Origin of the sequence: Dysgonomonas gadei ATCC BAA-286 (assembly GCF_000213555.1) — a bacterium.
Classification (GTDB): Bacteria; Bacteroidota; Bacteroidia; order Bacteroidales; family Dysgonomonadaceae; genus Dysgonomonas; species Dysgonomonas gadei.
This window is the reverse complement of the sequence record NZ_GL891991.1, coordinates 1-57,671: the sequence shown is the minus strand read 5'-3', so window position 1 is coordinate 57,671 and position 57,671 is coordinate 1. Positions and strand designations below refer to the sequence as shown.

Annotated in this window: 46 protein-coding genes, 1 tRNA gene and 1 pseudogene (1 of these 48 running past the window's edge); 22 read left to right on the top strand and 26 right to left on the bottom strand. The window is 40.6% G+C overall.

What is annotated here, in order from left to right:
* The 3 genes in view from HMPREF9455_RS18645 to HMPREF9455_RS18635 are tightly spaced (at most 4 nt apart) and all read right to left on the bottom strand, a layout consistent with a single transcriptional unit that may run on beyond the window.
* Positions 1-51, bottom strand: the 5' end (the start) of a protein-coding gene (locus tag HMPREF9455_RS18645) for a LicD family protein (RefSeq protein ID WP_006801307.1). It extends 756 nt beyond the left edge of the window; only the first 51 of its 807 coding nucleotides appear in the window; its start codon is at positions 49-51; its stop codon lies off the left edge, out of view.
* The gene (locus HMPREF9455_RS18640; RefSeq protein ID WP_006801306.1) at positions 48-1,046 is read right to left on the bottom strand and encodes a glycosyltransferase family 2 protein; all 999 of its coding nucleotides are present in this window, start codon (positions 1,044-1,046) and stop codon (positions 48-50) included. Before HMPREF9455_RS18640 ends, HMPREF9455_RS18645 begins: the two co-directional genes overlap by 4 nt.
* A 4-nt stretch (positions 1,047-1,050) precedes the next feature.
* Complete coding sequence (locus HMPREF9455_RS18635) at positions 1,051-2,508, bottom strand: lipopolysaccharide biosynthesis protein (RefSeq protein ID WP_006801305.1); 1,458 nt, start codon at positions 2,506-2,508, stop codon at positions 1,051-1,053.
* A 474-nt stretch (positions 2,509-2,982) separates the two neighbouring features.
* On the opposite strand from HMPREF9455_RS18635, the gene gap reads away from it, so the two are divergent.
* Positions 2,983-3,987 carry a type I glyceraldehyde-3-phosphate dehydrogenase gene (gap, locus tag HMPREF9455_RS18630; RefSeq protein ID WP_006801304.1) on the top strand — a complete coding sequence of 335 codons (1,005 nt, stop codon included), beginning with the start codon at positions 2,983-2,985 and terminating at the stop codon, positions 3,985-3,987.
* Between the two features lie 167 nt (positions 3,988-4,154).
* Here gap and HMPREF9455_RS18625 read toward each other — a convergent pair whose 3' ends face one another.
* A complete protein-coding gene (locus HMPREF9455_RS18625) occupies positions 4,155-6,293 on the bottom strand; it encodes a S9 family peptidase (protein WP_006801303.1) in 2,139 nt (712 codons plus the stop codon).
* A gap of 482 nt (positions 6,294-6,775) precedes the next feature.
* Between HMPREF9455_RS18625 and HMPREF9455_RS18620 the strand changes: the two genes are divergently transcribed.
* The 5 genes and pseudogenes from HMPREF9455_RS18620 (at position 6,776) to ccsA (ending at position 12,287) form a co-directional block, all read left to right on the top strand.
* Complete coding sequence (locus tag HMPREF9455_RS18620) at positions 6,776-7,927, top strand: porin (protein WP_006801301.1); 1,152 nt, start codon at positions 6,776-6,778, stop codon at positions 7,925-7,927.
* 119 nt (positions 7,928-8,046) lie between these two features.
* On the top strand, positions 8,047-8,631 hold the full coding sequence (nrfH, locus tag HMPREF9455_RS18615; protein ID WP_006801300.1) for a cytochrome c nitrite reductase small subunit: 585 nt from the start codon (positions 8,047-8,049) through the stop codon (positions 8,629-8,631).
* A gap of 42 nt (positions 8,632-8,673) precedes the next feature.
* A pseudogene (gene nrfA, locus HMPREF9455_RS18610) lies at positions 8,674-10,174 on the top strand (ammonia-forming cytochrome c nitrite reductase).
* A gap of 78 nt (positions 10,175-10,252) precedes the next feature.
* Positions 10,253-11,515, top strand: a complete 1,263-nt coding sequence (locus HMPREF9455_RS18605; RefSeq protein WP_245532210.1) for a cytochrome c biogenesis ResB family protein — start codon at positions 10,253-10,255, stop codon at positions 11,513-11,515.
* Positions 11,502-12,287, top strand: a complete 786-nt coding sequence (ccsA, locus tag HMPREF9455_RS18600; protein ID WP_006801296.1) for a cytochrome c biogenesis protein CcsA — start codon at positions 11,502-11,504, stop codon at positions 12,285-12,287. The genes HMPREF9455_RS18605 and ccsA overlap by 14 nt, the downstream gene beginning before the upstream one ends.
* A 58-nt stretch (positions 12,288-12,345) precedes the next feature.
* Here the strand turns inward: ccsA and HMPREF9455_RS18595 are convergent, their stop codons facing one another.
* From HMPREF9455_RS18595 to HMPREF9455_RS18590, 3 genes are all read right to left on the bottom strand, one after another.
* Positions 12,346-12,591, bottom strand: coding sequence for a hypothetical protein (locus HMPREF9455_RS18595; RefSeq protein ID WP_044216759.1), 246 nt, complete (start codon positions 12,589-12,591; stop codon positions 12,346-12,348).
* A 43-nt stretch (positions 12,592-12,634) separates the two neighbouring features.
* The gene (locus HMPREF9455_RS21470) at positions 12,635-12,781 is read right to left on the bottom strand and encodes a hypothetical protein (protein WP_169312449.1); all 147 of its coding nucleotides are present in this window, start codon (positions 12,779-12,781) and stop codon (positions 12,635-12,637) included.
* 266 nt (positions 12,782-13,047) lie between these two features.
* The gene (locus HMPREF9455_RS18590; RefSeq protein ID WP_006801295.1) at positions 13,048-13,530 is read right to left on the bottom strand and encodes a hypothetical protein; all 483 of its coding nucleotides are present in this window, start codon (positions 13,528-13,530) and stop codon (positions 13,048-13,050) included.
* A 785-nt stretch (positions 13,531-14,315) separates the two neighbouring features.
* Here HMPREF9455_RS18590 and HMPREF9455_RS18580 point away from each other — a divergent pair.
* Both HMPREF9455_RS18580 and HMPREF9455_RS18575 read left to right on the top strand, forming a co-directional pair.
* A complete protein-coding gene (locus HMPREF9455_RS18580) occupies positions 14,316-15,611 on the top strand; it encodes an MATE family efflux transporter (protein ID WP_006801293.1) in 1,296 nt (431 codons plus the stop codon).
* Between the two features lie 34 nt (positions 15,612-15,645).
* Positions 15,646-16,143, top strand: a complete 498-nt coding sequence (locus tag HMPREF9455_RS18575; RefSeq protein ID WP_006801292.1) for a flavodoxin — start codon at positions 15,646-15,648, stop codon at positions 16,141-16,143.
* A 62-nt stretch (positions 16,144-16,205) separates the two neighbouring features.
* Here HMPREF9455_RS18575 and HMPREF9455_RS18570 read toward each other — a convergent pair whose 3' ends face one another.
* The 3 genes from HMPREF9455_RS18570 to HMPREF9455_RS18560 form a co-directional block, all read right to left on the bottom strand.
* Positions 16,206-16,898 carry a YjjG family noncanonical pyrimidine nucleotidase gene (locus HMPREF9455_RS18570; RefSeq protein WP_006801291.1) on the bottom strand — a complete coding sequence of 231 codons (693 nt, stop codon included), beginning with the start codon at positions 16,896-16,898 and terminating at the stop codon, positions 16,206-16,208.
* A 122-nt stretch (positions 16,899-17,020) separates the two neighbouring features.
* A complete protein-coding gene (locus tag HMPREF9455_RS18565; RefSeq protein WP_006801290.1) occupies positions 17,021-18,355 on the bottom strand; it encodes an NCS2 family permease in 1,335 nt (444 codons plus the stop codon).
* Between the two features lie 13 nt (positions 18,356-18,368).
* The gene (locus HMPREF9455_RS18560) at positions 18,369-19,082 is read right to left on the bottom strand and encodes a DUF5020 family protein (protein WP_006801289.1); all 714 of its coding nucleotides are present in this window, start codon (positions 19,080-19,082) and stop codon (positions 18,369-18,371) included.
* A 226-nt stretch (positions 19,083-19,308) separates the two neighbouring features.
* Between HMPREF9455_RS18560 and HMPREF9455_RS18555 the strand changes: the two genes are divergently transcribed.
* A tRNA-Pro gene (locus HMPREF9455_RS18555) sits at positions 19,309-19,383 on the top strand.
* Positions 19,384-19,648: 265 nt separating this feature from the next.
* Here HMPREF9455_RS18555 and HMPREF9455_RS18545 read toward each other — a convergent pair.
* Positions 19,649-21,511 carry an alpha-L-fucosidase gene (locus HMPREF9455_RS18545; RefSeq protein WP_006801287.1) on the bottom strand — a complete coding sequence of 621 codons (1,863 nt, stop codon included), beginning with the start codon at positions 21,509-21,511 and terminating at the stop codon, positions 19,649-19,651.
* Between the two features lie 1,208 nt (positions 21,512-22,719).
* Between HMPREF9455_RS18545 and HMPREF9455_RS18540 the strand changes: the two genes are divergently transcribed.
* From HMPREF9455_RS18540 to HMPREF9455_RS18490, 11 genes are all read left to right on the top strand, one after another.
* A complete protein-coding gene (locus tag HMPREF9455_RS18540) occupies positions 22,720-23,799 on the top strand; it encodes a LacI family DNA-binding transcriptional regulator (RefSeq protein ID WP_044216753.1) in 1,080 nt (359 codons plus the stop codon).
* Positions 23,800-23,906: 107 nt separating this feature from the next.
* Positions 23,907-24,722 carry an SDR family oxidoreductase gene (locus tag HMPREF9455_RS18535; RefSeq protein ID WP_006801285.1) on the top strand — a complete coding sequence of 272 codons (816 nt, stop codon included), beginning with the start codon at positions 23,907-23,909 and terminating at the stop codon, positions 24,720-24,722.
* A gap of 89 nt (positions 24,723-24,811) precedes the next feature.
* The gene (gene uxuA, locus HMPREF9455_RS18530) at positions 24,812-25,987 is read left to right on the top strand and encodes a mannonate dehydratase (protein WP_006801284.1); all 1,176 of its coding nucleotides are present in this window, start codon (positions 24,812-24,814) and stop codon (positions 25,985-25,987) included.
* A gap of 89 nt (positions 25,988-26,076) precedes the next feature.
* Positions 26,077-27,483 (top strand): glucuronate isomerase, encoded by a 1,407-nt coding sequence (uxaC, locus tag HMPREF9455_RS18525; protein ID WP_006801283.1) that lies wholly within the window; start codon positions 26,077-26,079, stop codon positions 27,481-27,483.
* A gap of 34 nt (positions 27,484-27,517) precedes the next feature.
* Positions 27,518-28,360 carry a 5-dehydro-4-deoxy-D-glucuronate isomerase gene (kduI, locus tag HMPREF9455_RS18520; protein ID WP_006801282.1) on the top strand — a complete coding sequence of 281 codons (843 nt, stop codon included), beginning with the start codon at positions 27,518-27,520 and terminating at the stop codon, positions 28,358-28,360.
* Between the two features lie 27 nt (positions 28,361-28,387).
* Positions 28,388-29,539: a DUF4861 domain-containing protein gene (locus HMPREF9455_RS18515; protein WP_006801281.1), complete on the top strand. Its 1,152-nt coding sequence runs from the start codon at positions 28,388-28,390 to the stop codon at positions 29,537-29,539.
* Between the two features lie 19 nt (positions 29,540-29,558).
* On the top strand, positions 29,559-30,596 hold the full coding sequence (locus HMPREF9455_RS18510; RefSeq protein WP_006801280.1) for a sugar kinase: 1,038 nt from the start codon (positions 29,559-29,561) through the stop codon (positions 30,594-30,596).
* Between the two features lie 104 nt (positions 30,597-30,700).
* On the top strand, positions 30,701-31,495 hold the full coding sequence (locus HMPREF9455_RS18505) for a gluconate 5-dehydrogenase (RefSeq protein ID WP_006801279.1): 795 nt from the start codon (positions 30,701-30,703) through the stop codon (positions 31,493-31,495).
* A gap of 75 nt (positions 31,496-31,570) precedes the next feature.
* Positions 31,571-31,960: a four helix bundle protein gene (locus HMPREF9455_RS18500; RefSeq protein WP_006801278.1), complete on the top strand. Its 390-nt coding sequence runs from the start codon at positions 31,571-31,573 to the stop codon at positions 31,958-31,960.
* Positions 31,961-32,005: 45 nt separating this feature from the next.
* Positions 32,006-32,671, top strand: coding sequence for a bifunctional 4-hydroxy-2-oxoglutarate aldolase/2-dehydro-3-deoxy-phosphogluconate aldolase (locus HMPREF9455_RS18495; protein WP_006801277.1), 666 nt, complete (start codon positions 32,006-32,008; stop codon positions 32,669-32,671).
* Positions 32,672-32,692: 21 nt separating this feature from the next.
* Positions 32,693-34,123 (top strand): MFS transporter, encoded by a 1,431-nt coding sequence (locus tag HMPREF9455_RS18490; RefSeq protein ID WP_006801276.1) that lies wholly within the window; start codon positions 32,693-32,695, stop codon positions 34,121-34,123.
* Between the two features lie 92 nt (positions 34,124-34,215).
* Here the strand turns inward: HMPREF9455_RS18490 and xylE are convergent, their stop codons facing one another.
* The 9 genes from xylE to proS all read right to left on the bottom strand — a co-directional run bounded on the left by xylE (position 34,216) and on the right by proS (position 45,050).
* A complete protein-coding gene (xylE, locus tag HMPREF9455_RS18485; protein ID WP_006801275.1) occupies positions 34,216-35,772 on the bottom strand; it encodes a D-xylose transporter XylE in 1,557 nt (518 codons plus the stop codon).
* Between the two features lie 86 nt (positions 35,773-35,858).
* Complete coding sequence (xylA, locus tag HMPREF9455_RS18480) at positions 35,859-37,187, bottom strand: xylose isomerase (RefSeq protein ID WP_006801274.1); 1,329 nt, start codon at positions 37,185-37,187, stop codon at positions 35,859-35,861.
* Between the two features lie 43 nt (positions 37,188-37,230).
* Entirely contained in the window at positions 37,231-38,646 is a 1,416-nt protein-coding gene (locus HMPREF9455_RS18475; protein ID WP_006801273.1) for a glycoside hydrolase family 30 protein, read from the bottom strand.
* A gap of 33 nt (positions 38,647-38,679) precedes the next feature.
* Positions 38,680-40,158 (bottom strand): xylulokinase, encoded by a 1,479-nt coding sequence (locus HMPREF9455_RS18470; RefSeq protein ID WP_006801272.1) that lies wholly within the window; start codon positions 40,156-40,158, stop codon positions 38,680-38,682.
* Between the two features lie 76 nt (positions 40,159-40,234).
* Entirely contained in the window at positions 40,235-40,951 is a 717-nt protein-coding gene (locus HMPREF9455_RS18465; protein WP_006801271.1) for an NUDIX hydrolase, read from the bottom strand.
* 248 nt (positions 40,952-41,199) lie between these two features.
* Positions 41,200-42,042, bottom strand: coding sequence for a patatin-like phospholipase family protein (locus HMPREF9455_RS18460; RefSeq protein WP_006801270.1), 843 nt, complete (start codon positions 42,040-42,042; stop codon positions 41,200-41,202).
* A 126-nt stretch (positions 42,043-42,168) separates the two neighbouring features.
* Entirely contained in the window at positions 42,169-42,615 is a 447-nt protein-coding gene (locus HMPREF9455_RS18455) for a DUF3836 domain-containing protein (protein WP_006801269.1), read from the bottom strand.
* A gap of 303 nt (positions 42,616-42,918) precedes the next feature.
* Entirely contained in the window at positions 42,919-43,326 is a 408-nt protein-coding gene (locus HMPREF9455_RS18450; protein WP_260397876.1) for a DUF3836 domain-containing protein, read from the bottom strand.
* 242 nt (positions 43,327-43,568) lie between these two features.
* The gene (gene proS / locus HMPREF9455_RS18445) at positions 43,569-45,050 is read right to left on the bottom strand and encodes a proline--tRNA ligase (protein WP_006801267.1); all 1,482 of its coding nucleotides are present in this window, start codon (positions 45,048-45,050) and stop codon (positions 43,569-43,571) included.
* A 1,099-nt stretch (positions 45,051-46,149) separates the two neighbouring features.
* Here proS and HMPREF9455_RS18440 point away from each other — a divergent pair.
* Positions 46,150-48,051, top strand: a complete 1,902-nt coding sequence (locus HMPREF9455_RS18440; protein ID WP_006801266.1) for a glycoside hydrolase family 43 protein — start codon at positions 46,150-46,152, stop codon at positions 48,049-48,051.
* Positions 48,052-48,191: 140 nt separating this feature from the next.
* Here HMPREF9455_RS18440 and HMPREF9455_RS18435 read toward each other — a convergent pair whose 3' ends face one another.
* The 6 genes from HMPREF9455_RS18435 to HMPREF9455_RS18410 form a co-directional block, all read right to left on the bottom strand.
* A complete protein-coding gene (locus HMPREF9455_RS18435; protein WP_006801265.1) occupies positions 48,192-52,259 on the bottom strand; it encodes a hybrid sensor histidine kinase/response regulator transcription factor in 4,068 nt (1,355 codons plus the stop codon).
* A gap of 381 nt (positions 52,260-52,640) precedes the next feature.
* On the bottom strand, positions 52,641-53,189 hold the full coding sequence (locus tag HMPREF9455_RS20855) for a hypothetical protein (protein ID WP_006801264.1): 549 nt from the start codon (positions 53,187-53,189) through the stop codon (positions 52,641-52,643).
* A 31-nt stretch (positions 53,190-53,220) separates the two neighbouring features.
* Entirely contained in the window at positions 53,221-54,090 is an 870-nt protein-coding gene (locus HMPREF9455_RS18425; protein ID WP_006801263.1) for an RteC domain-containing protein, read from the bottom strand.
* Positions 54,091-54,249: 159 nt separating this feature from the next.
* Positions 54,250-55,155 (bottom strand): phosphatase PAP2 family protein, encoded by a 906-nt coding sequence (locus HMPREF9455_RS18420; protein WP_006801262.1) that lies wholly within the window; start codon positions 55,153-55,155, stop codon positions 54,250-54,252.
* 139 nt (positions 55,156-55,294) lie between these two features.
* Positions 55,295-56,500: an acyloxyacyl hydrolase gene (locus HMPREF9455_RS18415; RefSeq protein WP_006801261.1), complete on the bottom strand. Its 1,206-nt coding sequence runs from the start codon at positions 56,498-56,500 to the stop codon at positions 55,295-55,297.
* A gap of 14 nt (positions 56,501-56,514) precedes the next feature.
* The gene (locus HMPREF9455_RS18410; RefSeq protein WP_260397877.1) at positions 56,515-57,177 is read right to left on the bottom strand and encodes an efflux RND transporter permease subunit; all 663 of its coding nucleotides are present in this window, start codon (positions 57,175-57,177) and stop codon (positions 56,515-56,517) included.
* 159 nt (positions 57,178-57,336) lie between these two features.
* On the opposite strand from HMPREF9455_RS18410, the gene HMPREF9455_RS18405 reads away from it, so the two are divergent.
* Positions 57,337-57,671, top strand: a 335-nt coding sequence (locus HMPREF9455_RS18405) for a helix-turn-helix domain-containing protein (RefSeq protein ID WP_006801259.1), incomplete at its 3' end; no start/stop codon positions are given.

The window sequence follows — 57,671 nt, the reverse complement described above, 5'->3', positions numbered from 1 at the left end:
TTCAGAACCTTCAGGATTGTATATTGCTTTTAAATCTTCGGTTTCGTTCATTTATTCTTTAAGAATAGTATAAGTTTCAATAATTTTATAAATACAGATGGTTTTAGTGAAGCAAATGGAGGTATCATTCTCATGTACTTCTTCTGGGATATACAAAGAACAATCCAACGAGCCCAAAGAAACGCGATCAGATCATCCCCGTTGTATCTGCCCGTTTCCCCATTTTTCCGTATAAGTTTCGAAAACCAAGCAGAAACGTCATTCAACTGTGAAACGGATACCTCTTGACGGTTTCCCATGCTATATAGCCGGAAAGTTACCTTGTGGCAATACAACTCCTGCCCGGCAGGTACAATATCCAATGATCCCAGTTCATCAGAGATAATCTTATCTTTCAGTCTATCCTGTATCTTGTTATTCAGTACGGATACGTTGCTGTCATGCCAGCGATAAGCAAACAACTCGTCTTTCAGGTTAGCGATCTTTCCCTGTTTTGCTATCCGGCACCAGAGTTCGTAGTCTTCCACATGCTTATATGCTTCATCATACCTGTTCTTCTCCAACACTTCACGGCGAATCATTACAGTAGGATGAATAAACGGCGGAGAGAATAAAAGATTGATTTGCAAAAAATCATTATCCTGCAGATTTCTTATTTTTCCGGTTCTCTCACCCTTATTGTTGATAACGGAGGCGTTAGTCCCACACATCAGATAACCGGGATGAGTATCCAGAAAGTTTGCCTGTATTCTCAGTCGTTCGGTAAGAGAGATATCATCCGCGTCCATACGGGCGATGTATTCACCTCCACATAGGTCGATCCCTTTATTGAGCGTCTTTATCAATCCCAGATTTACAGGGTTCTTTGCATAGTATATCCTGTTGTCATTATAGCTGCATATGATTGCTTCACTATCGTCTGTAGAGCCGTCATTGACTAGTATCAGTTCCCAATCCTTAAAGCTCTGGGAGCGTATGCTGTCTATGGCCTGCGACAAGTATTGTCCGGCATTATAAACAGGCATCAGTATGGAAACTTTAGGCATATTATTATCGTTTAAAGGTTTTATTATAGGAGAGTTTCACAAAATCGATTGTTTCCTGCATAATGACCGAACCAAAAACCTTCATTATAAGAAGGTAAACACCGCTTCCCACAATAGCGGGAATAGTAAGTAATAAAAATACATTTTCCAGCCTTGTCATATAAAGCAGTACAAAAGGGGCGAATGAAACCACTGATATAATAACGTACGGTATGGTATCCTTCAGTATTTCCATAAATGAGTATGATATACGTTTCCCGGCTATATATATGCCTGCAAAAAAAGCCAGTACATTTACAAGGCTTAATCCTGTTACCAGTCCTTGTATGCCAAATTGTACGCCAATGGCAATAGCGACCAGTATAAGCACGTTTTTACACGCTTCAATCTTTAGCAGCAACTTCGATTCTCCTTTAAATTGTAGCAGTGATGAAATAAGACCGAAGTGCGGTAAGAAAGCCCCTCCGATAGCCAATACTTGCAATATAGGAATTACATCCGTCCATTCGGGAGGCAGATAGATAGAAACTATCGGGCTCGCCGTTACTATCAGCAACATAGCCACAGGAAAAGAGATAAAAGATGTGATACGCATAACTTTCCGGTATGCCTTTTTGCTTCTTTCGTCATCTTCTCCTATCTTCGACAACAGTGGATAAGCCACACTCCGCATCCCGTCGCTGATAACCGACTGCGGTATATTTGTCAGTTTCAGGCCCTGACTGTATGAAGCCACCTGGGGTATAGAGAACTTTTTACCGATAATCAAGGGTGATATATTGTTACATATTTGTCCGAACAGTCCGGATATCAACAGATTTATGCTATAGGACGACATTTTTTTTATATGCAGGAAGACGAATTTCCCACTTGGCCTCCATTTTACAAAAATCCATAACAATGAGCTTCTGATAAAACTTTGTAAAACCTGCTGGGCAGCCATACTCCATATTCCATATCCGTTGTACGCCATCAATATTGCTATCAATCCCGATACACACCATGCGACAAGCGTAATCCGTGTATTGAGCTTGAAATTCATTTCTCTCACCAGATTTACATTCTGTATAATTGCGAATGCATTGAAGACAAAGGCCAGGAATACAAAACGCGCCAAATCTGTCAATACAGGTTTTTCATAAAACCAGCTGATAACAGGCGCGCAAAAGAATAGAATTGTGTACAGGCTAAGACTGATTACTATATTGAAATAAAAAACAGAGGTATATTCTTCAGGATGTACTTCCTTTTTCCGGATCAGTGCCGATGAATAACCGCTCTCCTGCAACATGCCCGAAATAATGGTAAAGATGGCCAGCAAATTTACCGTCCCAATATCTTCTTTAGATATCAGACGGACGAGAATATAAAAGAAAAGCAGCGTAATAATCTGCTGTCCGCCTTTATCAATAAAGCTCCAGAACAAAGCTACACCTGTTTTCCTTTTAAGAGAATCTGCCATTTATATGTAATACAATTATTGGACACAAAGTTAACAACTATTTCAATTTATGGTCAATAGTTTGCCGCTAACAATCATGGGAGATTGGAATTATTTATCCCCAAAAAACTGTAGACAAACTTCTGCATATATTTTCTTCATTCATTCCATATTTGCTTTCCATATATCAATTTTTCAAAGAACGGGATACTAAGAGTTTCTTATATAGATAAAGATTATGCATTTTTATGATCTTTTTAACTAAAAACATCAAATAGTAAAGTAGACATTGCAAAACAGGCAAAAACGTGATTATCACTTAGAATAACAAATAATTTGTCATTAAAAATGACTAACAAATTTCTTTCTTGCCAAATAATTTGTTATTTTTGTACAGCTTTTAAAAAAGGATGTTTTATAACATAAATATTTTATTCCTACTAAAGCGTTTAAATAGGATATACTCGATTATTTAACTATAAAATTAAAAACAAAATGATTAAAGTAGGTATTAACGGTTTTGGACGTATTGGTCGTCTGGTATTCCGTGCTGCACAAGGCAGAAGTGACATTCAAGTTGTTGGTATCAATGACCTTATCGATGTTGAATATATGGCATATATGCTAAAATACGATACTGTTCATGGAAAATTCAATGGTACAGTTGAAGTAAAAGACGGCAAATTGGTAGTAAACGGAAACGCTATCCGTGTAACTGCTGAAAAAAATCCTGCTGACTTGAAATGGAATGAAATCGGCGCTGAATATATCGTAGAGTCTACAGGTCTTTTCCTTGAAAAACCTAAAGCTCAGGGCCATATCGACGCTGGTGCTAAATATGTAGTTATGTCTGGTCCTTCTAAAGACGATACTCGTATGTTCGTTTGCGGAGTAAACCACGATAAATATGAAAAAGGCGAGCAATTCGTTTCTAACGCTTCTTGTACTACAAACTGTCTTGCTCCTATCGCCAAAGTATTGAATGACAAATTCGGTATCGTTGAAGCTTTGATGACTACAGTTCACGCTACTACTGCTACTCAAAAAACAGTAGACGGACCTTCAGCTAAAGACTGGAGAGGCGGACGTGCTGCTGCCGGTAACATCATCCCTTCTTCTACAGGTGCTGCTAAAGCTGTAGGTAAAGTTATCCCTGAGCTTAACGGAAAACTTACAGGTATGTCAATGCGTGTACCTACTCTTGACGTTTCTGTTGTTGACTTAACTGCCCGTCTAGCTAAAGAAACTAGCTACGAAGATATCTGTAAAGCTATGAAAGAAGCTTCTGAAGGCGAATTGAAAGGTGTTCTCGGATATACTGAAGATGCTGTTGTTTCTTCTGATTTCATCGGAGACGCACGTACTTCTATCTTCGATGCTAAAGCTGGTATCCAATTGAGCCCAACTTTCGTTAAAGTTGTTAGCTGGTATGACAATGAATGGGGATTCTCAACTAAAATGCTTGAGCTTATCGCTCACATGGCTAAAGTTAACGCATAATATACGATAGCTTAATATATAGGAAAGAGCAGCCGCATGGTTGCTCTTTTTTTGTTATATACAGAAAACCAGGAGTATCAATATGTGCCGGAGAATACCGATGGTATATTTCTCTCCGTCTTTAAACGGAAAGCCCTGCCATATAGCAGGGCTTATCTTTTATAATCCTACTTATCTATTCCCTCCAATGTGAATAAGAAAGCATAATCCAAAGCAATATCTTTCAGATAGTCGAACCGCCCACTGGCCCCGCCATGCCCGAACTCCATATTCGTTTTCAGCAACAGCACATTATTATCGGTCTTCATATCCCTTAGCTTAGCCACCCATTTGGCTGGTTCGAAGTATTGCACTTGACTATCGTGTAAACCTGTAGTGACAAGTATATTCGGATAGTCTTTCCTCTCTACATTTTCGTAAGGGCTGTAACTTTTCATATAGAAGTACGCATCTTTATCCTTAGGATTTCCCCATTCGTCAAACTCATTCGTTGTCAAAGGAATACTCTCATCTAGCATAGTATTCACCACATCCACAAAAGGCACATCGGCGATCACTCCATGCCAAAGATCCGGATTCATATTTATAACCGCACCGATAAGAAGCCCTCCGGCACTACCGCCCTGAGCATACAAATGCTCCTTACCGGTATAATTTTCTTTCACAAGGAATTCGCCACAGTCGATAAAATCAGTGAATGTATTTATCTTTTTCATCAGTTTACCGTCTTCGTACCACTGGCGCCCCATTTCCTGACCTCCGCGAATATGAGCTATCGCATATATGAATCCTCTGTCTAAAAGACTCAGGCGATTGCTGCTGAAAGAAGCATCCATACTGGCACCATAACTTCCATAGCCATATAGCAACAATGGTGTTTTACTGTCTTTCTTTGTTGTTTTCTTGTACACAAGCGAGATAGGTACTTTTGTTCCGTCTTTGGCCGTAGCATACAATCTCTCGGTCTGGTAATCCTCTTTGTTGTATCCTCCCACTACTTCGCGTTCTTTCATCAATGTTTTTTCATGGGTATCCATGTTATAATCAAATGTGGAACTCGGCGTAGTCATCGATGTATAGCCATAACGGACGATACTGCTTTCGTATTCGGGATTCGACGCCGTATAAGCCATATAAGTAGGCTCTCCGAAATCAATATAATGTTCTTTCCCGTCTTTCAGGCTGCGCACACAAAGCTTTATAAGACCTTCCTTCCGTTCCTCAAGTACGATAAAATCTTTAAATTCATCAACACTTTCCAGCAATACATCGGCACGATGAGGGATATATTCCTTCCAGTTATCCACCCCCGTTTTATCCAATGAACATTCCATAACGCGGAAGTTTTTTGCATCCTTATTGGTAAGGATAAGAAACCTGTCGGCCAAAGGAATTATATCATACAATACATCTTTGATTCTTGGCTGGAATGATTTGAAGGCAGACATCGGCTTATCGGCTTCGATGAAGAATGTTTCTGACGACAAGGTTGCCTGTGACTGGATAAAGATATACTTCCGATTTTTGGTTTTACCCACTCCTATATAATTACTTTTATCCTTTTCTTCATAAACAGTCACATCCGAAGATGCATCCGTACCTAAGGTGTGCCGTTTGATTTTTTCGGACAATAAGGTTACCGGATTTTTCGACGTATAAAACACCGTCTTGTTATCTGCCGCCCATGTAGCTCCCCCGCTTGTGTTCGGAATCGTTTCTTTATAAACCTCACCTGTCTCCAGATTTTTGAAGTAGATAGTGTATTGTCTGCGGCTGACCTCATCCACACCATAGGCCATCAGTATATTGTCTTCACTGACCGAAATACCACCGACAGCGTAATAAGAATGACCTTCTGCCATTTTATCTACATCGAGCAATATCTCTTCCGAGGCTTCGAGACTTCCTTTTTTCCGGCAATACTTATAATATTGCTTTCCTTCTTCGGTTCGTGTATAATAATAGTAACCGTTTTTGAAGGTCGGCACACTTTCATCCGTTTCTTTTATCCGCCCTTTCATCTCATTAAACAATGCTTCCTGAAAACCGGCTGTACCGCCCATTACAGTATCCAGATAGGCATTCTCCGCCTTCAGGTAATCTACAACCAATGTGCTGTCCGGCCCTTTGCCAAAAAAGTCATACATCCAGTAGTACTCATCATTTACAGTATCCCCATGTATAATACGGAGATGCTCCTTCTTTTCGGCTATCGGGGCTTTTGCCTCTTTAAAGCCGTTTTTATTAGTTGTTGTACACGACATAAAAATGAATAGGATCAGAGTGGAAAACAATACTTTTTTCATACTCTTTGCTTTTTTATTATTAACATTTATAAACTTTCTCTAAAATTACGTTGTTCTTTTTTCTTATCAAAATATGTTTTAGGTAACATCTGTATAAATAGATAAAAAGTAACAAAAGTAGCACTTTAACCATTCTTGTAGGGGCAGGTCTTGTGCCTGCCCGTTATATGATAAGCGGGTAACCACAAGGGATTACCCCTATATAAACCCGAAAAAGGTAACAAAGGTTACACCTTTTCCCTCATTTCCTAATATGCTAATATACCGATTTGCTAATTATTTTTCAAAGAACCACTAGCTAATAACAAAAAGCCATCAGCTATTATATAGATAAACTTTCTCAGCAAACATACCATCCCAATCGCTATAAAATCTACTCTGTAACAAACATTCATTTTCAATGTGTAATATTTATTACACTTTTTTTGCAGAAAATTTACATATTTTGTATATTCAAAGAATCAAATCTAATACGAATAGAAATGAAGAAAATTTTTGTTTTAATAATCTTTTGCTTATCATTCAGCACTTTCTATGCGCAGGAATCTGACGAGTTACTGAAGAAACTGGTTGAGAAAAATGTACTTACCCAGTCTGAAGCCGATGAAATAAAAAAAGAGGCGGCAAATAAAGAACAAAAAGCAACCCTTCCACAGAAAGTAGAAAAAGTAAGGCAAGCCTTCAATACTCCTTATATGCAGTTTGGGGGAAACGGACAATTCATGTACAGATATTCCGATGTAGATAAAATACACAACGACTTCAAAGCTAAAAATCTGTTTATATCGGTAAGTGGAAAACTAAACGATTCGTTCCGCTACGGTTTTCTTTTAGAGATGGTAAATCCATCGGTTCAGGAATTCTGGGGAGAATGGACGGCAGCCAAAGAGTTTAATTTCAAAGTAGGACAATTCAAGAGCCCGTTCACACTGGAAAGCCAGTATGTACCGGCCACATTGGAAACAGCAGCTTATTCCCGTACCATATCCAATCTGGTAGGATATGCCGGAGAGGACGATGTATTGAAAAAACAAAACAATAAAAACAATTTCGGACGCGACGCCGGAGCGATGATTTCAGGAGAACTTTTCCCTATGGAAAAGCATAACCTGTTGCAATACTCCGCCGGAGTATTCCAGGGAACAGGTGTTACTACCGGGGAGACGAACAACGCTAAAGACTTTGCCGGAATGCTATTACTCCAACCCGTACAAGGACTGAGAGTCGGAGGAGGAGTCTACTTTGGCCAGGCATCATATGCCAAAGCCGGAGAAACAGTGATATCCGATCATGTACGCGACAGATGGTATGTGAGCGCGGATTATAAATCGGAACGTTTCAATGCCCGTGCCGAGTGGATAAATGGCAACGATGGTGGAATAGAAAAGGAAGGAGTTTATGCCATGGGGCTGTATTACCTTGTTCCAAAAAAACTGAACGCCTTACTAAAAGCCGATTACTATAACAGGAATAAAGATATTAATAGTGAGGTAATTGATTATACTGTCGGAATAAATTATTATTTTTATCCTCAGTGCCGGGTACAACTCAACTATACTTATTCGGACTATTCGAACAAATGGGATGCGCAAAATTCAAATGTAGTGATAGCACAACTGCAAATTGCGTTTTAAGGAAAATTTAAACACTAAGTAAAAGATAGTATTTAATGATACAATATAAAATCATAAATCACTGTTATTCTTTTACATAACAAGTAACAAATAGGTCTGTGACCTTAAATTAGTATACCATGATAAAAAAATTCCTGAGCCATATACCTAACCAGTTTATAGTACCTCTGTTTGTCGTAGGAGGTATTATAGTCGGATTGGGAGGATACTCAGTCTATATGTCGAGGGCTCACTCCTACCTTTCGGACGATCCCGCAGCATGTATCAACTGCCACATTATGACTCCATACTACCAGTCATGGAACCATAGTTCGCACGCGCAATGGGCTACTTGCAACGACTGCCACGTACCGCAGGATAATATCCTCAATAAATATGCATTTAAAGCTAAAGACGGGCTTTACCATGCCGCCGTATTTACCATAAATGGAGAGCCACAGGTAATCCGTCCACGGGACGAAAGCTACGGGGTGATAATGGACAACTGCATCCGTTGCCACACGCAACTCAATACGGAATTTGTAAATACAGGTATGATAAGTTACTGCGATGTACAGGAAGGCAAAGGCAAAGCTTGCTGGGACTGCCACACACAAGTGCCCCATTCCAAGATAAGCAATTTGTCCTCCTCGCCTAACGCGATTGTTCCCCTACCCGCCTCACCCGTACCGGAGTGGCTGAAGAAGAGAATGAATAAAAACTGAATCTAAACCTATAAAAATAAACAACTAAAAACTCTATAAATTATGTTCAAGAAATTAGCAGAAGCAATCAAACGGAAACCGATTATCGGATGGGGCATATTTGCCGTTGTCATGGTAGGAGTGTTTGCATTAGGCATCCTGGCTGCCTCCATAACAGAACGCCGTGCCGAAATAGCTACACTGTACAACAATAAAAAAATAGAGATAACCGGGATAAACCCTCACAATGAAGAATGGGGCATAAACTACCCGAGAGAGTATAATACGTGGAAAAAGACTGCCGATATGGATTTCAAAAGCAAGCATCTGGGCAATATGCCCGAAGATGTACTGGAATCGCGTCCCGAAATGGTAGTCCTATGGGGCCGGATACGCTTTTTCGCGTGACTATTCCGCACCGCGCGGACATATGCATGCCGTCGAGGACGTACGCAATACGCTTCGTACAGGATGTCCCGAAAACGGAGAGGGTGATATGCAGCCGGGTACTTGCTGGACATGCAAAAGCCCCGATGTACCACGCCTGATGCACGAAAAAGGTATTGAGAACTATTATAAAGCCAAATGGAGTGATTGGGGTGCGGAGGTAGTAAACCCTATCGGCTGTGCAGACTGTCACGACCCTGTTACGATGAATCTGACAATTACCCGTCCGGCATTAATAGAAGCATTTCAACGTCAGGGAAAAGATATCACTCAGGCCACACCTCAGGAAATGCGGTCACTGGTTTGCGCGCAATGCCATGTTGAATATTATTTTACAAAAGATAATAAATATCTGACATTCCCTTGGGATGGAGGCATGACTGTGGAAGCGATGGAGAAATATTACGACGAAGCAGAATTTACAGACTGGACACATGCATTAAGTAAAACCCCTATGCTGAAAGCCCAGCACCCGGATTATGAAATATTCCTGCTGGGACCTCATGCACAACGTGGCCTGTCATGTGCCGATTGCCATATGCCATACATGTCGGAAGGCGGTATAAAATACTCGAACCATCAGGTGATGAGTCCGTTGAAGAATGTAGCGAATACCTGCCAGACCTGTCACAGAGACAGCGAAGAGAACCTGAAAAACTATGTTTACCAATATCAGGATAAAGCATTAGAAATCCGCGATCGTATAGAACAGGAACTGTCGAAAGCTCACATCATGGCTAAAACAGCATGGGACAAAGGGGCAGACGACAAAGAAATGGCAGCTTCGCTCAAATTGCTTCGTCAGGCGCAATGGCGCTGGGATTTCGCGGTAGCTTCTCACGGAGCGTCCTTCCATGCTCCGGTGGAAACCCAGCGGATACTGGCTCACAGCCTCGACAAAACAATGCTTGCCCAGCTTGAATTGCAGAAAGTACTGTTCAGCTATGGAGTAACCGATATGCAGATGCCGGATATATCTACCAAAGATAAGGCTCAGGCATACATCGGGCTGGATATGAAGACCCTGAAAGAGAAAAAAGACAACTGGATAAAAACAGTAGTTCCTCAATGGCTCGAAAAAGCTAAAAAAGAAGGGAAATTAACAGCAAATATTTAAACAGGCCCTTAAACGGCAGATAAAAAAGAAGAGAGTGTCTGAAAAAGACTTCAGGCACTTTCTTCTCTTCATATACATATGGAACAAGGAAAACGTAAGATGTGGCAATTCCCGTGGCGGTACAAAGAAAGTATCGCTTTTGTGGCAGGTTTTGTCTTCATTGGTTTTATGCTTCAGATTACAGTAGGAAAGTTTGACTTTTACCTGCTACAGGCTCCGGTCAACCTTATCCTCGGTGGCGCGGTAATAGCATTTCTCATATTACTCTCATTCGCCCGCAAAAGTGCTTTCTACCAATGGATATCGGGTGTTCCGCTTTCGGTAACCCTCATTGCTGCGCTGTTGGTATTGGGGCTGATAATGGGACTTACTCCGCAATTCGCGCGTCTCGATCCTCACGATAAAGATATATTCACGGTGCTTGGATTCAGGCAGGTAACAAGCAGCTGGCCTTTCGTGCTGATATATTTCCTTACGCTGATTTCCTTAGGTTCACTGATTGTAAGAAGGCTGGTCGCTTTCCGCAAGCAGGATTATGCTTTCTATTTCAATCATATAGGGCTCTGGATTCTCCTTTTTGCCGCAGGGCTGGGAGCCGCCGATATAAAAAGATATGTAATGCATGTCCGCGAAGGTGAAGTGGAATGGCGTGTCTATAGCGAAAACAAAGATGTGCTGGAACTTCCAGTCGCCATACAGCTCAATGATTTCGAGATGGAAGAATACCCGCCTAAACTCACAATAATAGACAGGGAAAGCGGCGAATCACAGCCTAAAAACAAACCTGATTATTTCCAGATAGACGAGAAAAGGCCTAACGGCACACTCGATAAATGGGATATCAGACTTGAAGAATATATCCATCAGGCAGTACGCAACAGTGACAGTACTTATCAGGCTGTGCCTATGCCCGGCTCCAGTCCGGCAGCAAAAGTATCGGCAAAGAACATGCAAACAGGCGAGATGCGTAAAGGATGGGTATGCGGAGGCAATATGGCACAGTTATATATGACATTACCTCTCGACTCTCAATATTGTATTGTAATGACACAACCCGAGCCAAAGAGATTCCTGTCGGACATAGATGTATTCATGGAAGACGGAAGCGAACAGCACGCGGTTCTGGAAGTAAATAAACCTTTAAGAATAGGCAGTTGGACTATCTACCAGTACGGATATGACAATCAGGCCGGCAGAATGTCCACATACAGCAGTATGGAGCTGGTATACGACCCGTGGCTCTATCCTGTCTATGCCGGAATAATTCTATTGTCCGTAGGTTCGATATGTTTATTATGGTCGGGAAACAAAAAAAGAAAGGCGGAAGATGACTTGGGATGAATTTCTTTGGTTTGCAATACCTGCAATGATTTGCTGGATAAGCGCAGGAGCACTGGTATATAAATGTAAGAAAACATTTATCGTAGAAGGACTAATGATAGCCGGCATTGCTATTTTTGCCGCGTTTATCATCGGCTTATGGATAGGACAGGAACGCCCTCCGCTCCGTACAATAGGTGAAACCCGGTTATGGTACTCATTCTTTCTGGCAACAGTTGGTTATTTTACATACAAGCATTGGAAATATAAATGGCTGTTGTCATTCTCCAGCCTGGTCGCCTGTGTTTTTGTCTGTGTAAATATATTCAAGCCGGAAATACATTCGACCAACCTGATGCCTGCCCTCCAAAGCTATTGGTTTGTGCCGCACGTTACAGTCTATATTTTATCCTATGCCATGCTTGGGGCTGCGACCATTGCTGCTATTATTCAGTTGGTAAATCTGAAAAAAGACAGGCTGGATGATAACCTGTACAAGCTGATGGATAATGTTGTTTATATCGGTTTCGGCTTCCTCATACTGGGAATGCTCATGGGAGCAGTATGGGCAAAGGAGGCATGGGGACACTACTGGTCGTGGGACCCGAAAGAGACATGGGCGTTTATTACATCGGCGGGATATTTAGTCTATATCCATATGCGGCTGCAAAAATATCATGTTAAGTTTGTTTTATGGATGCTGCCAATCGCGTTTGTTTTACTTATGATTACCTGGATCGGCGTCAATTATCTTCCTGCCGCACAGAATAGCATCCATGTTTATTCGAATTGAGAAAATTCTTCGGTATTAATAAGTTGAAAAAAGGTTCTATTATTCTATGCATTTTTTTCTACGCGCAATTAAAATTGCTTGTGTTCCTTTTGGCCAAATCCCCAAAAGGAACCAAAAACGCTTTAGCGCCCCGCATCAAAGACCGACCCGTAACGGACAAAAAGACGAAACGGAAAAACTCGCTGGAAAGATCGTATAACCCGAATCGAAGGATAAGCTCAAACACGTTTCCGTTTTTTTCGTCTTTTAGCCCTACGGGTACCCCGTCCTTGAAGCTAACGGCGCGGGCTGACGCATATTTCATTCTCGAAAGGGCTTTGCCTTACTAAGGCGTCAGCGGATGCGCATTAGTTTCGCAGGCGGGCACCTGTCCGGAGCAGCCGGCGTGGAAAGGGACGGGGCGATAGCCCGTTTGTCACTTTCAGCTGGCAAACCGTTGACAGGTCGCCGAGAAACGAAGCGCTAGCCTTTTGGTTCGTTTTGGGCAATGCCAAAATGAACATTCAGACGGAACGAAGTGTAGTCGATAATAATCCAACAATTTTATACTACAATAATTACTTTAACTATTGATTGGCATTATTCATTATCTCTTCGCTTTCTTCCTTCTCTTTCCATGATTATACACCGGTCTTCTATTACCCACTATTACTGATTTCCTGATTTCTTGTCGTCGCCGGGCACAGGCTTTATCCAGTCTTTCTATCATCTCCGCAGTCTCTGCATCTTCATTCTCCTCAATCACTACTGAAACCTCTTTTTATTTTTCTTCATCTTCTACAACATCCCTTTCTATGTTATCTATAACGGTCTCTTCCTCAATCACCCGATTATCTCTCGTGGTATACATCTCCTCCCCTTGGGGCAGGGAGGGGTTGTTCCTATCCAGCAACATCTTTATTGTCCGCAGATCGGGAGGACATTCCTTCTTTATTATCACTTTCGATTTGAAAACTAGTTTATCGGGATTCCTTTCATCAGGAACATATACATCCTTTTCCACTGTTGTCATATATCCTTCCAGTTTCTTTTTCAGCGCGGCCTGCATCATTGTCTGCATCGCTTCGCTACGGCGACTGACAGCCATATCTACCTCTTTCCTGAATCCGGGTTTAGTGTCCAGCCAGCCGTAATAAGCCTGCCTGCTAAAACCTAAAGCCCTACATACCTGAGTGGTAGTATAAAACTCTTCTTCGATAAGAAAAACGACTTTATCTACTAATTCTTCACTATACTTTGCCATACTTTTTAGATAATTACGAGTGTGGAACAGATAATGATTATTTCTTCATTTCCTGTTTTTTCAGTATAGATAAATGTATTTTGATTTCATAAAAATTAACACAGCATATTATACGAATCAGCAGTTGGATTTTAACGTTGGATTTTTTCACCAGCCTTTCTGTTTTTTCATTTTGCCTTGATGCAAAACGAAACAAAAAATCAAGGCTGCATCCTCCGGCGACCCAAAACCGCAGCTCCGGTGGGGCAAAATAATACGGAATCATTTTTAGTTAGCTTATCAGCCGTGTATAGCAGCTACCCTATTTTGCCCTACACCTCCGCTTTACGGATTGGGTGCCCCGCCTGCGGGACGAGGCCGGAATCGCGATGCGGCGACAAGACAGAGATTTTTCATGCTTTAGCCCCACGTGCGTCAGCCCTTGCGCATTAGTGACGCAGGCGGGGTACCCAATCCGTTGCAGGCGGCGTAGAATCAAACGGGGCGATAGCCCGTTTGTTTGATTCAGCCGTCAAAACGGTTTTGGGTCGCCGAGGAACGCAGCGCTAGCCTTTTGGTTCGTTTTGGGCAATGCCAAAATGAACGTTTAAGCGCAACGAAGTGAAGCAGAAAAAATACAACATTAAATCTCAACTACTGATTCGCATGAATAATGAAAAATAGAAAAAAGTGTCAAGTTTGTCAACTTTTTAAAAAGCTGAAATTAGACGATAAAATAGAGAATGCCTGATTCTCAGTTTTTCATTCTTTATTATTAACCGATTCCTGCTATTTTTGTAACCATTATGAATAAAAGTATTCTGCGTTTAGCTATTCCGAATATTATATCCAATATTACTGTGCCGCTTTTGGGTATGGTGGATATGTATATAGTAGGCCATCTCGATTCGGAGGATTATATCGGGGCAATTGCGCTTGCGACAATGATCTTCAATTTTATCTACTGGAGTTTCTCCTTTCTGCGTATGGGTACAAGCGGATTTACGGCCCAGTCCTATGGGGCTGGTAGCCATCAGGAGCAAACCAATATTTTGCTTCGCTCACTCGCTGTGGCAATGGGAGCAGGCGTTGTTATTATTCTGCTGCAATACTTTATTGCCCATGCGGGTTTCTATTTGCTGAATGGAGAGCCTACGGTAAAAGGATACGCCCTCGACTATTTTTATATATACATCTGGGCTGCTCCGGCTATTCTGGGGATGTACACTTTTAATGGCTGGTATGTAGGGATGCAGAATGCCAAGATGCCGATGATTGTAGCTATCGGAGTCAATATAGTCAATATCGGATTGAGTTTTGCCTTTGTCTATGGTTTTGGGATGAAGATAGAAGGGGTGGCTTTAGCTTCCGTATGTGCACAATATACGGGCTTTCTTTCGTTCCTTCTTTTCTGGAATATAAAATATGGCTGGCTGAAACAATATATCAATCTGAAGGTGCTGAAAGATTTATCATCTTATATCCCGTTTTTTAAGGTCAACAGCGATATCTTTATCCGTACGATGGCTCTTGTCGCTGTTACTACCTTCTTTATGTCTGCTTCAGCAAAGTCGGGGAAAGATGTGCTGGCGGCCAATGCTTTACTGATGCAGTTGTTTATTCTGTTCTCATATATGATGGATGGGTTTGCCTATGCTGCCGAGGCGTTGACAGGCAGATTTATAGGGGCAAAAGACAGGATTAAGCTGAAATTTCTTGTCAGAAGGCTGTTTGTCTGGGGTATTGTTATCGCTTCATTCTTTACGCTTATCTATGTCCTCTTCCTGGATCAGATATTGGGCATTTTGACCGATAAGCAGAATATTATAGAATTCAGCAGGCAATTTCATATCTGGGTGTATATGATTCCCTTTGCGGGCTTCTCTGCTTTTCTTTGGGACGGGGTGTTTGTGGGGGCGACTGCTTCTCATCAGATGCGTAATTCTATGTTGATAGCAGTTGCCGGATTTTTTGTATTGTATTTTGCTTTTTCAAATATTTGTGCGAACAATATCCTGTGGATTGCGTTTATTGTGTATCTGGCTTTGAGAGGGATAGTACAGAGTTTTATGGCTCCTGCTATTTTGAATGATTCCAGATAGTTGATAATCAATTTAATAAATTACTTAACTTGTTATGAGCAAAATTGCAATAGTTTACGGGTCATCTACCGGGGCCACAGAAGCGGTAGCAGAAAAAATACAGGCATTGTTCGACGATGCTGCACTCTTCAATGCTGAGAGTGTGAGTGTTGATGATTTGAAACCATATGACTTTTTGATTTTCGGGGCATCTACGACAGGGGTAGGCGATTTACAGGACGATTGGGAAGTTCTTCTGCCTAAGGTTGAAAAGATGGATTTTACCGGAAAAAAAGTTGCTCTATTCTCACTGGGAGACAGTGCTTCATTCTCCACAAGCTTTGCCGGAGCAATGTATTACATTTACAAAGCACTGAAAGGGAAAGTCGAAATAGTAGGTTCGGTCTCTACCGACGGCTATACATTCGATGAGTCTGATGCTGTTATTGATGGTCGCTTTATCGGTCTGGCATTAGATGAAGATAACGAATATAACGAAACTGATGCACGTCTTACTGCATGGGTGGAAGATTTGAAGAAATATCTGAACTGATATATTTTAGTTAGTGTATATAGTAAGAAGCCGGATGGTGTATGTCGTCCGGTTTTTGTTTTTTAGAGGATGTTCCTGATCTCTTCCAGTCTGGCGACTGTATGAGTCGGCTCGAAATCTTCGGAAGGCTTGTTCTTGGGGTTATACCATATCTGGTCCAGTCCGCTGTTGTAGGCCCCGCCAATGTCTGTAAACAGGTTGTCACCAACCATTATGATGTTTTCGGGTTTAACCTCGATTTCGTTCAGGGCATACGTGAATATATCCGGGTGTGGCTTGTTTACCCCCACTTTGTCGGACAGGATAACCTTATCGAAGTATGATGAAATACCGGCGCTTTCCATCTTTATGTATTGCATTTCGGTGAAGCCGTTGGAGAGGATATGTATCCTGTAACGGGGGTGCAGGTAGTCCAGCAGTTCTTTTGCGCCTTCTACCAATACGCCTTTTCTCATTATCCGGGCTATGAAGTCGTCGTTGATAGCCAGGGCCTGCTCTTCGGAGATTTCTTCTATGCTGTTCAGAGGGCCTATAAAGCGTTCGCGTTGCAGTGTCTGCTTGGTAATCTGTCCTCTGCCGTAGAGTTCCCACAAATGGCTTACATTTGCGTAATAGATAGTATAGAAGTCATGGAAGGACGGGAAGTAGCGGCTGAACGCATAGTCATCATATATTTCTGTTAATGTGAGGCGGGTATTCTCTATGGTGTCTATCAATGTGTCGTCTAAGTCGAGGAGTATGTCGCTGTATTTCATATCGGGATTATAATTTAGGGCAAAGATAAGCATTTTAGTCGCAAGTTGCGGTAGAAAAGAGAAGTCCCTCCGATCCGGTTAAAGAAGGGAGGGACTAAAGATTATCTTGTTATTTTGCCTGCTCAACCAGCTGCATTGGTCATTATATGAGATGCATCCAAAATTATTTTGAGTAAGAATAATATGGCGATTACATACACAGTAGTTGATACGTCTTTGTGTTTACCTGAACAAACTTTGATGAAAGCAAAGCTAAGCATACCGAATACGATACCTTCTGCAATACTATAGGTGAAAGGCATAAATACGATGGTAAGGAATGCTGGTAGTCCTTCGCTCATGTCGCTAAAGTTAATTTTGGCAACGGATGAGATCATAAACAGCCCGACGATAATAAGTGCAGGAGATGTTGCTGCTGCTGGAACCATTAAGAATAACGGAGCAAAGAACAGGGCAAGTATAAACATCATAGCGGTACTGACAGAGGTTAGTCCGGTACGTCCGCCCGATGCTACGCCCGATGCACTTTCCACATATGCGGTAATGGTACTTGTTCCTAAGATAGAGCCTACTGTAGTTCCTAATGCATCGGAGAACAGAGCTTTTTTCATTTGAGGGAAGTTGCCGTCTTCATCGGCCAGCCCTGCTTTGGAAACAACACCGATCAATGTACCTACAGTGTCGAAGAGGTTAACGAACAGGAGGGTGAATACCACCACAAGCATATTGAATGATAGAATATGATCCCATTCGAATTGGGCAAAGATAGGAGCAATAGAGGGCGGTGTGCTGATGATGCTGGTATCGGGTAATGTTACATCGCCCAGAATGATACCGAAGATAGTTGCCACAACTATTCCTATAAGTATAGAACCGTTTATGTTCCTTACAAACAGAACGGCTGTAACAATCAGGCCTAAGAAGGCGATCCATACACTATGTTGGGAAAAATCACCCAGTGCTACCAGTGTGGCGGGGCTTGAAACCACTATTCCTGCATTTTTTAGTCCGATCAGAGTGATAAATAGTCCGATCCCGACAGGTATAGCGTCTTTCAATACCTTTGGTATGCTCTTTACTATTAGTTCCCGTACATTGAAAAATGTTAGGAGTATAAAAATGATACCTTCGATGAATACAGCAGTCAAAGCAAATTGCCAGGAATATCCCATTACTCCGCAGATGGTGAATGCAAAGAAAGCATTTAAGCCCATTCCCGGAGCTTGCGCTATCGGAAGTTTGGCATAGAGAGCCATCATCAGGGTAGCGAAGATTGTAGCCAGAGCTGTTGCAGTGAACAGGGCATCTTTATCCATACCGGTAGTCGATAATATACTAGGATTGACTATCAGTATGTATGACATGGTTAAAAAAGTAATAAGCCCGGCGAGAAGTTCTTTGCGGATGGTGGTCTTATTCTCTGTTAGTTTAAATGTTTTTTCGAGGAGATTTTTCATTGTTTTTCAAATCTTAGAAGTTCCACTTAGCGGCTATTGTAGGGTTGATGTACGCTTTGTCTTTATTAGTGAGGAAATTATTGCTGATTTCTATTTCACTACCTAAAGCCAGATTAGGGCTAACATTATACCAGAACTGAGGTTCGGTCAGAAATACGATCTCTTTGCCGCTGGTGGGATCTGCATGGGTTTTAGCCTTGTTTTGTGTCCAGACATCCATAAACCCGCAAACTCTGAATTTGTTATTGCACAAGTCGACACCCCATGTAACGGTCCATTGTACGTCGTTACTCACTTTCTCAAAGGCGTTGTACTTATATACAACATATGTTCCTAAAACGGCTTTGCCTACCATTGTGGAGTATGATGCACCGGCCATATATGCATTTGCTATTGAGAACCCGAAGTTCTCGGCCTTTCCTACACCACCATTAAACTCGACGTGAGCCATAACAGGGCTTTTGCCTAATTTAATGTCGCGGGCAATTTCGAGATACATAGTACCAATGTTTCCCCGGCTTTGGTTAAAATCCAGATCCACAAACATAAATGTCGAACCCCATTTGTCCGGTTTGAACATTTCAAATGTTGCTGTGAAATAGTTTTTATCTGAGATTTTGTTTCCATGTAATGCATGGCGCGGATCGAAATGCAACTGAAGATTTTGCGCGTACGCTGAAAATGAAAGCATTAATAGCCCTAAAGAGAAGAATACCTTTTTAACCATAATTATAAGATTTGAGATTTAGATGCAAAAATAAACAAAAAAAGCGCCTGTTGATATTTCCGATACTATTTAACAGAATAAATTTATCTATACTATTTTATATGGTGTTAAAATGCTTATTTATAAAAGGATTAAAAAGTGACAAAAAATATGTTTTGTAATTTTTTCTTTATTTGTTTTGAAATATAAAAAAATGTCATACCTTTGCACCGCTATACGCAAAAAACGGGATGTAGCGCAGTCCGGTTAGCGCACCTGCTTTGGGAGCAGGGGGTCCCAGGTTCGAATCCTGGTATCCCGACAAGATAAGCTAGTAATCATTGATTATTAGCTTATTTTTTTATGCATATATATAATTTGTATAGCATATTCTTTTTTAGACCAATCATTCCTCGGCATTACCTTGCTTTTTATTATCTGTTATTCTCATTTTATTAAGCTTATTTGTTTGTTGAAGGAACAATCCGGCTCTTGGATTCTTATAAGCCGGATTGTTTCCTATAACATATAATATTTGCTCTACTGTACAGCATAAAATTACACTCTGAATTTTTTTTAACTCCAAACTAGAGGATAATATCAATTGTACAGTAAGTATATTCATTGTCATTACTTTCAGTTAATACTATAGGTTCTATTTTTATAAATTTTGCGCGAACAGCTGTTGGAAACGAAACTTCCTGCGTCATCGGATTGTTCTTAATATTATTAAATATACCGTTGGAAATAACAGTTTTCCATTCCATCCCGTTAAAACTATAGTAACAATTATACCTTTGAATTGTACCTTTTTCTCCGGATATATCCGGAGTAAACTTAAATCCTCGGATTAAGCTCTCTCTATCCATTTCGATAATAGTGGGCTTTTCCTTCTTTTCTGTATAAAGAATTGTCCCGTCTTTTTTCTTTGTAGTAATGTTGTCCTTCGATGGCTTGATGACAGATTTTACATCTTTTCTATTAATTTGTCTTTCTCCTTCGGTTATAGATGAGACGATTTCAGGAGCGTTATACACCTCAAGATTATTAAGTAATGGTTCGGCCAGAGATTTGGTAATGCCGATCTTTATCTTTGAAGACGAAACCTGAGGTGTGCATAAGATTCTTTTATATCCTATTGTTGTGGCACTGGCTAAATCACTCCATATTTGCTCTTTATCGTTCCAGTATTTTACGTCAAATTCAGCTATTCTTTGCCCGAGGACAATATGTTCTTGCAATAATATTCTATTAAACATAACTGTTTTTCCGAAGTCAACTTCTATCGAGGCTGTTTTTATACCATCATCAGTAGCCCAATATGTACTTTTGTCTCCATCGAACAGGTTTGAAGCTGAATACTTATCTGAATTTCCACGGGTATTACTTACTGTGGCTTTCACGTCTTTAGCAAGATTTGTTTGAAGAGCCTTCTCCCGTGCTTCTTTAAATTCCATGAGGCGAATCGAATCGTTTGGATGTATTTGCCCTCTTCTGTCAGGTGGAACATTAAGGAGCAGGTTGCCGTTTCTTCCTACCGATGAGTAATATATATCCATCAGGTGAGATACAGATTTTACCTTGTCGTCTGTAGCCGGGCTGTAGAACCATCCGGGGCGGATAGATACATCTACTTCGGCTGGGATCCATTCTTTACCATCAGGTAATCCTTCGTTCAGTGTTTTTATATCCGGAGCATTTGCTCCGGGAGTGTATCCCTCTGCATTTATCATCGACCAGTTTGTTTCACCGGCATATCCTCTTTCATTTCCTACCCAGCGGCATCCGGGGCCCACATCACTGAATATTATGGCATGCGGATGCTTTTCGAAAACTGTCTTGTGGAACAAGTCCCAATCATATACCTGTCTGGATGTTCCATCATTTGCTCCATCAAACCATTGTTCGAATATATCACCATAATTGGAATGTACTTCGTTGAGGGTATTTGCAAATATCTGGTTGTACTCAGGTGTATTGTAAGCCGGATGGTTCTGATCCCATGGAGAAAGATAAACACCTAAAAGTAATCCGTATTTTTCGCACGATTCGGCCAAATCCTTTAATATGTCTCCTTTTCCGTCTTTCCATTTGCTTTCACGCACAGTATGCGTACTGTATTCGCTTGGCCACAAGCAAAAACCGTCATGGTGTTTGGCTGTTATTATGATTGCCTTCATTCCTGCCGCTTTAGCTGTAGCAGCCCATTGGTCTGTATTTAGGTCGGTAGGATTAAATATTTTAGGATCTTCTTTCCCATCTCCCCATTCTACATCAGTAAAGGTATTAGGTCCCAAGTGGATAAACATATAATATTCCAGCTCTTGCCATTTTATCTGTTGTTCGGTAGGTAATGCCCCATAAGCCGTTGGTTCTTTCACTTCGGTTTTGCACGAAGATAAAGTAATCAATACAAGCATGATACTTATTAATCCGGTCTTCTTTTTCATTTTCTGTGTGTCTTTAATGGTTATGAATTAAGTTTATAATAATATCGTTTTTTTAAGGGTGTTTAAATTAAGAACTTTGTGCCTTATATTTCCCCTAAAATAGTAAAAGGTAACACTTTTCACAGTAAGCAGAAAATAACTTACATCTCCTTTACTTGTAGCAGCACTTAAACAAAGGTAACATTTTAAGTGAACAGTTAGCTGTCATCTGGTAATAGTATTCTTTCCCGTGGATGCCAAGGCCTAAAAAAGTAACAAAAGTAACAGATATTTCAGCTTTTAGCTGATAGCTATTAGCCGTTAGCTTTGGCTATCGCATAAGTGGCTTTACAGCGAACAGTCATCAGTTAACAACTTGTATCTCGTGTCTTGCCTACTCGTATCTCATATAACTTTCAACTTAGTACTTAAAACTTACTACTTGTTAAAAAGTAACAAAGGTAACACTTGTTTCGGTGAACAGTTTGCAGTCATCAGTTAACAATGTTGCGCTTGGTTATACTGAAGTGAATTTCATAGCTCATTACCTTATTTGCATTTATTAACTATATTTCGTTAAAACCTGACGCATCTGACAGTTTTTCACTATTTTTATCTTATCGTTTTTACATTCGTTAACCATAAGTAGTTAAAAGATAACATAGGTAACACGGAAAACAATTAATAATTAAGAATGAAAAATTAAGAAACAACGGTCAACGGAGCTAATTAGCTTTTTACTTTCTCTGTTGCTTCCTTTTTGGGAGGTTGGAGGGGCCATCAATATTTCAAAGAATTACAAGCTATCAGCTAACGGCTAAAAGCTTATACATATAGATAAAGTAATATAAAGAAAGTAGCACTCTTTTTTACGTGTTATTTGATTGAATTTGGTCAGGTTTTTCTTGAGCTTTATATCGCCATGATAGTGTATATACTTACTTTTATCCCTTTTGCGGGAGGTAAATCTCTTCGGGACGCGATATTTTGGCACACAATATAACAAAAAGTAAAATTAAGAAGCATACTGCTGTATTATTAGATATGCGGACGTTAAAATATGCCCTACAACATATTCATCTTTTAGTAAAGATTGTAATATATTAAATATTAGTGTTTTAAAATATTTTCTCAAAAATATGTGTGCGCACACGCATTGTGTAGTTAATAAAAATAATTACTTTTGTAGAAATGTGTGTGCGCACACAATTAAATTTTTTCTGCAAAAAATGAAAAAAGATAATAGTAATATACGAATTGTAGATATAGCTAAACTTGCAGGTGTCTCAACAGGAACTGTAGACCGTGTTCTGCATAATAGGGGACGAGTGTCGGAAGAAAAACGTATCAAGGTAGAAGCTATTCTGAAAGAAATCAATTACGAGCCTAATCTGGTAGCACGTTTCCTTGCGTCGAAACGCAGTTATAAGTTCGCCGTTATCGCGCCCACCTATTCGGAAGGCGATTATTGGGAGCTTGTTTGTGACGGTATAAATCGTGCAGGAGATGAGATGAGGAAATTCAATATAAGTGTCGAATATTTCCATTTCAACCAGTACGACCGTTTTTCTTTTCTCAAAGCAGCGGACAAGTTTAAAGAAAAAGATTTTGATGGCGTACTGCTGGCCACCCTTTTCGGTGAACTGGTTGTAAACCTGTCTAAAGAACTCGACGAAAAAGACATTCCATATATATACATTGATTCGGACATTCAAAAACAAAAAGACCTCGCATACTTTGGCGGTGATTCCTTAGGTAGTGGAAATATAGCAGCAAAACTGCTCCTGAAGGAAATTGGTCTCGATGCCGATATTTTCATCGCGCATGTGCGATTCAAGTATAAAGAGATATCTGTACAAATGAAGACTCGTGAACAAGGTTTTATGAAATGCCTTTCCCAATCTGATTATAAAGGTAAAATACATCATGTGGAAATAGATCCGGACAACCATCCTGCCGGACTGGAAAAACTCGAGGATATCCTTTCTCAAAGCGATACTCTGGTAGGCGGCATAGTATTAAACTCGCGGATATACGAACTAATCGCCCTGCTGGAAAAAGCTAAACCGGCTTTACGCGAAAGAGTCCGGTTGGTGGGGCATGATGCTATAGAACGTAATATAAGGGCGCTCAAAAGCGGACAGATTTCATTCATACTTTCTCAACGCCCCGAATTGCAGGGATATGACGCTATCAAGGCACTGGCAAATTATTTTCTGTTTAAACAAGAACCGGAGAAAACCAACTTTATGCCTATAGACATACTCATAAAGGAAAATGTAGATTATTATAACAACTATAAATTATAGGAATCTAAATGTAACGTGAAAAACTAAAAATTAAAAATAACAATAAGTAATGGGTAAACTTGAAGCCTGAAAACTTGTAATCCATAACTTGTAACTCGTAACTAAAAATGAAAAACAGCTTGTTCAACATCGACGGAAAAGTAGTCCTCATCACAGGAGGATATGGTATTTTAGGTTCGCAAATGGCAGAATATCTGGCATCGGAAGGAGCTAAAGTAGTTATACTCGGACGTTCGAAAGAAAAAGGTGAGGCCTTGGCCGCTAAGATTAAAGCCAAAGGAGACGAAGCAATGTTTCTTGTATCAGATGCCATGAACGAAGAAAATCTGGTACAAAACAGGGAGGAGATACTTAAAGCATATGGAAAGATCGATGTACTTATAAATGCTGCCGGAGGAAACATGCCGGGAGCAACTATCCCGCCGGACAAAACAATATTCGATGTCAAGGTAGATGCATTCAAAGACGTAATCGATCTTAACCTCTTCGGTACGGTTATCCCTACCCTTGTATTTGCAAAAGCAATGGTAGACAATGGGAAAGGGAATATAATAAATATAGCATCCATGTCATCTTTCCGCCCGCTGACCCGTGTTATGGGTTACGGTGTGGCAAAATCGGCTGTGGCCAATTTTACAGAATACATGGCAGGGGAATTGTCTACGAAATTCGGTGAAGGCTTCCGTGTAAACGCTTTGGCCCCGGGTTTCTTTATCACAGAGCAAAACAGGAACCTGATGCTCAATCCCGATGGTTCGTATACCGACCGTGCAAAATCGGTTATCGCACACACACCATTCCGCCGCTTTGGTGAATCGGAAGAACTTCTGGGGGCTATACATTATCTGGTAAGCGATGCTTCCAGTTTTGTAAACGGCTCTATACTTGTAGTAGACGGGGGATTCAATACATTCTCAATTTAATTAGCAAATTAGCATATTCGGAAATTTAATAATTATTTCTATAAGAATTTGCTAATCTGCATATTTACTAATTTACTAATTGTTTATATATGATATTAAGCGAACAAACATGGCGCTGGTACGGGCCAAACGACCCTGTCTCATTAGCAGATATAAGACAAGCCGGAGCAACCGGAATAGTCACAGCCCTGCACCACATCAAAAATGGTGAAGTGTGGACTGTAGAAGAAATACAAAAGCGCAAAGACATTATTGAAAAGGCCGGGCTGACCTGGTCTGTGGTAGAAAGTATTCCTGTACACGAACATATCAAGACACAGGAAGGAAACTACAAAGAATATATCAATAATTACAAGGAAAGTATCCGTAATCTGGCAAAGTGCGGAGTGAAGATCATCACATACAACTTTATGCCGGTACTGGACTGGACACGTACCGATTTGGCTTATACCATGCCCGACGGGTCTAAGGCCCTGCGTTTCGAGCGTGCTGCGTTTATGGCCTTCGAATTATTCCTCCTTAAACGTCCGGGCGCGGAAAAAGAGTATTCAGCCGGAGATATCGCTAAAGCGAAAGCTCGCTACGAAAGCATGTCTCAGGAAGAAAAAGACCTTTTGGTACGCAATATGATAGCCGGACTGCCCGGCGCGGAAGAGAGTTTTACACTTCAGGAATTTCAGGCTCAACTCGACAGATATAACGGTATAGATGCAGAGACTTTAAGGAAAAACCTGATATACTTTGTTAGTCAGATTGCACCCGTAGCCGATGAAGTGGATGCAGTTTTGGCCATTCATCCTGACGACCCTCCCTACCCTATCCTTGGTCTTCCGCGCATCTTGAGTACAGAATCGGATTTCAATAAACTGGTAGAGGCCGTACCTAACAAATCGAACGGGCTATGCTTCTGCACAGGTTCATTCGGTGTAAGAGCCGATAATGACCTGCCGAATATGATAAAACGTCTTGGCGACAGAATAAACTTTGTTCATCTGCGCTCTACCCAACGCGACAGGGAAGGCAATTTCTACGAAGCAAACCATCTGGAAGGCGATGTGGATATGTACAGTGTAATGAAAGGATTTCTGGAAGTACAGCAAAAACGTAATATTTCCATTCCTTTCCGTCCCGACCACGGACACCAGATGATCGATGACCTGAACAAAAAAACAAATCCGGGTTACTCATGCATCGGCCGTCTAAGAGGGTTAGCCGAACTCAGGGGATTGGAACTAGGTATAGCAAAAACATTATATATAATATAGCTGATAGCTGTCAGCTATTAGCCGTTAGCAGACCAGATTTCTGATTAACAGCTAATAGCTAAATGCTAAAAGCTAAAAGCTTTTTCATCATGAAACAATTTTTAGACGATAACTTCGTATTACAAAACGAAACGGCAGAATATCTGTATCATCAGCATGCAAAACATCTGCCTATTATAGACTATCATTGCCATCTCGACCCGAAACTGGTTGCGGAAGATTATCAGTTCGACAATCTGGGTGAAATATGGCTGGGTGGCGACCACTACAAATGGCGCGCAATGCGTACTAACGGTGTGGATGAACGCTACTGCACAGGAAAAGATACCACCGATTGGGAAAAATTTGAGAAATGGGCAGAAACCGTGCCTTATACGATGCGTAACCCGCTCTATCACTGGACACACCTGGAACTGAAAACGGCATTCGGAGTAACAAAAATATTAAAACCCGAAACAGCTAAAGAAATTTTTGACGAATGTACTGCCAAACTGCGCACTCCGCAATTCTCGGCTCGCGGGCTGATGAAGCACTACAATGTGGAAGCTGTTTGTACGACAGACGATCCTGTAGATTCTCTGGAATATCATCTGGCTCTAAAGAATGAGGGATTCTCTATCAAGGTGCTTCCTACATGGCGTCCCGATAAGGCTATGGCGGTTGAGATACCCGATGCATTCAGGGGATATGTGGAAAAACTATCGGAAGTATCGGGCGTAGCTATCAGCAATTTCAGCGACCTGATCACCGCACTGCGCAAACGTCACGACTTCTTCGCCAGTGTCGGCTGTAAACTATCAGACCACGGTATCGAAGAATTCTATGCAGAAGATTATACACAGGTGGAAATAGATGCTATTTTCAATAAAGTGTATGGAGGGAAAGAGCTTACACACGAAGAAATCATCAAATTCAAATCGGCTATGCTTGTCGAAGGGGCTATCATGGACTGGGAGAAAGGCTGGACACAGCAGTTTCACTATGGCGCTATCCGCAACAATAATACCCGTCTGTTTAAAAAATTAGGCCCGGATACAGGTTTTGATTCTATCGGAGACTTCACAATAGCAAAAGCCATGTCGAAATTCCTCAACAGATTGGATACAGACAATAAACTGGCTAAAACGATTATTTACAACCTGAATCCTCGCGACAATGATCTGATTGCTACCATGATAGGAAACTTTCAGGATGGTTCGGTTGCCGGAAAGATACAGTTCGGTTCGGGATGGTGGTTCCTCGACCAGAAAACAGGGATGGAAGCGCAGATGAACTCATTGTCAAATTTAGGCTTGTTAAGCCGTTTTGTAGGTATGCTGACCGACTCGCGCAGCTTCCTGTCATATCCGCGTCACGAATATTTCCGCCGCATCTTGTGTAACCTGATAGGTTCAGATGTAGAACAAGGTTTACTGCCTTCATCGGAATTAGATTTCTTGGGTAAGCTGGTTGAAAATGTATCATATTATAATGCGAAGGAATTTTTTAAATTTTAAAATAAATCAATAACCAAACATAAAGGATAAAGAAATGAAAACAGTAATTGAAGAACGTTGGGGAACACATCCCGACGACGTAAAACGTTACGACACCGCGCAATTGCGTAAAGAGTTTCTGGTAGAAAAATTATTTGAAGCTGACAGTGTATTAATGACTTATACACACAACGACCGTCTGATCATCGGCGGAGCCCTACCTGTAAAAGAGGCTCTGAAACTGGAAACAGTAGACCTTATCCGTTCGGAATACTTTTGTGAACGCCGCGAACTGGGTATCATCTGTATCGAAGGTGAAGGCGTGGTTACAGTAGATGGAAAAGATTATAGTATGGGATTCAAGGATGCAGTATATGTAGGCCGTGGCTCTAAAGAAGTTATCTTCAAAAGTAATGATGCTGCAAAACCTGCAAAATATTACTTCGCTTCCTCTCCGGCACATAAAGAATATCCTACTGCTCAGATCACATCGGCTATGCGCCGTACACGAGATCTCGGTGTGCCTGCCACATCTAACGAACGCTTGCTGAACCAAATCATATTGAGCGAAATTGTTCCTTGCTGTCAGTTGCAGATGGGTATGACCGAAATCAAAGAAGGAAGCGTATGGAACACAATGCCTCCTCATACACACTCGCGCCGTATGGAAGCATATTTCTATTTCAAAGTACCTGCACAGCAGGCTGTATGCCACTTTATGGGACAGCCTCAGGAAACACGCCATATCTTTATGGGTGATGAACAAGCTGTTATTTCCCCGTCATGGTCTATCCATTCGGCTGCGGGAACAAGCAACTATACGTTTATCTGGGCTATGTGTGGCGAAAACCTCGATTATGATGATATGGACACTTTCACTGCTGATAAACTGCGTTAAGCCATATACCATCAAAAAATAAATAATATGAAAAAAATATTTAGTTTCTTTCTTTCTGTTATATTCCTCTTCTCTTGCTCTTCAAACAAGGAAATGAATATAACAGTAGAAAATACAAGCGACTTTGACCGTGTAGCCGATATGGTAGAAATACCATTAGACAGCATCAAAGCGATAGTAACATTGACCGATAGTGCTGTTTATGTCGTAAAAAACAGTGCCGGGGAAATTATCCCGTCTCAGGTAACATACGATAGGAAACTTATTTTCCAGCCGGAACTGAAAGCAAAAGAATCAAAAGCTTTTGTTATCACAACAGATACTACCCAAACTTATGTAGCAAAAACATATGGCCGCTTTATCACCGAACGCAAAGACGACTTTGCATGGGAAAACGACCGTGTGGCATTCCGTATCTACGGTCCTGCACTGATAGAATCAGACGGCCCTAGCAACGGTATCGATGCATGGTATAAGCGTACAAACAACCTGATTGTCGACAAATGGTATAAAGCCGACCTTGCCGGAGAAGCATCGTATCACGAAGATCATGGTGAAGGGCAGGATGACTACAAAGTAGGGCGAACACTGGGTGCAGGAGCAATGGCTCCGTATGTGAATGACAAATTGTGGTTGAACGAAAACTTCGCTTCACAAGAGCTATTGGACAATGGTCCTCTTCGTACAACCTTTAAACTGACATACAAAAATCTGGATGTAGATGGAAAGTCCGTAGCTGAAAACCGTACTATCTCAATCGATGCAGGTTCACAATTGTCTAAGATTGTGCAGGCTTATACTATAAAAGAGCCTATGCAGGTGGCAGCCGGAATAGTAAAGAGAGAGAAAAACGACTCTATTATCTCTTCGGATAAATATGTCGTGTATGCCGAACCAAAGAGCGACATGGTAGACAATGTATATCTGGCGATGGTTTTTCCTCAGGGAATAGATAAGTCAATTGTAGACACATACACCGTTGACAATCCTAAAACAAAGAAAAAAGACACATATTCACATGTACTGGCGATAACTACCCAGCAACCGAATATCCCGGTAACTTATTACAGTGGCTACGGATGGTCTAAGTTCGGGTTTGCGACAGTTGCCGATTTCGAAAACTATGTGAAAGAATTTTCAGAAGGGTTGAATAATCCGCTAGTTGTAACATATAAATAGATTAATGTCAAAACACACTATGAAGAAAGTAGTAACATTCGGGGAAATCATGTTGCGTCTTGCAACTCCCGGATACCAGAGATTTATACAATCTAATAATTTGAACGCCACATTCGGTGGAGGTGAGGCTAATGTTGCCGTATCATTGTCTAATTACGGGATTCCTACCGATTTTGTAACCCGTCTGCCTAAAAACGACATCGCGGAATGGTGTATTTCCGACCTTCGTAAATACAATGTTGGTGTAAATAATATCATCCGCGGCGGTGACCGTGTCGGTATCTATTTCCTCGAAACGGGAGCCGTAGCACGTGCATCGAAAGTAGTTTATGACAGAGCCAATTCTGCTATTGCCGACATCAAACCGGGAATGGTAGACTGGAAAGAAGTATTCAAAGATGCACAATGGTTCCACTGGACAGGTATCACTCCGGCTATATCGCAGGGTGCGGCAGACGCATGCCTGGAAGCTATCAAGGTAGCGAACGAAATGGGAGTAACTGTTTCCACAGACCTCAACTATCGGAAAAATCTGTGGAAGTACGGCAAATCCGTATCGGAAGTTATGCCTGCCCTTGTAGAAGGCTGTGATGTGATTTTGGGTAACGAAGAGGATGCTGAAAAAGTATTCGGTATCAAACCGGAAGGCTTCGATGTGGCTCATACAGGCGGAGAAGTGGATGCTGCCGAGTTTGAGTCGGTATGTACACAAATGATGAAACGCTTCCCTCGCGCAAAGAAAGTGATTATCACACTTCGCGGTTCTATCAATGCAAATCATAATACATGGGGAGGATGCCTGTATTCAGATAAGCTATATCAATCGAAACGTTACGATATCACACATATAGTAGACCGTGTGGGTGGTGGCGACTCATTTATGGGCGGGCTTATCTACGGGCTTATCTCTTATCCGAATGACGATCAGAAAGCACTGGAATTTGCAGTAGCTGCTTCTTGTCTGAAACATACTGTATATGGAGATTTCAACCTCGTTACTGTTCCGGAAGTAGAGAACCTGATGACGGGTGACGGTTCGGGAAGGGTATCGAGATAATACCAATTAGCAAATTTGAAAATTAGCAGATTCGGAAATTGATTAATCAACTCATTTTTCATTTGCTAATTTTCTAATCATCGAATTTTCAAATTAATAAAAATATGCAAAATCAATTCTCATTAAACGGAAAAATAGCTTTAGTTACCGGAGCATCTTACGGTATCGGCTTTGCTATTGCTTCTGCATTGGCAAAGGCAGGCGCAACTATCGTTTTCAATGACCTGAAACAAGAATTTGTTGATAAAGGTCTGGCTTCATACAAAGAAGCAGGAATCAATGCCAAAGGTTATGTGTGTGATGTAACTAGCGAAGATCAGGTAAATGCAATGGTTGCACAGATAGAAAAAGAAGTGGGTGTTATCGATATCCTCGTAAATAATGCGGGTATCATCAAACGTATCCCGATGATAGAAATGAGCGCTGCCGAATTCCGTCAGGTAATAGATGTGGATCTCAATGCTCCGTTTATCGTTGCAAAAGCTGTTATACCGGGCATGATCAAAAAAGGTCATGGCAAGATTATCAATATATGCTCTATGATGAGCGAACTTGGTCGCGAAACGGTATCGGCTTACGCTGCTGCCAAAGGCGGACTGAAGATGCTTACACGCAATATCGCATCCGAATACGGAGAATATAACATTCAGTGCAATGGTATCGGACCGGGTTATATCGCAACACCTCAGACTGCTCCTCTACGTGAGAAACAGGCTGACGGTTCACGCCATCCGTTCGATTCATTTATCATAGCTAAAACTCCTGCTGCACGCTGGGGAACACCTCAAGACCTGGAAGGCCCGGCTGTATTCCTTGCATCACATGCTTCGGACTTCGTAAACGGACATGTATTGTATGTGGACGGAGGTATATTGGCTTATATTGGCAAGCAACCGTAAAAAACGAAAAGTGAAAAGTGAAAAACTAAAAATATGTATCAATAGTTTTTTGCTTTTCACTTCAATTTTTTAAAGATGGATAATAACGAAAATATAATAAGAAAAGAAAAATCGATACTTGTAGTAAAAAGTTATGCTTTTGCTGTCAGGATAGTCAATCTTGTTCAGTTTTTACGAAAAGAAAAATCTGAGTATGTATTATCAAAACAGGTTTTGCGTAGTGGTACAGCAATCGGAGCTTTAATAAGAGAAGCTGAATTTGCACAAAGCAAATCTGACTTTGTGCATAAATTAAGTATTGCTCTTAAAGAAGCGAATGAAACTGACTATTGGATTTGTCTTTTAAAGGATACTAATTATATATCAGTATCTGAATACGAAAGTTTAGCTTCTGATTGTTCCGAACTGATTTATATTTTGATATCATCTATTAAAACTGTAAAAAATAAATTAAGTGAGAAATGAGGATTTCTTCCATTTTTCACTTTTCACTTTTAATTTTTCACTTATATGCGTTTCTCTAGAATAAAAGCCTGCCAGGTAATGGCAGAGACCGGGATGGTACCGGTATTTTACCATAGCGACCTCGAAACATCCAAGCAAGTACTGAAAGCTTGTTATGAAGGTGGAGTACGGGCTTTCGAGTTCACTAACCGTGGAGATTTTGCACACGAGATATTCGGCGAATTAAATAAATGGGCAGCAAAAGAATGTCCGGAAATGATACTCGGTATCGGCTCAATTGTTGACGCAGGTACCGCTTCTTTGTTTTTACAGCTTGGGGCAAACTTTGTGGTAGGCCCGTTGCTCAATCCGGATATTTTTAAAGTATGTAATCGCCGTCAGGTAGCCTATATACCGGGCTGTGGCTCTGTTTCGGAGGTAGGTTATGCTCAGGAACTGGGAGCAGAGGTTGTAAAAGTATTTCCGGGCGATGTTGTAGGACCGGGTTTTGTAAAGGGATTGAAAGCGCCTATGCCATGGTCTAACGTCATGGTTACCGGAGGTGTTACGCCTACGGAAGAAAATCTGACCAAATGGTTCAGTGCAGGCGTTACTGCCGTAGGTATGGGCTCTAACCTATTCCCTAAAGATGTAATTGCAGCAAAGGATTGGGGTAAAATAACGGAAATGTGTAAAGAAGCGCTGGCTATAATAGCTAAAATCAGGAAATAATATAACTCTTAAAACGATTCCATGAATAAACAAAAAATGACAAATTACAGGTGGACGATCTGTGCAATGCTTTTCTTCGCCACGACGGTTAACTACCTCGACAGGCAGGTATTGTCGCTCACCTGGGATGAATTTATTAAACCGGAGTTCCATTGGGATGAATCTCATTATGGTACTATCACAGCAGTATTCTCCATCGTATACGCTGCCTGTATGCTGTTTGCAGGGCGTTTCGTTGACTGGATGGGCAGTAAAAAAGGATTCCTTTGGGCTATCGGGATATGGTCGGTAGGGGCTTGTCTTCATGCTGTCTGCGGCGTATTTACCGAAGCCTATGTAGGAATGCACAGTGCCGCTGAACTGGCTGCTGCAACAGGAGATGTAGCAGTTGTGATCGCTACCATCAGTATGTATGCTTTCCTCTTTGCCCGTTGTGTACTGGCATTAGGCGAAGCAGGAAACTTTCCGGCTGCAATCAAGGTTACAGCAGAATATTTCCCTAAGAAAGACCGGGCTTATGCCACTTCAATATTTAATGCCGGAGCCTCAATAGGAGCCTTAATTGCACCTTTGAGTATACCTGTATTAGCTAAATTCTGGGGATGGGAAATGGCCTTTATTGTTATTGGTGCCCTCGGTTTTGTATGGATGGGATTTTGGGTATTCCTATATGATGCTCCGGCGAAAAGCAAGCATGTGAATAGTGCGGAACTTGAATATATAGAACAAGACAAGCATGAAGATGGGACTATGGATAGCGGAAAAGAGACTGAAGAAAAAAAGATTCCTTTCTGGAAATGTTTTTCTTATAAACAGACATGGTCTTTCGCTATTGGTAAATTTATGACCGATGGTGTGTGGTGGTTCTTCCTCTTCTGGACTCCATCTTACCTGAACACACAATTTGGTATCAAAACTTCGGAAGGACTCGGTATTGCATTAATTTTCACATTATATGCAATTACCATGTTATCCATTTTCGGTGGAAAATTGCCGACTATCATCATGAATAAAACGGGTATGAACCCGTATGCAGCACGTATGAGGGCGATGTTAATATTCGCATTCTTTCCGCTGGTAGTCTTATTCGCGCAACCGTTAGGTACAATTTCTCCTTGGCTGCCTGTGATAATGATTGGTATCGGAGGCGCTGCGCATCAGTCTTGGTCGGCCAACATCTTCTCTACGGTAGGCGATATGTTCCCTAAAGGAGCGATTGCATCTATTACAGGTATTGGAGGCATGGCCGGAGGTATCGGTTCTATGATATTGCAGAAATCGGCAGGTAATTTGTTTGTATATGCAGATGAAACTCAAATGACATTTATGGGATTTGAAGGAAAACCGGCAGGTTACTTTATTATTTTCTGTGTTTGTGCTATTGCTTATCTTATAGGTTGGGTAATAATGAAATCATTGGTTCCTAAGTATAAGCCAATCGACAATATTTAACCGGGTACGATAATACATAAAAGAAAAAGCAGAAGAATACGTTTGGGTTTCTTCTGCTTTTTTATTGACTAAAAAGATTAAATCTTATATCCTTACTTCTTCCACAGTTTCTCCATATCCTCCAAAGTCTTCCCCTTGGTTTCAGGCAAACGCTTCCATACGAACAATGCTGCAAGGATAGCCAGTGCACCATAAACCCAGTATGAGAATCCGTGATTGAACATACCTACCAATGTATCGTTCTTGTCCATGATAGGGAATGTCCACGAAATGAGGAAATTCGATACCCATTGTGCAGCTACGGCAATAGACATCACACTGGAACGCACCGAGTTAGGAAATATTTCTGCCAGCATTACCCAGCAAACAGGCCCCCACGACATGGCGAATCCGGCTGTATAAGTAAGCATAAACACAAGTTTAAGTCCACCCGGAAGTCCCTGAGAGAAGGATGTTCCCAAGCCCAGCATAGATGCGGCCATCACTAAAGCGCCTGTGATCAGCAACGGCTTACGTCCGAATTTATCTACTGTCAGAATCGCCAGTACGGTAAAAGACAGATTGATAATACCGACAATGATGGTTTGTAACAACGCCGAGTCTGTACCCGAGCCCATGCTCTTGAATATTTCAGGAGCGTAATATAGAACCACATTGATACCTACAAACTGCTGGAATGCAGATAGTAAAACGCCTGTCATAATAATAAGGAAGCCGTATGACTTGATAGGGACGTATAGTGCTATAAGGAAACTCACAATCATCGATATCTCCAATGCGCTTGAAACGCTTGCAAGTGAAAGGGAAATGATACCCACAACGAACAATATCAGCCATGTCATCATAAACCTGTAATATGGTTTAAGAGATACTGTCTCTTCTTTATCGAAACTATGCTTAATGTCTTCTATTTCTGTTTTAGCCATTGCACTGCCAACCAGTTTTGTCAGAATACTTTCGGCTTGTTTTATTCGTCCTTTCATTACCAGCCATCTCGGAGTTTCCGGAGCTGCAAATAATAATACAAAGAAGATTACTGACGGAATTGCCAGCGAGGCAAACATATATCTCCAGCCTGTAGTATGTAACCACTCCGTATCGCCCTGTTTAGCAATGAAGTAGTTGACAAAATATACGACAAGCATACCAAAGATGATAGCAAACTGGTTAAGACCTACCAGACTACCACGTTTATCAGGTGGGGCAATCTCGGCGATGTACATAGGTGACACCATCGATGCTATACCTACACCTATTCCTCCAAGTATGCGATATGCTACAAAATGATATACAAACGAATGGTCACCATCGCTCGGCATATGATATCCGATTTCGGGCCATGCCGAACCGATAGCTGCCAATAAAAACAGGATAGCCGCAGCAAACAATGCTTTTCTGCGACCGAATGTCTGACTTACCCAGCCAGCCATTGCTGCACCGAAGATACATCCTATCAGTGCGCTGCTTATTACAAAACCCTCCATCGCATTTGCTTCGTTGAGAGGCAAGCCCATCGGGTCTATAAAAAAATGCCTCAACGACTCCACTGTACCCGATATAACTGCCGTATCGTATCCGAACAGCAGCCCTCCGAGGGTAGCAATGAGCGTGAGTTTTATGGTATATGATTTACTTACTTCGTTATTCATTGGTTCTTTGTTAGTTAACAAGTTGACAAGATACGAGATACAAGTCTCTTTTGTTTACTTGTATCTCGTTTACTTGTATCTGTATTTTAAATATACATGTTTACAATAGCTTCATAAAGTTCCTGCTTACCGCTTATTTGTTTCGGTTCGCCAACTTTGTGTGCAATTGTGCGTAAGTCTTCAAGAGTCAGTTTACCATCTTCGAATGCTTTACCATCTCCATTGTCGAAAGAAGCATAACGAGTCTGACGAAGTTTCTTATAGTCAGATTTTTCAAGGATATCAGCAGCGATCAATAGGCCACGGGCAAATACATCCATACCTGAAATGTGAGCGATGAACAAATCGTCTCTGTCTGTCGAATTACGACGGATCTTAGCATCGAAGTTTACACCGCCATTACCAAGACCTCCTGCCGGAAGCAATACCAACCAAGCCTGAGCCAGATCGTACAGGTCGATAGGGAACTGGTCTGTATCCCATCCATTCTGATAGTCGCCACGATTGGCATCGATACTACCCAGAAGCCCAGCATCAACAGCAGCCTGCAATTCGTGTTCGAATGTATGGCCTGCCAGTGTAGCATGGTTAACCTCGATATTTACTTTGAAATCTTTATCCAAACCATAGTTGCGAAGGAATCCGATAACAGTTTCAGTATCATAATCGTACTGATGTTTAGTAGGTTCCATCGGCTTAGGCTCAATCAGGAATGTACCTGTAAAGCCTTGTTTGCGAGCATAGTCACGAGACATTGACAGGAAGCGTGCAAGGTGATCTTTTTCACGTTTCATATCTGTATTCAACAAGCTCATATAACCTTCGCGACCGCCCCAGAACACATAGTTGGAGCCACCCAAAGCGATAGTAGCGTCGATTGCGTTCTTTACCTGAGTAGCTGCGCATGCAACAACATCAAAGTCAGGGTTTGTAGAAGCACCATTCATATAACGCTCGTGGCTGAATACATTAGCTGTACCCCACAGGAGCTTAATACCTGATGCTGCTTGCTTTTCTTTCGCAAAATCGACGATGGTTTGCAGATTCTTTTCATACTCAGTCCATGAATTGCCTGCATCTACCAGGTCTACATCGTGGAAGCAATAGTATGGTATTCCCATCTTAGTCATGAACTCGAAAGCTGCATCCATTTTATATTTGGCATTGCTGATAGCATCATTACCTATATTCCAAGGATGGTGGATAGTTGCTCCGCCGAACGGGTCGCCGCCATTAGCACACAATGTATGCCAATATGCCATAGCAAAGCGCATCCAGTCTTTCATGCTTTTACCCATTACCACTTTGTTTTCATCGTAGAAACGATAAGCTAACGGGTTTTTGCTTTCTTTTCCTTCAAATTTGATTTTTCCGATTCCCGGAAAAAATTCTTTTGTACCTTTTAAAATTTCCATAATTAAATTTGTTATTTAAAATGATTAGTTAGTTTATAATAATTTACTTTTTCGCTTCTATCAGGAATGTATTGATCGACTTCATTTTCAAATCTACGGTCATCATCTGGTCATTCACCTTAATCTTCAAAATCTGATTTGCGGCGCCCTCATTCGCAGCTATCACCACAACCGAATTGTCAGGATTGAGGAATGCAAGCATGTTATCATAACTACCTTCGGTAGAAAGTCGCTTTGCTCCTGGTTTTACAAAATGGCTGAACTGTTTCATCAGATAGTATTCAGGGTTATATTTGTAAGTCTTATTCTCCTGATCTACTGAAATCAATGAATTTTGCGGCCACTGCCAGCGATTGTTCACAGGGTCTTTATCCAATGAAATATTCCAGTACATATAAGCGGATATTCCATTATTGAAGTAATGCTTCATCAGGTTCCAGATATAGAAACATTGATCCCATGAATTCTTTCCGTCGCCACACTCGCTTTCGGTCTGCATTAGCTTCATATCAGGATATGTCTCATGTATCTTGGCAATGGATTCTTTTCCTGCCCATTGGAAGCCGATTTGGGAAATATATTCACCACTCTTATTTTGCATAATGGTATCAACTAATAAAGTATTTCCTCTTTCCATTGTCCCGAACATTACATCTACTCCCATTTCTTTCATTTGCGGACCCAGATAATCGCCTATAAATGTGCTTAGACCTGCGGCTGTCCATGTGCATGACGGAAATATCTGGCATGAATTAAATTCATTCTGAGGGGCGATCATCCCGATGTTTATGCCTTCACTCTTATAAGCCTCTATAAATTTCTTGAAATATAGGGCATAAGCCTTGAAATATTCAGGTTCCTGAACGAACATATTTGTTCCTTCCAGATCCTGAGTAGGGCTTCCTTTCAGATCGTTCACTTTCGGATTCGGCTTACATGCGTAATGCTTGTTATACTTCATCCACGAAGGCGGACACCAGGGCGAAGCCCAGATTTTCACATCGGGGTTTATTTTTTGAGCAGCTTTTATGAAAGGTATCAGTGTTTCCTTGTCATTGTCGATAGAAAAGTTTTTCATATCGAAATCCTTATCTGTTTCATTGTACGAATACCAGTCGCGGGAGAAGTCATTCGCACCAATAGGCATACGGTTCAGGGTAAAATTCATCCCGTCTTCGCTGAACAGGTCTTTTATAACCGCGTCACGATCTGCATCATTCAATGCTGACAGAGTAGTCCACCCCAGTTCATTGAAACATCCGCCAAAACCATCTACGGTTTGCAGAGGTTTATCCGTCAATATTGTTACATCAACTTCAGCAGTTGCCTCTGCCATGGCTATCGAAGGGTTTTCCACAAAACAGGAATCGGGTGTTGTACTTACCCATTTTACCTGACGGGATTCAGAGCACGAACAAACTAAACTGACAAGTCCAATTATACACAATACTTTTTTCATAATTTTCGTTTCTAATTGGTTAACTGAATAATATTATTTGGTTACTAGATTCTTCCATCGTTCATAGGCTTCTCTGTATTGTGCTTTGTTTGCCGTATCCGGTTTCACAACCGATAGTTTCTCAAGCGAAGCGAAAGCTTCTTTATTCGATGCATACAGACCGATACCGATGCCCGCGCCTTTTGCGGCTCCGGCAGCACCATCTGTATTATATAATTCTATTGTAGCACCGCTTACGCTGGCCAGTGTTTGAGCAAAAACCGGACTAAGGAACATATTGGCATATCCGGCTTTAATAGTGTGGATATTCATTCCCATTTCGCGCATTATTTCCATTCCGTATTCGTATGAAAACACGATACCCTCCTGAGCGGCACGAAGCATATCCTTCTTGTCATGTATATTAAAATTGATGCCATGTATAGAACAGTTTACATCTTGATTTTCGAGAACACGCTCTGCTCCGTTACCAAACGGAATTATACTTAATCCTTTTGCTCCTATTGGCGATTGAGCAGCCAGATCGTTCATATCTGCATACGAAAGGCCTTCCAATGCCAGATTACGCTTGAGCCACGAATTGAGGATACCTGTTCCATTGATGCACAACAAAACACCAAGACGGGTCAGGTCGGTAGTATAATTCACATGTGCAAATGTATTTACACGAGACAGTTTATCGTAATTGAGCTGATCCAATACACCATATACAACTCCCGAGGTACCAGCCGTAGATGCAATTTCTCCCGGTTCGAATACGTTCAGAGACAGGGCGTTGTTAGGCTGGTCGCCTGCGCGGTACGAAACAGGAGTACCTTCCTTCAGTCCCAGTTCCTTTGCCGCCTCAGCCGACACATTTCCCTGTACGCCGAATATCGGTTTTATCTCAGGGAAAAAGCTTTTTGGTATTCCATAATAGTTGAGTACATCTTCCGACAATGCATTTGTTTTGAAATCCCAGAAAATACCTTCCGACATACCCTCGATAGTTACCACAATATCTCCTGTAAGTTTCATGCCGATATAGTCGCCGGGCAGCATCAGTTTATCTATTTTTTCAAATACTTGTGGTTCGTTTTCTTTTACCCATGCCAGTTTAGATGCAGTAAAATTGCCCGGAGAATTGAGCAGATGAGAAAGACACTTTTCTTCACCAATCGCTTTAAAAGCCTTTTCGCCATATGGCACGGCACGGCTATCGCACCAGATAATGGAAGGGCGCAGCACATTCTTATCCTTATCTACCAATACCAATCCATGCATCTGCCAGGTAATGCCTATAGCCTGAATATCTTCCCCCCTGGCTCCTGCTTTTTGCATTACCGACGCATGCGCTAATTTTAGGTTTGCCCACCAGTCGGCAGGGTCTTGTTCTGCCCAGCCTGATTTTACGGCTGTGATTTTCATTTCTTCTTTCGGGAAGAAGTCCGAAGCAACAATCTTACCTGTATCGGCTTTCACCAAACAGGCTTTTACAGAGGAACTGCCTATGTCGTAACCTAATAAATACATGCTTTTCTATTATAAGTTATAAATTATGAATTAATGAATCACTCCTTGTTAACTGCTAACTGTTGACTGTTAACTGTCATATACTAGTTTTCCTTTTATTATATTCTTTCTTGTCGAACTTATAGAAGCGGGCAGCACGATGTGAAACATCTTTCTGTCTCTCCTCCAATGCCACAACATAAGGCATCGCGGCTACTTTTTTGTGAAAGTTGCGTATATCGATCGCTTTATTGTAGATAGCCTCATACAGTTTATGTAACTGGCTTATTGTAAATTTCTGAGGAAGTAATTCGAAAACAATTGCGGGATCAAATTCTATCCATTGGCGTATCTCGGTGAGGGATTCCTTTACAATCTGATTGTGGTCGAACGGCATTTGTGGCAGTTTGTTGATAGGGCACCACTCTGTCAGCTTATACTTCGATATATTGTTGAGTTTCCTATCCACCTTGCAAAGGGAGAGATAAGCAACGGTTATCAGCCTGTTTATATTGGGCTGATAGGCTACATCCAGCCATTTTACATCGTCCGGATTCTTTGTACGATCGGGTGAGGCGAAACAGCGGAACTGTTTTAATGACATGCGTTTGATCCCGGTCAATTCGAAGAGAACCCTGTGAGCGGCATCGTCTACATCTTCTTCATTATATATAAGGCTTCCGGGTAATTTCAGATCCTTCACTCCTTTTTTATCAGCACCGCGCTGAACAAGGAGAATATTTAGCTGATCGTCTTCAAAGCCAAAGACAACACAGTCTACTGATACATATGTATGGATAAAATTTGCTTTCATGGTATCTTAATCATAGAATGTGATACACGAAAGTACGAATAATATTTTCATTTCAAAGTATTTTAAAATAAAATATTATTGTAAATAATTGTAATACTGGTATTTAAATATCGTATTCCATACAATAAGAATGTCAGTCATATTGTATTAAATACATTAAGTATTCTTTTACACAAAAGGGGTTACAAGTAACAATGCTATTTGTAGATATATGTTAAAAAAAACAATAAGGTAAGTGTATTTTTTATTTAAATATTCATCGTGTAGATGTCCTTTGCGCATTCATATCCCTGCTCATATAAAGAAGTCAGTTTATCCACATCTTTTTCGATACGGTCTACCAATATGGGTTCTTTCGGACGGATGACGAATATTTGCCCCTCTTCTTCCAGTTTATCAACCAATTCGAGCTGGGCATTATATAAGCTGTTCCGGTTACTTAATGCTTCACGCATAGCCGGATATTTCCGATATATGAAAGATGGTACTTTTATATCCTTACCTTCCTTGCGATAGCCTTTGTTTCGGGTAAGTACCACTACGTTTTTGCCGTATCCCTGTTCCATTGCCCTGGCAACCGGCACGGAATCGCAGATACCGCCATCGAGCATCGGGATATCGTCTACATATGTGATAGGGCATAATATAGGCAGGCTGCTCGAGGCCTTAACAATGTCTATAACGCGTTCCTTATTGCTTTTTTCTTCGTAATATTCCGCTTTTCCCGTGAGGCAATTGGATGTCACCATTTCGAAACGGGCAGGAGAAGCGAAATAGGTTTCATAATCGTAGGGAATAATATTATCGGGGAACTCATGGAATAATAAGTCAAAATCCATGATATTGCGCTTCTTGATATAATGCTTGAATCCTATATATTTATATTTGGCCAGCAAGTCGATATTGCTGTATTTGGCGCGTCCCCGCTGTTTTGACATGTAAGACAGTCCGTTGCATGCACCCGCAGATACCCCGATCGCATATGGAAACGTAATATCATTATCCATAAAATAGTCGAGCACCCCACAAGTAAAAACCCCGCGCATACCACCGCCTTCCAGTACTAGTCCTATATTCGTTGTGTCAGTCATCAGTTATAACATTGATATAATCTCTAAAATTACATATTTTTTCGGACAACAGAAAGGGAAAAGCCCTGCCCCCGTCATTCATCCGGAGAGCAGAGCTTCTATATATAAAGAAAGAGTGTATATTTTTTATTTCTGGGACATAAGATAGGTGCTGTCGTTGTTTATATGTATCTGCTTCGTTGCAAGAAGCTCGCCTTCAGTATCGTATATATGAACCAGCTGCTCCGAACGGCAAGACCAGGTATTCAATTTATCGTTCCACTCTGTATAGATAAGATTTATAATCTTTCCGTCTCCATTACATTCATAGTCATATTTCTGGCTACCTATCCATCCGGCATTTCTATCCCATTTATAGAGAGTCTTTTTCTGAAGAAGTCCGTCCGGATTATAATGATATATAGCCTTGTCTATTGGGCAACCCAATTCTGTATCGTACGAGATAAGCTCTTTTATTACTCCTGTAGCAGAGGTTTCTTCGTTGCTGTAAACTTTTGTCTTAGGTTCGCCTGCATAGAGGCTTGTTACTGACAAAAAAGCTGTAAGGACTGAGGTTAAAATAATTGCTTTCATGATTGTATTTTTTATAGTTATTGTTATTTATTTCTTTTCGATTTCTAATCGTTTTCTATTAATATGACGCAATCGATATAATAAAAGTTACAGATTATTTCAAAAAAATAATTCATTTAACAATATTTAAATATCTGATAATCAGTTGTGATTTATTATGCAAAGTAGAATATTCTAAATAGTACTATGTTATGCATATTGTCGGGGCAAAAAATATATAATGAATAGAGAATCACCGGAAAAATCAAAAACCTTTGGTAGCATGTTACCATAACTACCAAAGGTTGTGACTTCTCTTTATTATCATTTTATGGCAACTAATTCGCCTGCGGAGTTATAGGTATGAATGAATTCTTTGACATTAGCTGACCAATTCTTTGATTTTTTGTTCCAGTCGGCACGTACTATTTTTGCCACCAGCCCATTATCATTGTATTCATAAGTATATTGCTGGACATTTATCCATCCGGAATCACTATCCCACCTGTAAATTGTCTTGTTGAATAGCTTATCTGATTTATCGTAACTGCAAACTTCCTTCTTAACAGCTTGCAGGCCGCTGTTATCAAAATAAGTATATTCTTTCAATGTACCCCATTCGGTAGGCTCTACATTTGTAAATATTTTAGGTTCCGGTTCGCCTGCATATAGATTTGTTACAGAGAACAACACAGCTAATATAATGTATAAGAATATTGTTTTCATGATCACACTCTTTTTGGTTTAAAATTTCCTTTTACTGAATTCTATAGAAGCGCTTTCTATTATATATGACGCATGTAAAAATAAAACGTTACATGTTTTCGGAAAAAATAAGGAAATCTTTTAAAAGAGGGTATAATTCAATCCGCATAACTTAATGTTGATTGAGTACTACATGAAAATAAATAAAACAAAAGCCTTTGAAATTCTACTATCAGAATCTCAAAGGCCTGAATAAATTATATAATTGCTTAATATGCGCGTGCAAATACCACCCGCTGAGCCGATGGCTTACCTGTCACCATACACTTGCCAGGAGTCTTATCCCCTTCGAGTGGAATACAGCGGATTGTCGCCTTTGTTTCAGCTTTTACCTTTTCTTCTGTTTCGGCTGTTCCATCCCAATGAGCAAGAATAAAGACGCCTTCTTCTATCTTTTCTTTGAATTCATCGTAAGAATCGACAGTGATTGTCTGTGCAGCCCTAAGGTCAAAGGCCTTCTTGTAAATATTCGCCTGAATTTCGTCCAGCAAATTTTTAATGTATATATCAAGGCCGTCGCACGATACAGTCTCCTTTGTCAATGTATCACGGCGGGCAACTTCTACGGTATTGTTTTCCATATCGCGCGCACCCATTGCCAGGCGTACAGGCACACCCTTCAGTTCATACTCCGAAAATTTCCACCCCGGTTTCTTATTATCGGCATTGTCATATTTAACACTGATACCTAATGCTTTCAGCGATTTTACAAGACCATCCACTTTTTCATTGATAAGGGCTAATTGCTCATCTCCTTTATAGATAGGAACAATTACAACCTGAAATGGCGCCAGCTTTGGAGGTAGTACCAGACCGTTATCATCCGAATGTGCCATTATCAGTGCACCTATCAGACGGGTAGAAACTCCCCACGAAGTCGCCCATACATGTTCCATTTTGCCTTCTTTATCTGCAAACCTCACATCGAAAGCTTTGGCGAAATTCTGGCCTAAGAAGTGCGATGTACCTGATTGAAGGGCCTTCCCATCCTGCATCATAGCTTCGATAGTATATGTATCTACTGCTCCTGCAAAACGTTCGGAAGCCGATTTCACACCTTTAATAACAGGCATCGCCATATATTCTTCGGCAAATTGTGCATACACATTCAGCATCTGTATAGTTTCCGCTTCAGCTTCTTCTCTGGTTGCATGAGCGGTATGCCCTTCCTGCCAAAGAAACTCTGCTGTACGAAGAAACAGACGCGTGCGCATCTCCCAACGGACAACATTTGCCCACTGATTCACCAGAATAGGCAAATCACGATAAGACTGTATCCAGTTGCGGTAAGTATTCCATATAATAGTTTCGGATGTAGGGCGTACAATCAGTTCCTCTTCCAATTTTGCTTCAGGGTCTACAATTACACCCTTCCCGTCCGGATCGTTCTTCAGACGGTAATGAGTCACTACAGCACACTCTTTCGCAAAACCTTCCACGTGGTCGGCCTCTTTACTAAGAAATGATTTGGGAATAAAAAGCGGGAAATAAGCATTCACATGCCCTGTTTCTTTAAACATATCGTCAAGCTGACGCTGCATTTTTTCCCAAATAGCGTAACCGTATGGTTTTATTACCATGCATCCGCGCACTGCAGAATTCTCCGCCAAATCTGCTTTCATTACCAAATCGAGGTACCACTGACTGTAATCCTTACTTCTTGGTGTCAGTTCTTTTAGTTCTTTTGCCATATTTTATTGAATTTCTCAAAATCGCTACAAAGTTAACAAAAGGCATTAATTAAACTATATGCAGTAAACAGATTTATCAAACTAATAGGTGAACTCATAAGGCTTATATGAGTGATAAGTTATCATTATATTACTTTATCATTATTCTTGTAGAGTTTAGAGAATTTGAAAACTTTATCTATATGTATAAGCTGTTAGCCTTTAGCTGATAGCTTGGGTTCTTTGAAGTATTGGTATAAGTAATAAGTTTTAAGTACTAAGTTGAAAGTTATATGAGATACGAGTAGACAAACACAAATTGTTTACTCTTAAGAAACACTTTTTTATTTTGCTGATATTTAATGCTTTGCATTTGCTCCAAAATATATCAAAATCAAACGTGTTTCTTTCATTATCTTAATCCGGATTGCCGGATTTAGGTGCTGCTAACTGTTTACTGAAAAAGGTGTAACCTTTGTTACCTTTTATTTTTAACCACAGAGTAAACGGAGTAGCACGGAGTTTTTAGAAGAAAAAGTGACAATAAAAATTGTGTAAAAAGTCGTCAGGTTTGTCAGGTTTTGTACATAAGCTATCGGCTAACAGCTAAAAATGTGTTACCTTTTAACTACTTATAGTTAACGAATGTAAAATACGCAAGATGAAAGTAGTGGAAAACTGTCAGATGTGTCAGGTTTTAACGAAATACAGTTAATAAATATAAATAAGGCAATGAGCTATGAAATTCACTTCAGTATAACCAAGCGCAACATTGTTAACTGATGACTGCTAACTGTTCACTGAAACAAGTGTTACCTTTGTTACTTTTTAACAAGTAGTAAGTTTTAAGTTGAAAGTTATATGAGATACGGGTAGACAAGACACGAGATACAAGTTGTTAACTGATGACTGTTCGCTGTAAAGCCACTTATGCGATAGCCAAAGCTAACGGCTAATAGCTATCAGCTAAAAGCTGAAATATCTGTTACCTTTGTTACCTTTTTTTACGTTAGCTTATTTACAGTCTCTAATTGAACGATTTTTCACCCCTGATTATGGGATATATTGCAGATATTTGAACTTGAATTAAAACATCATTTTATTTACACGAATGAAAACCATGAAATCTAAATTTTTAATTTGTCTTTTTATCTCAGTTCTGTTTATACCCTCTTATGCTCAGGAGTACAGATCAGGAGCTGTGGAAAAAGACTATGTAGCTTATCTGTTCGCTTACTTTACAGGAAATAGGGTGGAAGAAGAGGCGATCCATTTTGCCATAAGCGCGGATGGATATAATTATAAATCGTTGAATGGCAATAAGCCGGTAATTGATTCCAAACTAATCAGTTCGACAGGAGGTGTCCGCGATCCGCATATATTAAGATGTGAGGACGGAAAAACCTTTTATATGGTGGTGACGGATATGACATCGTCGAAAGGCTGGGATTCGAACCGGGCTATGATCCTTTTGAAGTCGACAGATTTGGTAAACTGGTCGTCGGGCATCGTAAATATTCAAAATAAATATACAGGGCAGGAAGACCTGAAACGGGTATGGGCTCCACAAACCATTTATGACCCCGAAGCAAAGAAATACATGGTTTACTGGTCGATGAAGCATGGCGACGGCCAGGATATTATATATTATGCTTATGCAAATGCTGATTTTACCGATTTTGAAGGAGAGCCGAAACAGTTGTTTTTCCCGGAGAATGAAAAATCGTGTATAGACGGGGATATTATCCTGAAAGATGGAACTTTCTATATGTTTTACAAAACTGAAGGACACGGCAATGGTATAAAACTGGCTACGACCAACTCGCTGACTTCCGGTAAATGGACGGAGCATGAAGGTTATAAACAACAGACTACTGAAGCTGTAGAAGGCTCAAGTGTATTCAGGCTGATAAATACAGATACATATATATTGATGTATGATGTTTATATGAAAGGTAAGTATCAATTCTGTGAAAGTACCGATCTGGAGAATTTCAGTGTTATAGACCACGAGATATCGATGGATTTCCATCCCCGCCATGGTTCGGTTATTCCGGTGACACGTCAGGAACTGAAGGCATTGACGGCTAAATGGGGTATGCCGGAAGGTTTTCCCCCGATAGGAAATAATCCGGCGCTTACGGGCTATTATGCCGACCCTGATATTATATATTCCAATAAAACAAAGAAGTATTATATCTATCCTACCAGCGACGGGTTCGATGGTTGGGGCGGTTACTACTTCAAGACATTCTCTTCGGATAATCTGAAAGACTGGACTGATGAGGGCGTGATAATCGACCTGAAAAAAGATGTTTCGTGGGCTAACCGGAATGCATGGGCTCCGTGTATTGAAGAGAAGAAAGTAAATGGCAAATATAAATATTACTATTATTTCACTGCCGCGCAGAAGATCGGGGTGGCTGTCGCCGATGATCCGGCAGGTCCGTTCGTGGACTCGGGTAAAGCATTGATCGATTTCAGGCCGGAAGGGGGGAAAGGCGGGCAGGAGATAGACCCTGATGTGTTTACAGATTCGAAGACGGGCAAAAGTTATCTCTATTGGGGTAATGGATATATGGCTGTGGCTGAACTGAATAAAGATATGGTGTCGATAAAGAAAGAAACTGTTCAGGTACGCACTCCTGATAAGACATTCCGTGAGGCTATCTCGGTCTTTTATAGAAAGGGAACGTATTACTTCCTTTGGTCGGAAGACGATACCCGGAGCGAAAATTACCGGGTAAGGTATGGTACTTCCACATCACCTACGGGAGTCATTACTATCCCCGAAAATAATCTGATCCTGGCAAAAGATGCAGCTAAAGGCATTTATGGAACTGGCCATAATTCGGTACTGCAAATCCCCGGAAAGGATGAGTGGTATATCGTATATCATCGTTTCAACCGTCCTAACGGGATAAAGATGGGCGATGCGGCAGGCTTTCACAGGGAGGTATGTATCGATAAAATGGAGTTTAATACGGACGGCAGTATCAAAGCGGTAGTCCCGACGTTATAAAATTTCAAGATTCTCGAAATCAATGGATGTAAATCTTGAAACATGAAATCATATACTATAGGTTTTTCTGGTTTTTAGGCTTTTAAGGTAAAGGCCGGATAGCATGATTGGGTTACGTGTTATTCCGGCCTTTTGGTTTATTAGCCTGCATTTCGTTGAAAATCGCTAGGTGTTAGATTGAATTCCAGCTTGAAGCACGATGTAAAATACTTCGGGTCTGAGAAGCCTACCGAATAGGCGACCTCGGATATGGATATGGACTTGTCTTTCAACATCTGGCAGGCATGTTTCAGCCTAATGTTACGGATAAACTCGATAGGTGCAAGTCCTGTCATGGTCTTTATCTTACGGTACAGGGAAGACTTGGACATGTTGAGATGCTCGGCAAATGTATTGACATCGAACTCGGGTTCGGACAAGTGTTCCTCTATTATCTTTATCGCATTATTGAGGAACTGCTCATCTATAGACGGATATTCGAGCGTAGAGATGTTTATTTCCACATCCGTCTTGAATTCTTTTTGCCTGTCTTTCTTGTTTGTAAGGAAATTGTTGATACGGGCTTCCAATACTTTAAGTTCAAAAGGTTTAGATATATATCCGTCAGCTCCGGCATTGTAGCATTCTATGCGGTCGTCTGCACTGTTTTTTGCAGTTAGTAATATTACAGGAATATGGCTGGTTTCGATATCTTTCTTCAATCTGCGGCAAAGTTCCAGCCCGTCCATACGGGGCATCATAACATCGCTGATTACGATGTCTATATCGTTGTCTTTTACACGATCCAATGCTTCCACTCCATTAGAGGCTGTGAGTACATGGTAATGTTTCGACAATATATTGCCGATAAGGGTAAGTAACTCTTCGTTGTCCTCTACCAGTAATACGGCCGTGCGTTCTTTGACATCCTGATTGTTTGCATTTATATCTTCACCGGAAGGTTCATCTAATGACATCAGGTCTATATTCTTTTCGTATACGATGACCTGATCCGATCTGCCCATTTCCGAATCGTTATAGCTTTCTTTGTCTATCGGGATATCTATTGTGAATGTAGTGCCCGCATCCACTTCACTTTCCACACTAATGGTTCCGTGATGGAGGTCTACAAGGTCTTTGGTAAGAGATAGCCCTATGCCGTTTGTGTCACTGGCTTCAGTCATCTTGTTGGTATAGAAGCGTGTGAAGATATCGGCCTGGTCTTCTTTGGCTATTCCTACTCCGGTATCACTTATCCTGATTTGCAGGTGCGGATGGTTGTTTCTCTGGTATTTGTTCAGGCTTATCTCCACCTTTCCATTCCGGGGTGTGTATTTATATGCATTGGATAACATATTGAATACTACTTTATCTATTTTATCAGCATCGAAGTATCCCTGTATATGGCTTGGCTGGGAGTTGAAAGAAAACTCGATGTCTTTTTTCTTCATCAATGGCAGGAAATTGGTATAGCATATATCCCGTATAAATGTAACAACCTCTCCCTGTGATATTTTGAGTTTCATATTTCCGCTTTCTACTTTCCTGAAGTCTAACACTTGCTGTAAAAGCCGTCTCAGGCGGTTGACGCTAGATCGCATGGTGTCGAACTGGGTAATCTTGCTTTTATATGTGATTTCTGCATCATCGATCAGACAGGATATAATGGTCAATGGCGTGAGAAAATCATGTGATATATTGGTAAAGTAACGCAGTTTGGTTTGTGTGAGCTCTTCCGACTTGTCTTTTTCTATCTGCGCTATTTTCAGTTCGTTGCGAAGTTTTATCCTGTTCTTTATGATTCTGTATGTCCAGTAGATCGCGGCGAGTAATAATACAATATAGATGGCATATGCCCACCATGTTTCATAGAATGCGGGGCGTTTATATATTATAAGCCTGGTGATCTCGCTGCTCCAGAGCCTGTTTTCATCTGTAGCTTTGATGTAGAATGTATGCGAACCTTTACTGAGCTGGTTATATATTGCAAACTGGCGGTCATTCTCCGTATATACCCAGTCGTCGTCTACTCCTTCCATCTTATAGGCATACTGGATCTTGGAAGGGAATGTATAATCGAGGGACGAAAAATCAATCTCGATATTCTTATCGTCAGGCTCGAAAGTCAGGGACTGCGAAGTTATATCGAATCGCTGATTTTTATTTCCCTGAAAAACGGATGAATTGTTGATCTTTATATCAGTAATGAAAGTCCGTGTTTGTTTTGCCTGTTCGGATAAAGTTTCGGATGGGCTAAATACCGAAATCCCCTTATTTCCTCCAAAGTATATTTTACCGTCTTTATTCTTGAAATAAGAATTGATGAGGAATGAGTTGACTATAACTCCATCGGTACCCGAATAATTTTTCGAGGCTCCGTTTTCAGGATTGTACTCCGTAATACGTTTATTTGTAGATACCCATACATGGCCGAAGTTGTCGGTGACGATATTAAGTATAGCTTCGCCGGTCATCTTCAGCGATTGGGATACGTCTTTGAACTGCTGGCTGATGAGATCATAGGCTATGATGCTGCCCTCTTTAGTTCCCAGCCATACTTTGCCGTTTATATCGGCGCAGATGGATTCTATGTTATTGCTCGGCAGATTGTTTCCTTCTTTATTGAAATTCTTTATTTGAGATTTTCCAGCCTGGAAGTTGCCTGTCATAAGGATTTGAGATACGCCGGATGTTTTACTGCTGATCCAGATCGTTCCTCTTGTATCTTCCGTTATCCCCGAAATAGTGCCGAGGGAAAAGCTCACCACTTCTATATTATCTTTATTATATGGCTTGATGAGAAGACCTGTAGAGGTTACTATCCAGATATTATTATTCCGGTCTTCAAAAAATATGCGGGGATTGCCTGCATCTGAAGCAATGGCTGATAAGTCGATACTTCTGGAAACGACAATATTATCTTTATCCTTTTTCATACAGTAAATCCTTGCTTCGTTTTCAGGTCCTACCCATATTTCTTCCGGAATAGAACGAAACTGGGAGATGCAGCTAACATTACTCAACATCGGGAGATTTTTCAATTGGGGGTAATCCGAATATAAACGGATACTGTTCTTTTCAGGATTGAATATTCCCAAGCCCCATCGGTTCTGATTTACCCAAATGTCTCCCTCCCCATCTCCGCTGATGGCTGTTATATTGGGTGTTATTCCTGTTCGTTCCTTGATTGATGAGATGGAATAGTTTTTAATGACAGGGCGGTCGAAATTGATTGTAAGCACTCCTTCGCTGAACGTTGCTATCCATAAGTTTCCTGTCCGGTCCTTTATTATCTCACTGTATATATTATTAGATTCCTTGAACAGGTAGGATATATCAATGTTTTTTAGTTTGCCCTCCTTATCATATTCGAAAGCATGCAAGCCGGAGATAGACATCACCCAGACGTATCCGTATTTGTCGTCCTGTACAATGCTGAAAAATGTATCTTCTGCCAGTTGCCTTTCCTTGTTGAAAACCTCTTGCCGGATATACATCTCATCTCCGTCTTTCTCAGGATTGAACAGATACAATCCATTACCCCATGTGCAAACCCAATATTGCTTCCTGTTATCCTGATATATTCTGAAAGGATTGTTCCCGCTTCCGATCTGAGGATAATGTTTGAATGTATCGTCTTTAGGATTGTATCTGTATATGCCATTCCTCCATAGTGCAACCCACAGAGTGCCGTCGGGGGCTTCGTAGATAGAATTGATATTTGTGGAAGGGAGTTCGTTATTGTATTTCTTCTTTAGTGTCAGATCCGGATTATAGCATAAAACAGTGCTTCGTGTTCCTACCCATATATTACCGTCGGATGCGACCAGAATCGTTTCTATATTTTGATTCAGGATTTCCTTATCCTCCAGAGGTGTGATTATATATGTCTTTTTATCCAGAATATTGATTCCGCTGCGCGTGCCTATCCACAAGCGGTTATTTTTATCTTCGGCCAGGCAGGAAATATCATTGCTCGCGATTAAATCAGGGTTGTTCAGGTTGGAACGGAAGGTCAGTATGCGATATCCATCATATCTGCACAGCCCGTCTAAAGTACCAAACCACATGAAGCCCTCTTTGTCCTGATGTATTCTGCGGACAGAATTTGACGGCAATTGACTTATTAGGGGAATTGGCTTTACGGATATTTGCTTTGCCTCAATGTTCAGAAAAACAAAAACAAATAATAATAAATATAACCGGTGTCGTTTTAAGCAGTAAAACATGTTTAATTTCGGTATTAGGTTTTAGGAAATACAATATTAAAAATAATAATTGTTATTTTTACACCAATAAATAGTTAAAAGTGCTTTTTTAAAGAAAATGGAACTATTTTTACCCTATATGAATGATTTGTATACCCTCGTGCGGTTCTGTTTTTCGTATATTTGTGGTAGTCTGAAGATACTAAATTGACTATCAATAGTTTTTGAAGAATCTCGCATGAAACGGGCAGTAGATAAGTAAGAATTAAGTGCTTAGATACACTTAGTTTTTCATGCTTTCAAATAACTCTGTTATCTATTTGCAAAGATAAAACTTATATATTAACTAGCAAAGAATAGAAATGGTTCTTTCTGCTATATAAATACATAATTTGCTTTAAATTATTCTTTCACCCTTTTTTTAGAATAAAACTTTGTTCCATCCGGTGAAAGGTAAAAATCAAATGTTTCGGTAGCCCTTTTATTGGTTAGTGGATCGTCGATTGTATAAGTACAGCGAACTACTATTGCCAATATTTCACTGGTATCTCTATTTTCGTATTTTGTAAGTTCGCCTGGAACACTTTTTTCAAGCGCATCAATCTGTTCGTTTGTTTTGTCAATGCTGGACTGATACGAATTTATCATCGTTCGGGAAAGTCTGCTGGCAGTTTTTGCTTTTTCAATGCTTTTGGTAAATACGCTGAGCGTTTTTTCAAGCGAAGCCGTCTGCCTGTTCCTCTCCGCATTAAAACTATCAGTGATGATTTTAATACTATCTGCAACACTTATCTGACTAATTTCTTCCAGTTTGTCTGCCTTAAAATTAAGGTCGATTTTTACACCTCTTTCTGTTTGTACAACGTCGGCAATCAACTTTTCATATTTGCTTGTCGTCCCTCCGCAGGAGAATAACAAGGCAAATAATGGTAATAAAAAGATTCTCTTCATATCCATATGTTTTTTAAGTCCGTTGCTACTGTTATTTATCTTTACCCTTATCTTTTCCGCCCGATTTGGTGTTATCCATCCGTTTGAGGATTTCTTCACGTAGGCGGTCGAGGAAAGGTGTCGGGTTGTTTCGGATGCGCATATCGTAGAAATTACGTGCGATATTGTTACCCAAGTCTATATTGAAAATGCTTTCAAAATAGGCCGCTATCTGTATCAGGGGGATTTTACCGTTATTAAAACAGCCTTCGGTATCTAATGCATAGATTAGTTCGATGAGATCGGTCTTACTTCCCGTCCATGTCAGCTTTACTTTAGGGAAAGAAGTATTGGTAGGTTTCTGCATATAATTATCCAACAAATCCAATTCGGATAGCAGATATACCTGTAACATATCATTAGCCATAATCTTAGCGACTTTAAAATCGGCATTGGTTGAAAACTGCGGATCACGTTCATAATAGAACGTTTCCAGATATTGTTCCGTATCGGGTTTGCCCCTTACAAAGTAAGCGGCGTCCAGATAAGTAGCTCCAGAGCGATAATAACGGTAAAAGTCCAGTATCTTATTGTTGAAGTCATGTATGGCATCCATTTTTACTTTCAGATATTCTTTTTGTGCTTCTAAACTGGCAACAGGACGGTGCATTTCAATATTATATACTTTGCGATAATAGATAAGATGACAAAATATCTTAGGTTTTACTTCTTTAAAGAAAAATATTTCTTCGTCTTCATCCTTAAATTTGTATACTATGATAAAATCCTTCAACTGGTCAAAAGTATTTCCTAAAACATGGGAAGCATCAAGGGATTTTCTTAGAATATTTTTATCCTCGGCTTCGATCTGCTGAATCTTTTGCCTGATCTCCTTTTGTAGTTTGTCTATAAAATTTATCATGATTGTAAATTGAAGTTCTTAATATTTGAGCCCACTTGAACAAGTCGAATTTAAGAAGATATAACGTCCTACAGAGGTTTTTGGAAAGGGTAAAATTTAGAAAATATACTTTTTAAAGAAGACTCATATCTTATAGACTTTATAAGTTTTACTTTTATTTTAAAATGTATATGCTAAACCTACTCCATATGTACCAGAACCAAAAGATGGTGCAATGACTAAGCTTTTATTACTATTCTTGACACCTAAAACATCATGAAATACCGGAAGGAGCATATAAGCTATTTCAACACTTAACATACCAATTCCAGCACCGGTAACGACATCGCTTATCCAATGTTTTTTATTCGTTACCCGTAAAACTCCTGTACCCGTTGCAATAGTATAACCGGCAATACCTATCCAGGGTGAAACATCTTTATATTCTTTGAATAAAATATGAGCGCCAACAAATGCAGTTGCCGTATGACCTGAAGGGAAAGAGTGCTTATTTGAGCCATCAGGACGTTCTATATTAGTCGTTCTCTTTATTGTTTGAACAGTAGCGAGCATAAGTATATGTGAGGTAGTCATAATAAACGTTCTGTCTCTGAAATTATGCTTTGCTTTTATTCCGAATAAATCCAAGCCATATACTGCTACTGCCGGAGCGAATTGGGAATAATCATCAATGTGAAGCGAACCCAAATAGTGTTCATGAATTTCATGATTTGTACTATGATCCAAATCTTGCAACCATTTATTTCCTCTTGTTAAAATGCCATATGATATTAATGCGGTAGGAACAATGAATTTAGAATAAGTCGAGTTAAATAGGTTTTTCTTCTGAGAGCCACTTATTTTGAATTTCACACTATTATCTGAATTTATAGAAAACTGATCTTCCAAATAAATAAAATCAGGTAGAACAAACTGATATTTGAGGTTTTCTTGGCTATGCAAAAGAGAATCATTTTTATATACGGTAGGTGATGCAATTAAAACTCTTATTGTATCTCCTTTTTGCGCATATATATTTCCCACTAGAAAAATGAAAAACACTAGAATAGCAGCTATTTGTTTCATATGTACAGTGATGTATTTTTTGTCAAATGTATAATGTGTATTTTGTAGAAAATTAGAATTTACAGGATCATTATATTTATTCTATATATCTACAAAAACAGCAGAGATTTTTGTGTTCACTATAATCAAAATTGATTTATTACTTCTTATTTCCATTTATTCTGTACCCGACACTCCATTCGATAAAGTCGGATACTCGAAATGAATAATCGCGTAAGGTGATGCCGACGAATATATTGTCGGTTATACTGTATTTCAAACCGATGCGTTGATGAAATATTGGTGTTTGATTGGTTGTTTTCTTTCGGTAAATGTAGCAGGCAGGTTGAAGTACAAGCGACATCCGGTTCATTACGAGTTCGTAAGAAAGAAACAGACTAATTTGCGCTTTATCTGTTAATGAACCGCTTACTGGGTCGAAGTCGTCCGAATTGATTGCTTTTATGGCGACATCCTGCGCATTGGCGGTGCTGTTGTACACGTAGTTTGCTCCCAATCCGAATTTTGACATACGGCTTACGTGGCGGTTGAGGGTGGCGGTAAATCCAAAAACGGGGAAAAACAATCCTTCGTACTGTTCGATAATGTCGGCTTGCACAGGTTCGCTGAAAACAAGGTTTTTTAATCCCGCGAAAGTGGAAAATTCCCATTCAAAGTGCGGTTTGAACTCGGGTATAGGACGTTCGATAAATTCGGGGCGTTCCTGCAAATTATAGATTACGCTTATTTTTGGCGCGATGGTATTGATGCCAAAATTCGGAACTTTGAGCGCGCCGTTCGAAAAATGTGTCAATGTAAAACCCGCGTCCAAATCGAAACGCTTACTGATTGCAAAGCGGTAATTCAATCCCGCGTCGATGAAAAAGGCAAATGGCGCACCAATGGCTACGTTGTATTGGTTTGTCACGGGGTTAAACGACTTCCAATTAGTGGAAAGTCCGAACGCGAGCTCGTAATTGAACGACGAATTTTTCCAACGCGCGAAAGGGGTGTTCAGAAAGGCGTAGAGCGCAAAAGGACGTCCAATTTCGATGGAATGGTTGAAATCCGAAATATTGAGACCAACTCCCCATCTCGGATAGTTGAAGAGCTGTTCCCAAGCATTTTCACCTGTTGTTTGCGTAATGAAACGAAGGGACATAGATTGATAGTCGTCCAACTGTTTAGCAGAGGCGTTTTGCCCTCTCAAAAAAATATTGGTCGGGAAAATATAGCCGTTCTGATAACTGACGGAAATGGATTTATTGCTCCAAAAGTTTTTCTTTGGCTCTGTGGAATCTGCCTGCGAGAAAAGAATTATCGGGATATTGGTCAATATAGACAATATCAAAATTTTTATTCCCATTTTAGAGCAATTGATTAATGTTTTGGATTCTTGTAGCTCAACAACATCAAACTCGGCAAAACCACCAACAGCATCGGCAGACCGACGATAAATCCACCGATGACGGCCACGGCAAGCGGTTGTTGCATCTGCGCACCCAAGCCGAAACCCAAGGCCAGTGGCATCAAGGCGAGGATGGCTCCGATGGCGGTCATCAGCTTGGGACGGATGCGAAGCGCGATGGCATAGTTGACCGATTCCACCACATCGCCTCCCGCTTTGCGGTTCATTCGGAACTGATGAACGGTAAAAATCGAATTTTCGGCGATGATGCCGACAATCATAATGATGCCCGTGTAGCTACTCACATTCAGCGGAATTCCCGTTATCCAAAGCGCCAGCAGACAGCCCGAAATGCTGACCACGGACACAAACAGCACGATAAAAGAGATTTTCCATTCGCGGAACAAAATCATCAGCACCGTGAACACCAACAGAATGGCGAGGCAGAGAATGGTTATCAGTTCGGTGAACGACTGTTGCTGTTGCGAAAAAGCTCCGCCATACGTAATGCTGTATCCTTGCGGTAAGGGCAGTTCGTTTTTTATGCGGGTTTGAATGTCCTGCATTGTCGAGCCCAAATCGCGTCCGTCCAAGCGAGCCGTAAGTGTGATGTCGCTTTTCAGGTTTTCATGTATAATATAATTGAAAAGTAGTCCACTAAAATAATTTAAAAGTATACCACCAGTTAAGTAAAATGTGTGAGAGCATCTAATAAAGCTCTACATTTTACTAACAAATATTAACATTATAAATTCCTTTGTGTATTAACCAACACAGAGGCTAAAATGATAACAATGGTGGAAAAACAAACAATTATTCACATGTACCGCACGGTTGGGTACAGTAAACGGGCTATAGCCAGGGAGTTGGATGTCAGCCGTAAGACCGTTCATAAAGTCATAGCCGAGTATGAAGCCGCATTAAACTGTGATGATCCTGAATCCTCTCTGGAATCGGTATTAACAATCCCCCCCCATTATAACAGTTCCCGGCGAGGCCGCCGTGTTATTGTCGGTAGCCTGAAAGATTTAATAGACGACTGTTTAGAGAAGAACGCTCGTAAACGTGCTATGGGCCTGAAGAAGCAGTGTATGCGGGGTAAGGATATCTACGAACTGTTAATAGATAA

What these genes read in the sequence shown, in the direction of transcription:
- HMPREF9455_RS18620 (WP_006801301.1), top strand. Translation starts at nt 6,776, where the DNA reads ATGAAGAAAATTTTTGTTTTAATAATCTTTTGCTTATCATTCAGCACT.
- HMPREF9455_RS18505 (WP_006801279.1), top strand. Translation starts at nt 30,701, where the DNA reads ATGCAAAATCAATTCTCATTAAACGGAAAAATAGCTTTAGTTACCGGA.
- nrfH (WP_006801300.1), top strand. Translation starts at nt 8,047, where the DNA reads ATGATAAAAAAATTCCTGAGCCATATACCTAACCAGTTTATAGTACCT.
- xylE (WP_006801275.1), bottom strand. Translation starts at nt 35,772, where the DNA reads ATGAATAACGAAGTAAGTAAATCATATACCATAAAACTCACGCTCATT.
- HMPREF9455_RS18595 (WP_044216759.1), bottom strand. Translation starts at nt 12,591, where the DNA reads ATGAAATATGCGTCAGCCCGCGCCGTTAGCTTCAAGGACGGGGTACCC.
- HMPREF9455_RS18625 (WP_006801303.1), bottom strand. Translation starts at nt 6,293, where the DNA reads ATGAAAAAAGTATTGTTTTCCACTCTGATCCTATTCATTTTTATGTCG.
- HMPREF9455_RS18465 (WP_006801271.1), bottom strand. Translation starts at nt 40,951, where the DNA reads ATGAAAGCAAATTTTATCCATACATATGTATCAGTAGACTGTGTTGTC.
- gap (WP_006801304.1), top strand. Translation starts at nt 2,983, where the DNA reads ATGATTAAAGTAGGTATTAACGGTTTTGGACGTATTGGTCGTCTGGTA.
- HMPREF9455_RS18475 (WP_006801273.1), bottom strand. Translation starts at nt 38,646, where the DNA reads ATGAAAAAAGTATTGTGTATAATTGGACTTGTCAGTTTAGTTTGTTCG.
- HMPREF9455_RS18560 (WP_006801289.1), bottom strand. Translation starts at nt 19,082, where the DNA reads ATGGTTAAAAAGGTATTCTTCTCTTTAGGGCTATTAATGCTTTCATTT.
- HMPREF9455_RS18425 (WP_006801263.1), bottom strand. Translation starts at nt 54,090, where the DNA reads ATGATAAATTTTATAGACAAACTACAAAAGGAGATCAGGCAAAAGATT.
- HMPREF9455_RS18515 (WP_006801281.1), top strand. Translation starts at nt 28,388, where the DNA reads ATGAAAAAAATATTTAGTTTCTTTCTTTCTGTTATATTCCTCTTCTCT.
- HMPREF9455_RS18605 (WP_245532210.1), top strand. Translation starts at nt 10,253, where the DNA reads ATGGAACAAGGAAAACGTAAGATGTGGCAATTCCCGTGGCGGTACAAA.
- HMPREF9455_RS18490 (WP_006801276.1), top strand. Translation starts at nt 32,693, where the DNA reads ATGAATAAACAAAAAATGACAAATTACAGGTGGACGATCTGTGCAATG.
- HMPREF9455_RS18635 (WP_006801305.1), bottom strand. Translation starts at nt 2,508, where the DNA reads ATGGCAGATTCTCTTAAAAGGAAAACAGGTGTAGCTTTGTTCTGGAGC.
- HMPREF9455_RS18440 (WP_006801266.1), top strand. Translation starts at nt 46,150, where the DNA reads ATGAAATCTAAATTTTTAATTTGTCTTTTTATCTCAGTTCTGTTTATA.
- uxaC (WP_006801283.1), top strand. Translation starts at nt 26,077, where the DNA reads ATGAAACAATTTTTAGACGATAACTTCGTATTACAAAACGAAACGGCA.
- HMPREF9455_RS18455 (WP_006801269.1), bottom strand. Translation starts at nt 42,615, where the DNA reads ATGAAAGCAATTATTTTAACCTCAGTCCTTACAGCTTTTTTGTCAGTA.
- kduI (WP_006801282.1), top strand. Translation starts at nt 27,518, where the DNA reads ATGAAAACAGTAATTGAAGAACGTTGGGGAACACATCCCGACGACGTA.
- HMPREF9455_RS18590 (WP_006801295.1), bottom strand. Translation starts at nt 13,530, where the DNA reads ATGGCAAAGTATAGTGAAGAATTAGTAGATAAAGTCGTTTTTCTTATC.
- HMPREF9455_RS18535 (WP_006801285.1), top strand. Translation starts at nt 23,907, where the DNA reads ATGAAAAACAGCTTGTTCAACATCGACGGAAAAGTAGTCCTCATCACA.
- HMPREF9455_RS18575 (WP_006801292.1), top strand. Translation starts at nt 15,646, where the DNA reads ATGAGCAAAATTGCAATAGTTTACGGGTCATCTACCGGGGCCACAGAA.
- HMPREF9455_RS18420 (WP_006801262.1), bottom strand. Translation starts at nt 55,155, where the DNA reads ATGAAACAAATAGCTGCTATTCTAGTGTTTTTCATTTTTCTAGTGGGA.
- HMPREF9455_RS18500 (WP_006801278.1), top strand. Translation starts at nt 31,571, where the DNA reads ATGGATAATAACGAAAATATAATAAGAAAAGAAAAATCGATACTTGTA.
- ccsA (WP_006801296.1), top strand. Translation starts at nt 11,502, where the DNA reads ATGACTTGGGATGAATTTCTTTGGTTTGCAATACCTGCAATGATTTGC.
- xylA (WP_006801274.1), bottom strand. Translation starts at nt 37,187, where the DNA reads ATGGAAATTTTAAAAGGTACAAAAGAATTTTTTCCGGGAATCGGAAAA.
- HMPREF9455_RS18495 (WP_006801277.1), top strand. Translation starts at nt 32,006, where the DNA reads ATGCGTTTCTCTAGAATAAAAGCCTGCCAGGTAATGGCAGAGACCGGG.
- proS (WP_006801267.1), bottom strand. Translation starts at nt 45,050, where the DNA reads ATGGCAAAAGAACTAAAAGAACTGACACCAAGAAGTAAGGATTACAGT.
- HMPREF9455_RS18415 (WP_006801261.1), bottom strand. Translation starts at nt 56,500, where the DNA reads ATGGGAATAAAAATTTTGATATTGTCTATATTGACCAATATCCCGATA.
- HMPREF9455_RS18470 (WP_006801272.1), bottom strand. Translation starts at nt 40,158, where the DNA reads ATGTATTTATTAGGTTACGACATAGGCAGTTCCTCTGTAAAAGCCTGT.
- HMPREF9455_RS18545 (WP_006801287.1), bottom strand. Translation starts at nt 21,511, where the DNA reads ATGAAAAAGAAGACCGGATTAATAAGTATCATGCTTGTATTGATTACT.
- HMPREF9455_RS18540 (WP_044216753.1), top strand. Translation starts at nt 22,720, where the DNA reads ATGAAAAAAGATAATAGTAATATACGAATTGTAGATATAGCTAAACTT.
- HMPREF9455_RS18435 (WP_006801265.1), bottom strand. Translation starts at nt 52,259, where the DNA reads ATGTTTTACTGCTTAAAACGACACCGGTTATATTTATTATTATTTGTT.
- HMPREF9455_RS18580 (WP_006801293.1), top strand. Translation starts at nt 14,316, where the DNA reads ATGAATAAAAGTATTCTGCGTTTAGCTATTCCGAATATTATATCCAAT.
- uxuA (WP_006801284.1), top strand. Translation starts at nt 24,812, where the DNA reads ATGATATTAAGCGAACAAACATGGCGCTGGTACGGGCCAAACGACCCT.
- HMPREF9455_RS18460 (WP_006801270.1), bottom strand. Translation starts at nt 42,042, where the DNA reads ATGACTGACACAACGAATATAGGACTAGTACTGGAAGGCGGTGGTATG.
- HMPREF9455_RS20855 (WP_006801264.1), bottom strand. Translation starts at nt 53,189, where the DNA reads ATGAAGAGAATCTTTTTATTACCATTATTTGCCTTGTTATTCTCCTGC.
- HMPREF9455_RS18510 (WP_006801280.1), top strand. Translation starts at nt 29,559, where the DNA reads ATGAAGAAAGTAGTAACATTCGGGGAAATCATGTTGCGTCTTGCAACT.
- HMPREF9455_RS18565 (WP_006801290.1), bottom strand. Translation starts at nt 18,355, where the DNA reads ATGAAAAATCTCCTCGAAAAAACATTTAAACTAACAGAGAATAAGACC.
- HMPREF9455_RS18570 (WP_006801291.1), bottom strand. Translation starts at nt 16,898, where the DNA reads ATGAAATACAGCGACATACTCCTCGACTTAGACGACACATTGATAGAC.
- HMPREF9455_RS18640 (WP_006801306.1), bottom strand. Translation starts at nt 1,046, where the DNA reads ATGCCTAAAGTTTCCATACTGATGCCTGTTTATAATGCCGGACAATAC.